This window comes from Lichenibacterium minor (genome assembly GCF_004137685.1).
Taxonomy (GTDB): Bacteria; Pseudomonadota; Alphaproteobacteria; order Rhizobiales; family Beijerinckiaceae; genus Lichenihabitans; species Lichenihabitans minor.
Genome location: NZ_QYBB01000001.1, coordinates 280111 through 336864, shown reverse-complemented (window position 1 = coordinate 336864; position 56754 = coordinate 280111). Strand labels below are relative to the sequence as shown.

52 protein-coding genes (2 of these 52 cut by a window edge) are annotated in these 56754 nt (G+C 72.0%); 25 read left to right on the top strand and 27 right to left on the bottom strand.

Annotated features, from left to right (window positions below; genetic code table 11):
* The 5 genes from D3273_RS01565 to D3273_RS01545 all read right to left on the bottom strand — a co-directional run.
* Positions 1–553 carry the start of a L,D-transpeptidase family protein gene (locus D3273_RS01565; protein WP_129222824.1) on the bottom strand. The gene continues 1055 nt to the left of window position 1, outside the view, so 553 of the gene's 1608 nt are visible here — the first part of the coding sequence; it begins with the start codon at positions 551–553; the stop codon falls past the left edge of the window.
* Between the two features lie 251 nt (positions 554–804).
* Positions 805–1500 carry a hypothetical protein gene (locus D3273_RS01560; protein ID WP_129222823.1) on the bottom strand — a complete coding sequence of 232 codons (696 nt, stop codon included), beginning with the start codon at positions 1498–1500 and terminating at the stop codon, positions 805–807.
* Positions 1501–1586: 86 nt separating this feature from the next.
* Entirely contained in the window at positions 1587–2276 is a 690-nt protein-coding gene (locus D3273_RS01555) for a LutC/YkgG family protein (RefSeq protein ID WP_245500929.1), read from the bottom strand.
* The gene (locus tag D3273_RS01550) at positions 2273–3712 is read right to left on the bottom strand and encodes a lactate utilization protein B (protein WP_129222821.1); all 1440 of its coding nucleotides are present in this window, start codon (positions 3710–3712) and stop codon (positions 2273–2275) included. The genes D3273_RS01555 and D3273_RS01550 overlap by 4 nt, the downstream gene beginning before the upstream one ends.
* Positions 3713–3815: 103 nt before the next feature.
* Positions 3816–4610 carry a (Fe-S)-binding protein gene (locus tag D3273_RS01545; RefSeq protein WP_129222820.1) on the bottom strand — a complete coding sequence of 265 codons (795 nt, stop codon included), beginning with the start codon at positions 4608–4610 and terminating at the stop codon, positions 3816–3818.
* Between the two features lie 201 nt (positions 4611–4811).
* On the opposite strand from D3273_RS01545, the gene D3273_RS01540 reads away from it, so the two are divergent.
* Positions 4812–5396, top strand: coding sequence for a DUF4142 domain-containing protein (locus tag D3273_RS01540; protein WP_129222819.1), 585 nt, complete (start codon positions 4812–4814; stop codon positions 5394–5396).
* Between the two features lie 60 nt (positions 5397–5456).
* On the opposite strand, the gene metW is transcribed toward D3273_RS01540, so the two are convergent.
* Together metW and metX are read right to left on the bottom strand one after the other, a co-directional pair.
* Positions 5457–6101: a methionine biosynthesis protein MetW gene (gene metW / locus D3273_RS01535; RefSeq protein WP_428977748.1), complete on the bottom strand. Its 645-nt coding sequence runs from the start codon at positions 6099–6101 to the stop codon at positions 5457–5459.
* 11 nt (positions 6102–6112) lie between these two features.
* Positions 6113–7306, bottom strand: coding sequence for a homoserine O-acetyltransferase MetX (gene metX, locus D3273_RS01530; protein WP_129222818.1), 1194 nt, complete (start codon positions 7304–7306; stop codon positions 6113–6115).
* A 173-nt stretch (positions 7307–7479) separates the two neighbouring features.
* On the opposite strand from metX, the gene D3273_RS01525 reads away from it, so the two are divergent.
* The 4 genes from D3273_RS01525 to D3273_RS01510 all read left to right on the top strand — a co-directional run bounded on the left by D3273_RS01525 (position 7480) and on the right by D3273_RS01510 (position 10955).
* Entirely contained in the window at positions 7480–8304 is an 825-nt protein-coding gene (locus tag D3273_RS01525; protein ID WP_129222817.1) for a MurR/RpiR family transcriptional regulator, read from the top strand.
* A gap of 160 nt (positions 8305–8464) precedes the next feature.
* A complete protein-coding gene (locus tag D3273_RS01520; protein ID WP_129222816.1) occupies positions 8465–9124 on the top strand; it encodes a response regulator in 660 nt (219 codons plus the stop codon).
* A gap of 21 nt (positions 9125–9145) precedes the next feature.
* Entirely contained in the window at positions 9146–10477 is a 1332-nt protein-coding gene (locus D3273_RS01515) for an ATP-binding protein (protein WP_129222815.1), read from the top strand.
* Positions 10478–10541: 64 nt separating this feature from the next.
* Positions 10542–10955, top strand: coding sequence for a DUF3830 family protein (locus tag D3273_RS01510; RefSeq protein WP_129222814.1), 414 nt, complete (start codon positions 10542–10544; stop codon positions 10953–10955).
* A gap of 28 nt (positions 10956–10983) precedes the next feature.
* Here the strand turns inward: D3273_RS01510 and D3273_RS01505 are convergent, their stop codons facing one another.
* On the bottom strand, positions 10984–11673 hold the full coding sequence (locus D3273_RS01505; RefSeq protein ID WP_165359333.1) for a GntR family transcriptional regulator: 690 nt from the start codon (positions 11671–11673) through the stop codon (positions 10984–10986).
* A gap of 244 nt (positions 11674–11917) precedes the next feature.
* Here D3273_RS01505 and D3273_RS01500 point away from each other — a divergent pair, with 244 nt between their 5' ends.
* Complete coding sequence (locus D3273_RS01500) at positions 11918–13030, top strand: S-(hydroxymethyl)glutathione dehydrogenase/class III alcohol dehydrogenase (protein ID WP_129222812.1); 1113 nt, start codon at positions 11918–11920, stop codon at positions 13028–13030.
* A 42-nt stretch (positions 13031–13072) separates the two neighbouring features.
* Here the strand turns inward: D3273_RS01500 and D3273_RS01495 are convergent, their stop codons facing one another.
* From D3273_RS01495 to D3273_RS01485, 3 genes are read right to left on the bottom strand one after another with little or no spacing between them, the layout of a single operon-like run.
* Positions 13073–13798: an FAD-binding oxidoreductase gene (locus D3273_RS01495; RefSeq protein ID WP_245500928.1), complete on the bottom strand. Its 726-nt coding sequence runs from the start codon at positions 13796–13798 to the stop codon at positions 13073–13075.
* Entirely contained in the window at positions 13795–14115 is a 321-nt protein-coding gene (locus D3273_RS01490; RefSeq protein WP_129222810.1) for a DUF1244 domain-containing protein, read from the bottom strand. Before D3273_RS01490 ends, D3273_RS01495 begins: the two co-directional genes overlap by 4 nt.
* Positions 14116–14128: 13 nt before the next feature.
* Positions 14129–14971 carry an N-formylglutamate amidohydrolase gene (locus D3273_RS01485; RefSeq protein WP_129222809.1) on the bottom strand — a complete coding sequence of 281 codons (843 nt, stop codon included), beginning with the start codon at positions 14969–14971 and terminating at the stop codon, positions 14129–14131.
* A gap of 285 nt (positions 14972–15256) precedes the next feature.
* On the opposite strand from D3273_RS01485, the gene D3273_RS01480 reads away from it, so the two are divergent.
* From D3273_RS01480 to pyk, 3 genes are all read left to right on the top strand, one after another.
* Complete coding sequence (locus D3273_RS01480) at positions 15257–16192, top strand: DMT family transporter (RefSeq protein ID WP_129222808.1); 936 nt, start codon at positions 15257–15259, stop codon at positions 16190–16192.
* Between the two features lie 14 nt (positions 16193–16206).
* The gene (locus D3273_RS01475; protein WP_129222807.1) at positions 16207–16743 is read left to right on the top strand and encodes a DUF1036 domain-containing protein; all 537 of its coding nucleotides are present in this window, start codon (positions 16207–16209) and stop codon (positions 16741–16743) included.
* 178 nt (positions 16744–16921) lie between these two features.
* Positions 16922–18343, top strand: a complete 1422-nt coding sequence (pyk, locus tag D3273_RS01470; RefSeq protein WP_129222806.1) for a pyruvate kinase — start codon at positions 16922–16924, stop codon at positions 18341–18343.
* 234 nt (positions 18344–18577) lie between these two features.
* Here the strand turns inward: pyk and D3273_RS01465 are convergent, their stop codons facing one another.
* The 3 genes from D3273_RS01465 to hpnN all read right to left on the bottom strand — a co-directional run bounded on the left by D3273_RS01465 (position 18578) and on the right by hpnN (position 23292).
* Positions 18578–18778 (bottom strand): hypothetical protein, encoded by a 201-nt coding sequence (locus D3273_RS01465; RefSeq protein ID WP_129222805.1) that lies wholly within the window; start codon positions 18776–18778, stop codon positions 18578–18580.
* A gap of 218 nt (positions 18779–18996) precedes the next feature.
* Complete coding sequence (locus tag D3273_RS01460) at positions 18997–20553, bottom strand: class I SAM-dependent methyltransferase (RefSeq protein WP_129222804.1); 1557 nt, start codon at positions 20551–20553, stop codon at positions 18997–18999.
* Positions 20554–20640: 87 nt separating this feature from the next.
* Positions 20641–23292: a hopanoid transporter HpnN gene (hpnN, locus tag D3273_RS01455; protein ID WP_129222803.1), complete on the bottom strand. Its 2652-nt coding sequence runs from the start codon at positions 23290–23292 to the stop codon at positions 20641–20643.
* A gap of 444 nt (positions 23293–23736) precedes the next feature.
* On the opposite strand from hpnN, the gene rimM reads away from it, so the two are divergent.
* The gene (gene rimM / locus D3273_RS01450) at positions 23737–24279 is read left to right on the top strand and encodes a ribosome maturation factor RimM (protein WP_129222802.1); all 543 of its coding nucleotides are present in this window, start codon (positions 23737–23739) and stop codon (positions 24277–24279) included.
* Positions 24280–24281: 2 nt separating this feature from the next.
* Positions 24282–24968 (top strand): tRNA (guanosine(37)-N1)-methyltransferase TrmD, encoded by a 687-nt coding sequence (gene trmD, locus D3273_RS01445; RefSeq protein WP_129222801.1) that lies wholly within the window; start codon positions 24282–24284, stop codon positions 24966–24968.
* 30 nt (positions 24969–24998) lie between these two features.
* Here the strand turns inward: trmD and D3273_RS28045 are convergent, their stop codons facing one another.
* Entirely contained in the window at positions 24999–25172 is a 174-nt protein-coding gene (locus tag D3273_RS28045; RefSeq protein ID WP_165359332.1) for a hypothetical protein, read from the bottom strand.
* A gap of 153 nt (positions 25173–25325) precedes the next feature.
* Here D3273_RS28045 and thpR point away from each other — a divergent pair, with 153 nt between their 5' ends.
* Positions 25326–25856, top strand: coding sequence for an RNA 2',3'-cyclic phosphodiesterase (gene thpR, locus D3273_RS01440; RefSeq protein WP_129222800.1), 531 nt, complete (start codon positions 25326–25328; stop codon positions 25854–25856).
* Between the two features lie 154 nt (positions 25857–26010).
* Here thpR and D3273_RS01435 read toward each other — a convergent pair whose 3' ends face one another.
* The gene (locus D3273_RS01435) at positions 26011–27348 is read right to left on the bottom strand and encodes an outer membrane protein (protein ID WP_129222799.1); all 1338 of its coding nucleotides are present in this window, start codon (positions 27346–27348) and stop codon (positions 26011–26013) included.
* A 148-nt stretch (positions 27349–27496) separates the two neighbouring features.
* A complete protein-coding gene (gene argJ / locus D3273_RS01430) occupies positions 27497–28744 on the bottom strand; it encodes a bifunctional glutamate N-acetyltransferase/amino-acid acetyltransferase ArgJ (protein WP_129222798.1) in 1248 nt (415 codons plus the stop codon).
* A gap of 185 nt (positions 28745–28929) precedes the next feature.
* Between argJ and D3273_RS28040 the strand changes: the two genes are divergently transcribed.
* Positions 28930–29076, top strand: coding sequence for a hypothetical protein (locus tag D3273_RS28040; protein ID WP_165359331.1), 147 nt, complete (start codon positions 28930–28932; stop codon positions 29074–29076).
* A gap of 51 nt (positions 29077–29127) precedes the next feature.
* Here the strand turns inward: D3273_RS28040 and D3273_RS01425 are convergent, their stop codons facing one another.
* A complete protein-coding gene (locus tag D3273_RS01425; protein WP_129222797.1) occupies positions 29128–30756 on the bottom strand; it encodes a sulfite reductase subunit alpha in 1629 nt (542 codons plus the stop codon).
* Positions 30753–32507 (bottom strand): NirA family protein, encoded by a 1755-nt coding sequence (locus D3273_RS01420; protein WP_129222796.1) that lies wholly within the window; start codon positions 32505–32507, stop codon positions 30753–30755. The genes D3273_RS01425 and D3273_RS01420 overlap by 4 nt, the downstream gene beginning before the upstream one ends.
* A 440-nt stretch (positions 32508–32947) precedes the next feature.
* On the opposite strand from D3273_RS01420, the gene D3273_RS01415 reads away from it, so the two are divergent.
* The 6 genes from D3273_RS01415 to D3273_RS01390 all read left to right on the top strand — a co-directional run bounded on the left by D3273_RS01415 (position 32948) and on the right by D3273_RS01390 (position 39668).
* Entirely contained in the window at positions 32948–33883 is a 936-nt protein-coding gene (locus D3273_RS01415; RefSeq protein WP_129222795.1) for a dihydrodipicolinate synthase family protein, read from the top strand.
* A 33-nt stretch (positions 33884–33916) separates the two neighbouring features.
* A complete protein-coding gene (locus tag D3273_RS28700) occupies positions 33917–34696 on the top strand; it encodes a PIG-L deacetylase family protein (RefSeq protein ID WP_207210619.1) in 780 nt (259 codons plus the stop codon).
* The gene (locus D3273_RS01405; RefSeq protein ID WP_129222794.1) at positions 34693–35736 is read left to right on the top strand and encodes a glycosyltransferase; all 1044 of its coding nucleotides are present in this window, start codon (positions 34693–34695) and stop codon (positions 35734–35736) included. The genes D3273_RS28700 and D3273_RS01405 overlap by 4 nt, the downstream gene beginning before the upstream one ends.
* Positions 35733–36731, top strand: coding sequence for a GNAT family N-acetyltransferase (locus D3273_RS01400; RefSeq protein WP_129222793.1), 999 nt, complete (start codon positions 35733–35735; stop codon positions 36729–36731). The genes D3273_RS01405 and D3273_RS01400 overlap by 4 nt, the downstream gene beginning before the upstream one ends.
* The gene (locus tag D3273_RS01395) at positions 36728–37597 is read left to right on the top strand and encodes a class I SAM-dependent methyltransferase (protein WP_245500927.1); all 870 of its coding nucleotides are present in this window, start codon (positions 36728–36730) and stop codon (positions 37595–37597) included. Before D3273_RS01400 ends, D3273_RS01395 begins: the two co-directional genes overlap by 4 nt.
* An 82-nt stretch (positions 37598–37679) precedes the next feature.
* Positions 37680–39668 carry an APC family permease gene (locus D3273_RS01390; protein ID WP_245500926.1) on the top strand — a complete coding sequence of 663 codons (1989 nt, stop codon included), beginning with the start codon at positions 37680–37682 and terminating at the stop codon, positions 39666–39668.
* A gap of 40 nt (positions 39669–39708) precedes the next feature.
* Here D3273_RS01390 and D3273_RS01385 read toward each other — a convergent pair whose 3' ends face one another.
* The 5 genes from D3273_RS01385 to D3273_RS01365 form a co-directional block, all read right to left on the bottom strand.
* The gene (locus tag D3273_RS01385; protein ID WP_129222791.1) at positions 39709–40305 is read right to left on the bottom strand and encodes a LysE family translocator; all 597 of its coding nucleotides are present in this window, start codon (positions 40303–40305) and stop codon (positions 39709–39711) included.
* A 4-nt stretch (positions 40306–40309) separates the two neighbouring features.
* Entirely contained in the window at positions 40310–40873 is a 564-nt protein-coding gene (ilvN, locus tag D3273_RS01380) for an acetolactate synthase small subunit (RefSeq protein WP_129222790.1), read from the bottom strand.
* A gap of 289 nt (positions 40874–41162) precedes the next feature.
* Entirely contained in the window at positions 41163–42938 is a 1776-nt protein-coding gene (locus tag D3273_RS01375; protein WP_129222789.1) for an acetolactate synthase 3 large subunit, read from the bottom strand.
* 238 nt (positions 42939–43176) lie between these two features.
* On the bottom strand, positions 43177–44244 hold the full coding sequence (locus D3273_RS01370) for an SGNH/GDSL hydrolase family protein (RefSeq protein ID WP_129222788.1): 1068 nt from the start codon (positions 44242–44244) through the stop codon (positions 43177–43179).
* 32 nt (positions 44245–44276) lie between these two features.
* The gene (locus D3273_RS01365; protein ID WP_129222787.1) at positions 44277–45344 is read right to left on the bottom strand and encodes a lytic murein transglycosylase; all 1068 of its coding nucleotides are present in this window, start codon (positions 45342–45344) and stop codon (positions 44277–44279) included.
* A 123-nt stretch (positions 45345–45467) separates the two neighbouring features.
* Here D3273_RS01365 and D3273_RS01360 point away from each other — a divergent pair, with 123 nt between their 5' ends.
* Complete coding sequence (locus tag D3273_RS01360) at positions 45468–46157, top strand: DsbA family protein (RefSeq protein ID WP_129222786.1); 690 nt, start codon at positions 45468–45470, stop codon at positions 46155–46157.
* 7 nt (positions 46158–46164) lie between these two features.
* On the opposite strand, the gene D3273_RS01355 is transcribed toward D3273_RS01360, so the two are convergent.
* The gene (locus D3273_RS01355; protein WP_245500942.1) at positions 46165–47097 is read right to left on the bottom strand and encodes an alpha/beta fold hydrolase; all 933 of its coding nucleotides are present in this window, start codon (positions 47095–47097) and stop codon (positions 46165–46167) included.
* Between the two features lie 317 nt (positions 47098–47414).
* On the opposite strand from D3273_RS01355, the gene D3273_RS01350 reads away from it, so the two are divergent.
* Positions 47415–50117, top strand: a complete 2703-nt coding sequence (locus D3273_RS01350) for an MGH1-like glycoside hydrolase domain-containing protein (protein ID WP_245500925.1) — start codon at positions 47415–47417, stop codon at positions 50115–50117.
* Positions 50118–50199: 82 nt separating this feature from the next.
* Here D3273_RS01350 and D3273_RS01345 read toward each other — a convergent pair whose 3' ends face one another.
* On the bottom strand, positions 50200–50706 hold the full coding sequence (locus D3273_RS01345; RefSeq protein WP_129222784.1) for a putative pterin-binding protein: 507 nt from the start codon (positions 50704–50706) through the stop codon (positions 50200–50202).
* Positions 50707–50892: 186 nt separating this feature from the next.
* Between D3273_RS01345 and folE the strand changes: the two genes are divergently transcribed.
* The 3 genes from folE to D3273_RS01330 all read left to right on the top strand — a co-directional run bounded on the left by folE (position 50893) and on the right by D3273_RS01330 (position 54630).
* Positions 50893–51564, top strand: a complete 672-nt coding sequence (folE, locus tag D3273_RS01340) for a GTP cyclohydrolase I (protein WP_129222783.1) — start codon at positions 50893–50895, stop codon at positions 51562–51564.
* Between the two features lie 135 nt (positions 51565–51699).
* A complete protein-coding gene (locus D3273_RS01335) occupies positions 51700–52197 on the top strand; it encodes a 6-pyruvoyl trahydropterin synthase family protein (protein WP_129222782.1) in 498 nt (165 codons plus the stop codon).
* Between the two features lie 63 nt (positions 52198–52260).
* Positions 52261–54630 (top strand): putative bifunctional diguanylate cyclase/phosphodiesterase, encoded by a 2370-nt coding sequence (locus D3273_RS01330; protein WP_129222781.1) that lies wholly within the window; start codon positions 52261–52263, stop codon positions 54628–54630.
* Between the two features lie 22 nt (positions 54631–54652).
* On the opposite strand, the gene D3273_RS01325 is transcribed toward D3273_RS01330, so the two are convergent.
* On the bottom strand, positions 54653–55672 hold the full coding sequence (locus tag D3273_RS01325; protein WP_129222780.1) for a KpsF/GutQ family sugar-phosphate isomerase: 1020 nt from the start codon (positions 55670–55672) through the stop codon (positions 54653–54655).
* Positions 55673–55822: 150 nt separating this feature from the next.
* Between D3273_RS01325 and D3273_RS01320 the strand changes: the two genes are divergently transcribed.
* A protein-coding gene (locus tag D3273_RS01320; RefSeq protein ID WP_129222779.1) for an outer membrane beta-barrel protein crosses the window boundary here: on the top strand, positions 55823–56754 show its 5' portion. The gene runs 820 nt beyond the window's last position; the window shows 932 of its 1752 coding nt (coding positions 1–932); it begins with the start codon at positions 55823–55825; its stop codon lies off the right edge, out of view.

Below are 56754 nucleotides of genomic sequence, written 5' to 3'. Positions count from 1 at the left end.
CGGGCCAGCCGCCGGCGTCCGCGATGGATGCGTAGCGCTCGGACGCCTTGGCGGTGGCGAAGAAGGTTTCGGCCGTCAAGGTCGGCTCGGGATCGGTCGACAGCGCCGTTTCGCGCGGCGGGGCCGGGGGGGCGACGCGCTTCTTCTTGGCGACCACCACGGGGGTCAAGGGGGCCGGCGCGGCGGTCGGTGCCGAGGCTTCGGCCGGGGTGGGCGACGCCGGGGCTGCGGCTGCGGCGGCCGGAGGCGCCGACACCACGGTTCCGGCCGCGGCGGCAGCGTCGGGCTGGGTGGCGGCCGGCACCTTCGGGAGCGAGGCCGCGACGGGCGGCGCGGCGGGGACCGCCGGCAGCGCGATGGCGGGGGCCGCGGCTGCGGCGGGCGGCGCACCGGCGGCTGGCGTCGCAGGGGCCGGCGTGTTGGCCAGCGGCGTCGGGGCCAGCAGCGGCGAGGACTGGGCCTGGGCGGCCGAGGCGAAGCCCGCCGTCAACCCCGCCACGGCGGCGATGAGCGCCGCCCGCGACACCCGATTGCGCTTCGTTTCAGCCGTCATCCGATCCCTGCCCATCGCGACGCGGGCCCGAACGCGAGGGAACCCAGGATCCGGACGGGACCCCGGGACCGCTGCGGCCCATGCTTTTCGCTAGTGCGACAATGCGGTGGATCCGTGGCCCGCGCGACGCCCGGGCGCCCGGCCCCCGGGGTCATCCGCGCTTTCGGCCGCGATGTTGCGCCGCCGCAACAGGGGACGCGGCCGCGATGCCGGCTCCGGCTTTCCCCCGCTGGACGGGAAGCTTCGGGGGGTCAGGGCGCCTTCGGCGCCACCGTGGCGGGCGCCGGCGTGCTGGGCGTCACGTCGGCGGGCTTGGCGTTGTCGAGCGCGGTGACCTGGAGCTGCGAGAACTTCCAGGTGTCGGTCTGGTCCTTCTCGGACTGCGCCCGCATGCCGATCTGCCCGCCGCCGTCCGGCGCCTGCCCCTTCACGCTGGCGAAGGGCTGGCCGTTGATGAAGGTCGACACCGTGCCGCCGTCCATCTTCACCTCCAGCAGGTTTTGCGAGCCGGTGGCGCGCTTGATGTCGGCGCTCTGCTTCCATTCCACGACGTCGATCCACTTGCCGTTCACCTTGCGGGTGATCTCGGCGAAGCCGCTCGGCGTGACCATGAACATATAGTAGTTGTCGTAGTCCTTGGCCCAGAAGATCGGGCCCGCCATGGTGTTGTCGTTGTCGCTGAGCTTGTTCGGCACCCGCACGGTCAGGCAGTAATCGGCGTCGTTGAACAGGATGGCCTTGTACACGAGCAGGTTCGAGATGTCGGGCTGCGGCTTGACCTTGACCTTGCCTTCCTCGACCTGGACGTCCGGGCTGTCGAAACCCCAGGACGCGTCCACCTGCTTGAAGTCGTCGGAGAACAGCACCTTGCCGGTGCCGCAGGCGAAGGACGGGGTCGCCGTCAACAGGCCGAGGGCCGCGATGCCGGCGGAAAGCGTCAGTCTCATGCCCGTAACTCCTCGCGCGCCGCCCACAGCGTCAGCTCAGCCGTGAACGCGCGAAGCGCCGATCCGTTCGCGCGGCGCGGCGTAAATCAGGCCTCGACCACCACGACGTGCAGCCGGCGCGGCCCGTGGGCGCCGAGGATCAGCGTCTGCTCGATGTCGGCCGAGCGGGACGGCCCGGTGACGAAGTTGAGCGTCCGCGGCATGAGGCCTTTGCCGTAGCGCTCGCGGACGCGCGCCAGCACGGCCTCATAGTCGCCCGCGACGTCCCGCGCCGCCACCACCACCACGTGGTTGTCGGGCAGGAAGTTGAGCGTCGTCGGGTTGTCCTGCCCGGACAGGAGCACCAGCGTGCCGCTTTCCGCCACGGCGCCGTAGGCCCAGCTGAGTCCGTTGATGTCCGAGCCGTCCGAGGGCCCCACGGCGGTGTCGAGCGCCGTGGCGTGCCAGGGGAGGGATCGGAGCGCCGGGTCGGATCCCATGCGGATCGTCGCCGGCAGGTTGGCGTCCCGCAGGAAGCGCGCCACCGCGTCCGGCACGTCCGCGGCGGTCGCCACCCGCTCCACCGTGGCGGCGGCGGCCTCGGCCTTGTCGCAGAACAGCGCCACGCGCTCGGCGTCCGGGAGCTGGCCGCGCGCCGGGACGACGCCGGGCCGCGCGAGCGCGATGCGGGCCTCGACGGCGTCGCGCCGCGGGGCTTCGCGGCCCGTGACGCCCAGCGAGCGGCGGACGGTGCCCAGCACCGTGTCGCGCGCGCTTCCGTCCCCGGCGGCGCTCACGCGGCGGTCCCCGGCCGGCCGCGCTTGGCCTTCCATTGGCTTTGAAAGGTGCCGCCCTGGGGGGCGGGCATGTCGCGGAAGTCCGTCCAGCCCTTGGCGAAGGGCAGGGACGCGAAGCGGCCCCGCGCGCCGCCCGCGACGTGAAGCGCCCGCATGGCGAGCCCGGTCGCGGCGCGGTACAGCTTCGGCCGGGTGGCGAACCAGCCCCAGAAGGTGAGCCCGCTCCGCACCGTCGCGGGCTGCAGGTGGCGCTCGAACTCGCGTTCGCGCCAATGGCGCATCAGCTTGGGCAGGGGGATACGCACCGGGCACACGCTTTCGCAGCGCCCGCAGAACGTCGACGCGTTGGGCAGATGGCCGGCCGTCTCGACGCCGATCAGCGCGGGGGTGAGGACGGCGCCCATCGGGCCGGGGTAGATCCAGCCGTAGGCGTGGCCGCCGACCGAATGGTACACCGGGCAATGGTTCATGCAGGCGCCGCAGCGGATGCAGCGCAGCATCTCCTCGAAGCTCGTGCCGAGCATCGAGGAGCGGCCGTTGTCGATCAGAACGACGTGGTATTCGTCCGGCCCGTCGGGGTCCTCCGGGCGGCGCGGGCCCGTCGACAGCGTCGTGTAGACCGACATCTCCTGGCCCGTGGCGGAGCGCGCCAGCACGCGCAGCAGCTGCCCCACGTCTTCCAGCGTCGGCACCAGCTTCTCGATCGAGGCCAGCACGACGTGGACGCGCGGCAGGAGCTGCGTCAGGTCGCCGTTGCCCTCGTTGGTGACGATCACCGAGGTGCCGGTCTCGGCCACGAGGAAGTTCGCGCCCGTGATGCCCACGTCCGCGGCGAGGAAGCGCTCCCGCAGGATCCCGCGGGCCTCGGCCTGCAGACTGTGGTGGGTGGAGATGTCCCGGTCGGCGTCGAGGTGGACGTGGTGGCGGCGGAAGTCGGCCTCGACCTGGTCGCGGGTGAGGTGGACCGCGGGGGCGATGATGTGGCTCGGCACCTCGCCGCGGAGCTGCACGATGTATTCGCCGAGGTCGGTCTCGACCGGGACGAGGCCGGCGGCCTCGATGGCGGCGTTGAGGCCGATCTCCTCGGAGATCATGCTCTTGCCCTTGGTGACCGTGCGGGCGCCGACGCGCCGGCAGATGTCGAGCACGGCCTTCCGCGCTTCTTCGGCGTCGCGGGCGAAGTGGACGTGGCCGCCCGCCGCCGTCACCTTCTCCTCCCAGGCCTCGATGTAGAGGTCGAGGTGCTTCAGCGTGTGGGCTTTGATGTCCCGCGCGCTGTCGCGCAGCGCTTCGAACTCGGGCAGGGCTTCGGCCGCGGCGGCGCGCTTGGCGATGAAGGCCTGGCGCACGTGGCCGAGGGCGCGCTGCAGCTCGCGATCCCCGAGCGCCGCGTGGGCGTTCTCCTTGAACTGCGGGGACGTCGGGTGGATCGTCATGGCAGCATCCGGGTCTGGAGGACGGCGCGCGCGCGGGGGACCCGCCGCGATGGGGGCATCGGGGCGGCGCGCCCGGGCCGCGGCGGTCGGCCGAAGGGCGCGCTCATCGGGTCGGCGACCCGATCGGCGCCGCCTCGGTGTCCCCGGCGAGGATCTCCGCGACGTGGCGCACCTCGACGTGCGAGCCCATGCGGCTGAGCTTGCCGGCGATGTTCATCAGGCAGCCGAGGTCGCCCGCCACGAGCGTGCGGGCGCCGCTGCCCACCACGGTGCCGACCTTGCGCTCGACGATGGAGTTCGACAGCTCGCCGTATTTCACCGCGAAGGTGCCGCCGAAGCCGCAGCACACGTCGGTGTTGGCCGATTCCACGAGGTCGAGGCCCCGCACGGTGCCGAGCAGGCGCCGCGGCTGGTCGCGGACGCCGAGCTCGCGCAGCCCCGAGCAGCCGTCGTGGTAGGTGACGGTGCCGTCGAAGGCGGCGTCGACGCGCTCGACCCCCATGACGTCGGCCAGGAAGGACACGAGCTCGTGGGTGCGCGCGGCCAGCTCCTCGGCGCGCCGCAGCATCTCGGGGTCGTCGGCGAAGAGCTCCGGATAGTGGCGCTTGATCATCGCCGCGCAGGATCCCGACGGCGCCACGACGTGCTCGAAGCCCGCGAAGGCGTCGATCACCTGGGCGGCGATGGTGGCCGTGGTGGCGCGGTCCCCGGAATTATAGGCGGGCTGTCCGCAGCAGGTCTGCGTGGGCACTTCCACGATGCAGCCCGCGTCCTGCAGCAGCTTGACGGCCGCAAACCCGACCGAAGGGCGGAACAGGTCCACCAGGCAGGTGACGAAGAGCCCGACGCGGACATCCCGCCGAAGGGGCTTGCGCGATGCCGCCGCTCGTCCGTCCAAACGCCTCGCGCCTCCCCGTCCCTGGAACAGCTCCGATGTAGAGGCGGGACCCGCGCTGCGCAATGAGCGGGGGCCCGGCGGGGGCGGGTTGCGACGTCGGCGACGCCGGCGGCGGCAACCTCCGCCCGCCTGACGCCATTGCCCGGTCTCGGGCCCCGGACGCCGTCGAAGCCCGGGGCCGTCCCCGCGCGGAGGAACACCATGCAACGCCGTACCCTTCTGGCCGGCCTCGCCGCCGGCGCCACGCTCGCCGGCGGCGCCGTCCGGGCCCAGTCGTCCGCCCCGGCCGCCGCGTCGGCGATGCCGGCCCCCGCCCTGTCCGATGCCGCGAGGACCCACATCAGGGACACGCTGGCGGCGGGCTCGCAGTCGCTGATGATCAGCCGCATCGCCCAAGGCAAGCTGAAGCACCCGATGGGCAGGCAGTTCGCCGACTTCGAGGCGGCCGAGCAGGACGGCATCGCCGACGTGCTGAAAGGCCGGACCATGCCCGGCGCGAAGCCGACGGGCGCCACGGTGGCGCCGACCGACGCGGAGGTCGAGGCCAACCTCGACGCCGAGGGCCGGGCCGCGGTGGCGAGGTTCCGCGACATGGCGGCCGGGCCGGAGTTCGAGAAGGCCTACATCCAGGCCGAGGTCGACGGCCACAGGAAGCTGCTCGGCATCCAGGACGCGTATCTGCAGGTGGCCGACGACGCGGCCGAGACCGACATCGCCAAGCTCGCCAAGGGCCGCATCCAGGAACACTTGGTGATCCTGGGCGACATCGCGAAACACCTGGGCTGACGCCCCGGCCCTCGGTGGAGCAGGACGGCGGGGCGCGCGGGCGGGCCCGCGCGGACCCGCTCAGCGCTTCAGAAGGAACACCGCCTGCTCGCCGAACAGGTTCCAGCGCGCCGGCGCGCCGTCCTTCATCACCCGTCCGCGGCGGTCGAGCACGAGCCCGCGCTCGATCGTGGCGCCGATCTCGTCCGCGAGGTCCAGGAAGTCGCGGATGGAGCAGAAATGGATGTTGGGCGTTTCGTGCCAGGAGATCGGCAGCGTTTCGGTGACGGGCATGCGCCCGCGCAGCCCCAGCTCCAGCCGCACGCGCCAATGCGCGAAGTTGGGGAAGGACACGATGGCGCGTCGCCCGATGCGCAGCATGTTCTCCAGCACGTCCCTGGGGCGCCGCACCGCCTGCAGGGTCTGCGACAGGATGACGTAGTCGAAGGCGTCGTCGGGATAGGTGGCGAGGTCGGTGTCGGCGTCGCCCTGGATCACCGGCAGGCCCCGGGCCACGCACAGGTTGACGCCGCCCTGCGACAGCTCCAGCCCGCGCGCGTCCACGCCGCGGGTGTCGGCGAGGAGGCTGAGCAGCGAGCCGTCGCCGCAGCCGAGGTCGAGCACGCGCGACCCGTGCTCCACCATCTCGGCGACGAGGCGCAGGTCGTTGCGGGCGTCTTCGCGGCGGGTCGGGCGGCGCTCGACCGTCGGGTCGAGGCCGGACAGGCGCGGGGGGCTCACGGCGCGGGCTCCCCGGCGGGCGCGTCGAGGCCGCGGGCCCGCGCCGCCGCGGCGATGAAGCCGCGCGAGGTGGTGATGAGGTCGGGCACGTCGAGCAGGAAGGCGTCGTGGCCCTTGTCGGTCTCGATCTCGACGAAGGACACGGACGCGCCGCCGGCGTTCAGGGCGTGGACGACGGCCCGCGACTCGGACGTCGGGAACAGCCAGTCGGAGGTGAAGGAGGCGACGCAGAACCGGGTGCGCGTTCCCCGGAACGCGTCCGCGAGCCGGCCGCCGTGGTCGGCGGCGAGGTCGAAATAGTCCATGGCGCGGGTCATGTAGAGGTAGGAATTGGCGTCGAAGCGCTCGACGAAGCTCCGCCCCTGGTAGCGCAGGTAGCTTTCCACCTGGAAGTCGGCGTCGAAGGTGAAGGTGGGCGCCGCCCGGTCCTGGAGCCGGCGGCCGAACTTGGCGTGCAGCGCCTGGTCGGACAGGTAGGTCACGTGCGCCGCCATGCGGGCCACGCCCAGCCCCTTCTCGGGCCGCGTGTCGGCGTCGAGGTAGCGGCCGCCCCGCCAATCCGGGTCGGCCATCACGGCTTGCCGACCGACCTCGTGGAAGGCGATGTTCTGCGACGAGTGCCGGGCCGCCGTCGCGATCGGCACGGCGGAGAACACCCGCTCCGGATACACGGCCGCCCATTGCAGGACCTGCATGCCGCCCATCGAGCCGCCGATGACGCAGAACAGCGTGTCGATGCCGAGCGCGTCGACCAGCATGGCCTGGGCCCGCACCATGTCGGGGATGGTGATCACCGGGAGGTCGAGCCCGTAGGCCCGGCCGGACGCCGGGTCGACCGAGGCCGGCCCCGTCGTCCCCATGCAGCCGCCGACCACGTTGGAACAGATCACGAAGAAGCGGTCCGTGTCGATCGGGCGCCCCGGCCCCACCATGGCGCCCCACCAGCCGGGCTTGCCGGTGACGGGATGGACGTTGGCGACGTGCTGGTCGCCCGTGAGGGCGTGGCACACCAGGACGGCGTTGGATTTGGCGGCGTTCAGCGTGCCGTAGGTCTGGTAGGCGACCGTCAGCGGCGCGATGGCGGCGCCCGAATCGAGCTGCAGCGGACGGTCCGCCGCAAACGTCATGACCAGGCTCGTGGGCGTCTCGGCTTCGCGGTGGGGCAGGGGTCTGGCTGCGAGTGTCGCCACGATGTCGTCCCGGTCGCGTTCTGTCTGTCGAACGTTGCGTCCGCTTTATGGGATTTTCGTCCCGACCCCGTCAAGCGTGCCCGGCTTGACCGGCCGGCGGCGGCCACCCCAGATGGCGCGATGCGCCTACGTCCCGAGCCGACCGCCCCCGCCCGCCGCGCGGCTTCGCCCCCATGAGCGGCGCCGAGCCCGCCCCGCGCTCCTTCGCGGCGCTGCGCGACCTGCTCCTCGAGCGGCGCGCGGGCCTGCCCAAGCGCCTCGCCCAGGTGGCTGATTTCGCGCTCCACAACCCTGACGAGATGGCGTTCGGCACCGTCGCGGCGGTGGCCGACCTCGCCGGGGTGCAGCCCTCGACGCTGGTGCGCTTCGCCCAGGCGCTGGGCTACGGGGGGTTTTCCGACCTCCAGACCGTGTTCCGCGCGCTGCTGCGCAACCGCTGGCCCGACTACGAGGACCGGCTCAAGGCCCTGTCGCCGGGCAGCGACGCGAGGCCGGAAGCGCTGCTGGCCGGGTTCTGCGAAAGCGCCGCGCTGTCGCTGGAGCGGCTGCGGGAGCGCGTCAGCGGGGAAGCGCTGGGCCGCGCCGTCGACGTGCTGGCCGGCGCCGACACGGTGTACATCCTCGGGCAGCGCCGCACCTTCGCGGTGGCGGCCTACCTCGCCTACGCGTTCGCCAAGCTGAACATCCGGTCGGTGCTGGTCGACAACGTGGGGGCGCTCGGCCCCGACCAGGTGGCCTTCGCCCGGCCCGAGGACGCGCTGCTCGCCGTCAGCTTCGCCCCCTACACGCCGTCCACCGTCGAGATCGCGGAACGGCTGGCGCAGCGCCTGCCCGTCGTGGCGATCACCGATTCCCCCTTTTCGCCGCTCGTCGGCAGCGCCCGCGCCTGGCTGGAGGTGGCGGAGGCCGATTTCGGCGACTTCCGCGCCGTGTCGGGCACCTTCGCGCTGGCCATGACGCTGGCGGTGGCGGTGGGGCAGCGTCGGGCGGCGCCCTGAGCCGCCGGGGCGACCCGACACCGCACCGCTTCCCGGCGCGCCGCCCCCGGTGCGCCGCGCGCCGCCCTTGACGCCCGCGCCCCCGGGCGCTTCAACGGCGGCACGCCAACGTCGGGCCGTCCACGCGCGTGGTGGCGGCCCGCCCAGCCGGACCGGTCCCATGCGGGTGCTCCTCATCGAAGACGACCTCATGATCGGCAAGAGCCTGAAGCAGGCGCTGCAGAACGAGAGCATGGTCGTCGACTGGACGCGCAGCGGCGTGGAAGGCGAGGAAGCGCTGACCACCAACGATTATTCGGCCGTGCTGCTCGACCTCAACCTGCCCGACAAGAACGGCATCGACGTGCTGCGCGCGACGCGCCAGTCCGGCAACAAGGCGCCGATCCTGGTGATCACCGCGCGCGACGACATCGACGACCGCATCTCGGGCCTCGACCTCGGCGCCGACGACTACATGGTCAAGCCCTTCGACATGCGCGAACTGGTGGCGCGCATGCGGGCCGTGCTGCGGCGGCGCTCCGGCATCGCCCGCTCCATGCTGCAGACGGGCGCCACGACGCTCGACCTCGCCACCCACGAGCTGACCTACCGCGAACAGAGCCGCGTGCTGTCGGCGCGCGAATTCGCCCTGATGCGGGCGCTGCTCGAGCGGCCCGGCATCATCCTGTCGCGCGCCCAACTCGAGGAAAGGCTCTACGGCTGGGGCGAGGAGGTGGAAAGCAACGCCCTCGACGTGCTGATCCATTCGCTGCGCAAGCGCTTCGACAAGGACATCATCCACAACGTCCGCGGCGCCGGCTGGATGGTGCTGCGCGCGTGACGGCGGGCGCCGGCGGCCGCGATGGAGCTTGAACGCGCGGGCGGCACGTCGGTGCGCCGCGCCGCGCTGTTCTGGATGACGCTGGGGCTGACGGTGATCGGCCTCGCCGCCGCCGCCATCGCCTACCGCATCGACATGTCGGATGCGGACCGCCTGCTCGACGAGGAACTGCGCGTCATCGCCTTCTACGCCGGGCCCAACCTGTCGGCGGATTCGCCGCGCGGCCACGTCGACGACGACCACGAGATCGTCATCCAGGTGCGCGACCCCGCCGGCGCGATCGTCTACACGTCGGACGCCGCCCTCGCCCTCCCGGCGCCGCCCTCGCTCGGCTTCGCGGACGTCCGCCTCGGCCCCGACCGCTGGCGCAGCTATCTCAGGGCGCAGGGGTCGAACACCGTCCAGGTGTCGCAGCGCGCCAGCCCCCGCCGGCAGCTGGCCCGCACGGCGGCGCTCGAAGCTTCGCTGCCCATCCTGGTAACCATCCCGCTCGGGTGGCTCGTGGTCGGCTGGGGACTCGGCCAGATGCTGAACAGCCTGTCGCGGCTCGCCGGCGCCATCGCGGCGCGGGGCGTCGAAAGCCACACGCCGATCGACCTCGACCGCGTGCCCGCGGAATTCTCCAGGCTCGTCGAGGCCATGAACGCCCTGATCGGGCGGTGGCGCCTGAGCCTCGACCAGCAGAAGCAGTTCCTGTCGGACGCCGCCCACGAGCTGCGCACGCCCTTGACGGCGCTGCGCCTGCAGATCGATCTCCTCCAGGCCGACCGCGCCGAGCTTGACACCGCGCTGCCGGAGCTGGCGCGCGGCGCCGGGAGGGCGTCCGCGCTGGTGGACCAGCTCCTGCGCATGGCGCGCTACGAGTCGGGCGAGCGGCCGAGCGAGAGCCGCGCCATCGACATGTCCGAGCTGGTCGTCGAATGCATGGCCGACCTCGTCACGCTGGCCGAAACCCGGCGGGTCGACCTCGGCCTCGTCTGCTCCGAGCCCGCCCGGCTGAACGGCGTCGAGCGCGACTTCCACCTCCTCGTGTCGAACCTCATCGAGAACGCCGTGCGCTACACGCCGGCGGGCGGCGTCGTCGACGTCGGCGTGCGGATCGACGAGGGCCGGGTCGTCGTCGAGGTGGCCGACACGGGCGGCGGCATCCCGGACGAGCTCCTGCCGCGCGTCTTCGACCGGTTCTTCCGCGCGCCGGGGCTCGTGGCGGAGGGGACGGGGCTCGGCCTCGCCATCTGCCGCGCCATCGCGCGCCGCCACGGCTTGGCGCTCACCCTGCGCAACCGGTCGAGCGGCGGCCTCGTGGCGACCGTGACGGGCCCGGCGGTCCCCAGGGCGGCCCCGCGCGCTTGATCCGTGGCGCGATCCGTGCAGGGTCGCGCCGTCCGGCACGGCGCCGGTGGAGACGCTGCGACAGATGACCGAGCTCAAGATCACGGCAGGCCCCTTCACGTTCGGGGCGAAGTTGGAAGAAGCGCTGGCGCCCAAGACCTGCGCGTCGTTCCTGTCGCGGCTGCCGTTCGAAAGCCAGGTCGTGCACGTGCGCTGGAGCGGCGAGGGCGTCTGGATCCCGCTCGGCGACATGGATTTCGCGGTGGGCTACGAGAACCACACGAGCTACCCCGCGCCGGGGCAGATCATCCTGTACCCGGGCGGCATCTCCGAAACCGAGATCCTGCTCGCCTACGGCGGCGTTCACTTCGCCTGCAAGATGGGCCAGCTCGCCGGCAACCACTTCATCACGATCACGTCGGGCGGGGAGAACCTGGCCGCGCTCGGCAAGATGGCGCTGTGGCAGGGCGCTCAAACGATCGTCTTCGCCCGGGCCTGAGCCCGGCCCCGCCGCCGACCCGCCGCCGTCAAGGCTTGGCGGCGCGGGGCCGGCGCGGCTTCAGGTTCTCGGCCGCTTCGCCGCGGTCGATCTCGTCCACCGATTCGCGCACCTCGCCGAGATGCACCCTCATCTCGGCTTCCGCCGCGGCGGCGTCGGCGCTTTCGAAGGCCGCGACGATGCGCTCGTGTTCGTCGAAACTGTTCGCCATGCGGCCGCGCCCCTCGAACTGGGCCCGGCGGAAGGGCGACAGGCGCAGGCGCACCTGACGCGTCGTTTCCGCCAGGAAGCCGTTGCGGGACGCGTCGTAGATGGCGTCGTGGAAGGCGTCGTTGGCCGCCACGTAGGCGTCGCGGTTCTGGCTCTTGACCAGCGCCGCCGACGCGTCGTGCAGGGCGCGCAGGCCCGCCCGCTCCTCCGTGGTCATGGCCGAGGCGGCGAGGCGGGCGCAAAGGGCTTCGAGCTCGCGCATCACCGCGAACATGTCGTCGAGCCGCTCGGGCGGCACGTCGCAGACCACGGCCCCGCGGTGCGGCCGCGCTTCCACGAGGCCCGTCATCTCCAGCTGGCGGATGGCTTCCCGGATGGGCGTGCGCGACACCGCGAAGGCGCGCGCCAGCATGGTCTCGTCGAGCGACGTGCCGGGCGCCCGCCGCCCGTGCACGATGTCGTCCGAGATGGCCTTCTGGATCTCGAACGCCTTGGTGATCTTGGTCATGGCCCCAGTGTCGCGGTTCACCCGCGGAGGCTCCGCGGTCGCACCGGGGTGTAGAGCGGAGCCGCCGTCTCCGCAATGCAACCCCGGCGCGCTCCGGCCCGGCACCTCGCAGCGGGCGACGGACGGGGTCGGCGCGCTTCCGTGGCGACGCCATCCACCCCGCCCGCGCGTCCCTTGTCGATAGCCAACCGCAGTGCCCGCCTTTATGGTCCGGCCCAGTTTCAACGAGACCGCCGGACACGCCATGAAGACTCGCGCCGCCGTCGCCTGGGCCGCCAACAAGCCTTTGACGATCGAAACCATCGAGATCGGCGGTCCGAAGGCCGGGGAAGTCCTGGTCGAGAACATGGCGACGGGCATCTGCCACACCGACGCCTACACGCTGTCGGGCCTCGATTCCGAGGGCAAGTTCCCCGCCGTGCTGGGCCACGAGGGCGCCGGCATCGTGCGCGAGGTCGGCGCGGGCGTCACCGCCGTGAAGGTCGGCGACCACGTGATCCCGCTCTACACGCCCGAATGCCGGCAGTGCAAAAGCTGCCTCAGCCAGCGCACCAACCTGTGCACCGCCATCCGGTCGACGCAGGGGCAGGGGGTGATGCCGGACGGCACCAGCCGCTTCTCCTGCGACGGGGGCGAGATCTTCCACTACATGGGATGCTCGACCTTCTCGAACTTCACCGTGCTGCCCGAGATCGCCGTCGCCAAGGTCCGCGAGGACGCGCCCTTCGACAAGATCTGCTACATCGGCTGCGGCGTGACGACGGGCATCGGCGCCGTGGTGTATACCGCCAAGGTGTGGCCGGGCGCCAACGTCGTGGTCTTCGGCCTCGGCGGCATCGGGCTGAACGTCATCCAGGGCGCCCGCATGGTGGGCGCCGACAAGATCATCGGCGTGGACCTCAACCCGGCCAAGGCCGAGATGGCCAAGAAGTTCGGCATGACGCATTTCATCAACCCCGACGAGGTCGGGCGCGATCACGTCGTGCAGGCCATCGTCGACGCGACGGGCGGCGGCGCGGACTTCTCCTTCGAGTGCATCGGCAACGTGCACACCATGCGCCAGTCGCTGGAATGCTGCCACCGCGGCTGGGGCGAGTCGATCCTCATCGGGGTCGCGCCCTCGGGCCAGGAAATCTCGACCCGCCCGTTCCAGCTCGTGACGGGCCGCGTGTGGAAGGGCTCGGCCTTCGGCGGCGCCCGCGGCCGCACCGACGTACCGAAGATCGTCGACTGGTACATGGAGGGCAAGATCAACATCGACGACCTGATCACCCACACCATGCCGCTCGAGAAGATCAACGACGCCTTCGACCTGATGCACGAGGGCAAGTCGATCCGGAGCGTGGTGCAGTTCTGAGCGACTTCGGCGCGCCGGCCTGCCGGCGCGGGCCGGGACGCATCACCCGAACCGCTCGGCCCTGATCGCCCCCGGCGCCATCCCGGCGTCGACCAGCAGCGTGGTGGCGGCGTCCACGAAGCCGCCCGAGCCGCACACGAAAGCCCGCCGCGGCGGGGCCGGCAGCCGCGACAGCGCGTCGTCGACCGCCGCGCGGCCGATCCGGCGCGCTTCGCCTTCGCGGCTCAGCGCGAGCGTCAGTCCGAAGCCCGGTTCGTCCCGCGCGCGCGCTTCCAGCTCGGCGAGGCACAGCGCGTCGGCCCGCGTCCGCGCCGCGTAGAGCAGCGCCATCGCGACCTCGGGCGCCGCGGCGGCCCGCTCGCGCAGCATGCTGAGCAGCGGCACCACGCCCGAGCCGCCGCCGACGAGCAGCACCGGCCCGCCGTCCTCCGGCGCCCAGGAGAAGGGCAGGCCCGCGGGCCCGCGCATCTCGATCAGGTCGCCCGCTTCCGCCACCTCGTGGAAGAACCGCGACACTTCCCCGTCGGCGGCGAGCTCGATCAGCAGGTCGATCCCGCCCCGCTGCGAAGGCGGGGACGCGACCGAATAGAAGCGGTTCGCCGCGTAGCCGTCCGGCGCCGTGAGCCGGAGCTCGACATATTGCCCGGCCCGGTGCGGCCGCTCCCAGTCGACCGCGAAGCGGAAGCGGGTGACGCGCCCCGTCACGGGCTCGCGGTCGAGGATGCGGGCTTCTGCCCAGGCGAGCCGCGCGGGGGGCGTCGCGCTCACGCGGGGCCGTGCCCGGCGTCCTCGCGGGCCGCGAAGGCCGCCTGGGCGGCCGGTGCGGCTTCGGTCTGGTGGAGCGCCTTCCATTCGGCGTAGGGCATGCCGTAGACCTTCTCGCGCCCGTCGTCCCGCGACAGCGGCAGGCCGCGCTCGTTGGCGGCCTCGGCGAACCAGTTGCCGAGGCAGTTGCGGCAGAAGCCCGCGAGGTTCATCAGGTCGATGTTCTGGACCTCGGTGTGCTGGCGCAGGTGGGCCACGAGGCGCCGGAACACGGCGGCCTCGAGCTCCGTCTGCATCGCGTAGTCGATCTCGTATTCCATCGCGGGGTTTCCTTCACAGCGCCGACAGGCGGCGGCCCGGCCCCGTGCGGGGCCCGAAGACTCTCACTTGATGCATGTCGGGGCGGCCGAGGATGGGCGCAAGCAGCCGCGCCAGCCGGCGGCCCCAGGCTTCGGCGCCCGCGTCCGTCGCCATCAGGTCCTGGCGCACCTCGATCAGCACGTTGGCATAACCGTTGCGGGTCGCATGGGTGTCGATCGTGTCGCCCGGCAGGGCGCCGTCGTAGGGTTCGTTGTCGCCGACCTTCTCGCTCCATGGCTGCAGGTCCGGCTCCGCCTTCAGGGCGTCGAACAGGGGGGCGGCGAGGCGCGGGTCGTCGTCCCACAGCAGGCCGACGTGCCAGGGCCGCGCCACGTCCTTCCAGAACGGCGTGAACGAGTGCATCGACACGATGGCCGGCACCGTGCCGGTCGCCGCCATGGCGCGCAGCGTGTCGGCGATCGCCCCGTGGTAGGGGTGGAAATAGGCCGCGCGGCGATGCTCGATCTCGGCCTCGTCGATGCGCGCGTTGCCGGGCACGATCGCGCCGTCGCTGAGGCGCATCACCAGCGTCGGGTCGTGGGCGCCGCGGTTGGGGTCGATCAGCAGGCGCGAATAGGTGGTGAACAGGGCGGGTGCGCCGAGCGCTTCCGCCATCGCTTCCGTGGCCCGCGCCGCGCCGATGTCGTAGGCGATGTGGCGCTCGAACTGCGCGTCGGGGAGGCCGAGCCGCCCGTAGGCCGGGGGCAGGGCGTTGGACGCGTGGTCGCACAGCAGCAGCACCCCGGCGTCGAGCCTGCCCTCGATGCGGCGCACCGGCGCGAAGGGGGCGGTCGTCTGCGGGCTGGCTAAAGGCATGGTCCTGGCCTATGGGGATCGCGGGTCGGGGCCCGGCGACCATAGGGTCGCCCGCGGTCCCGCACCACAGGGACCTGTCTCGATGGGAGGCGGTCGAGCGCCCGCGGGGGATTTCGCGGGCCGGGCGGGGAAAGCCGCGGCGCGATGCCCCGCATCGTGCCGGCGTTCCGACGCATCCGGCCCCGAAGCCGACCGCCGGACCGGTTCGACCTCACCTCGGTGCCGGTCCCCAGGCTTTCACCCCGCGACCCCGCCCGGGTGGTCCGGCCCCGCGCGGTAGATCGAATGTCCAACGCCGACACGCCCGCGCTGTCCGCCGCCCCCGCGGCGCTCCCGCCCGGGATGGCGCTCGGCATCGCCGCCATGGTGGCGGCGGCGCTCGCCATGAGCATTTCGCCGAGCCTCGTGCGGCTGGCCGACGTCGGCCCCTTCGCGAGCGCCTTCTGGCGCGTGGGGCTGGCCCTGCCGGTGCTGTGGGGCTGGATGCGAGGCGAGGACGCGCGGGCGCCGTCGGCCCCGCCGGGCCGCGCGAGCTTCACGCGGCCGACGGTCCTGGCCGGGCTCGTCTTCGCGGGGGACCTGTTCTTCTGGCACCTGTCGGTGATGAACACGACGGTCGCCAACGCGACCTTCTTCGCCACCTGCGCGCCGATCTGGGTCGTGCTGTTCGGATGGCTGATCTTCGGGCAGCGCGTCGGCCGCCCGGTGCTGGCGGGGCTCGGGCTGTGCGTGCTCGGCGGCGCCGCGCTGGTGGCGCAGAGTTTCGCCTTCAACCCCGCCCACGCGGCGGGCGACGGACTCGGCATCGTCACCGGCGTGTTCTTCGGCCTCTACTTCCTCGCCGTCGGGGCGGCCCGCCGCCGCACGGGCGCGGCCCGCGTCACCTTCGAGATGAGCATCGTCGCGGCGCTGGTGCTGCTCGCCACGGCGCTGGCGCTGGAGCCGCACCTGCTGCCGCGGTCCGCCTCCGGCTGGGCCGTGCTGCTGGTGCTGGCGCTGGTCAGCCACGCGGGCGGGCAGGGGCTCCTGTCGGTCGCGCTCGGCCGCCTCCCGGCCGCCTTCTCGTCGTTGGTCATCTTCCTCGAAGCCATCGCGGCCGCCGCCGTCGCCTGGGGGATGCTGGGCGAAGCCGTCGTGCCCGTGCAGGTGCTGGGCGGCGCCTTCATCCTGGTCGGCATCTGGGTCGCCCGCCCCCGCCCCACCGCCACCCCCGTTCCGTGAGGTTCCCCGCCGCCATGCGCCTTCCGCTCCTGACAGCCGCTTTCGCCGCCGCGCTGGCGGCTTCCGCCCCGGCCGCCCGTGCCGATTTCCGCGTTTGCAACAACACGGCGAGCCGGGCCTCGGTGGCGCTGGCCACCACCAACGGCGCCGCCTGGGTGTCGGAGGGCTGGTGGAACCTGAAGGCCAACAGTTGCGAAACGCTGATCGGCGGCGCGCTGGCGGCACAGTTCTACTACGTCTACGGCATTGACGAGAGCGGCGGCGAGTGGAAGGGGCGGGCCTTCATGTGCACGCGCGACCGCGAATTCCGCATCGACGGCCGGCAGGACTGCTTCGTCCGCGGTTTCGACCGCACCGGCTTCCTCGAGATCGACACCGGCAAGGACGCCAAGGACTGGACCGTGCAGCTCACCGACCCGGCCAAGCCCGGTGCCGTGACGGGAAGCGCGGCGCCGGCCGCCGCGACCCCGGCCCCGCCCGCGCCGGCCGAGCCGACGCAGGCGAAGGCCAATGCGGCTCCCAACCCGCCCGCTCCGGCTCCGGCCCACTGACGTCGCGGCCCGCGCGAAGATCGGGCCGCATCGAACCCATCCCGCCTCCCATTCGTTGTGCGGCGGGCATGACGCGAGCCGCACCGGATCGGCCGATCGATCCGCCGGGGCTCGCCTTTCATCAGCCGGAGCCCGCCTGAACGGGGTGTGCCCGGCCCGACGGCCCGGGGGAACGAGCATGAGACGATTGCGCCGCGTGAAGATCCTGGCGACGCTGGGCCCGGCTTCGCAGGATCCCGCCGTGCTGGCGCGCCTGTTCGAAGCGGGCGCCGACGTGTTCCGCATCAACATGAGCCACGCCAGCCACGACGCCATGCGCGAGCGCGTGCGCGCCATCCGCGCCTTGGAGGCCCAGTTCGGTCGCCCGGTCGGCATCCTGGTCGACCTGCAGGGCCCGAAGCTGCGGGTCGGCACCTTCGTCGACACGGGAGTCGAGTTGTTGAAGGGCGACAGCTTCGTCCTCGACGCCGACCCGACACCCGGCGACACCACCCGGGTCCACCTGCCCCATCCCGAGATCCTGCGGGCGCTGCGCCCCGGGCACGCCATGCTGATCGACGACGGCAAGGTGAAGCTGCGCGTGACGGAAGCCACCGAGGCCCGCGCGGTCGCCACCGTCGAGGTGCCCGGCCGCATCTCGAACCGCAAGGGCGTGAGCCTGCCCGACACCGAGATCCTGGTCTCGGCCATGACGGCGAAGGACCGCTCGGACCTCGATGCCGCGCTGAACGAGGGTGTCGACTGGATCGCGGTGAGCTTCGTGCAGCGCGCCGACGACGTGGCGGAGGTCAAGAAGATCGCCCGGGGCCGCGCCCTGGTGCTGTCGAAGATCGAGAAGCCCCAGGCCATCGACCGGCTCGACGAGATCATCGAGATGTCGGACGCCCTGATGGTGGCGCGGGGCGACCTCGGGGTGGAGATGCCGCTCGAACGGGTGCCGGGCCTGCAGAAGCGCATCACCCGCATGGCGCGTCGCCTGGGCAAGCCCGTGGTGGTGGCGACCCAGATGCTGGAATCGATGATCACGTCGCCGGTGCCGACCCGCGCCGAGGTGTCCGACGTCGCCCAGGCGGTGTTCGAAGGCGCCGACGCGGTGATGCTGTCGGCGGAATCCGCTTCGGGGCAGTTCCCCGTCGAGGCCGTGGCGACGATGAACCGGATCGCCGAGGAGGTGGAATGCGATCCGCTCTACGCCGGGATCATCGCGGCGCAGCGCGCCGAGCCCGAGCGCACCGGTGCCGACGCCATGGCCCACGCGGCGCGGGACATCGCGGAAACGCTCGACCTCAAGGCCATCGTGGCCTGGACGGCATCGGGCGCGACGGGCCTGCGCATCGCGCGCGAGCGACCCACCGTGCCGGTGCTGGCGCTGACGCCGCACCACCATGCGGCGCGGCGCCTGTGCATCGCCTGGGGCATCCACCCCGTCATCGCCGAGGACGCGAGGACGGGCGACGACATGGCCAACCGCGCCTGCGCCACCGCCCTCCACGAAGGTTTCGCCAAGAGCGGCGACCGCGTCATCGTGCTGGCCGGGTTCCCGTTCGGATCGCCGGGCGCCACCAACAACATCCGCCTGGCCTACGTGGGACAGGACTGACCGCTCCGGACGCGCGTCTGCCGTCGAACAAGCCGGCGTGCTTACCCGTCGCCGCCGAGGCGTCGCGTGCTGGCATCACATGGCGGCGGACCCGAACCGGCGGCAGCCCTCCGGGCCGTCAGCGGGCCTTCTCGCCAGCGGTCGAATGCCTCGACCGCCGGACGGCGCGATCGGGCGCCGCCGTCCGTGCGGCGCAGCGCGACGGACACGCGCCGGCCTGTCCGTCGCTCGATGTCAGTGGGACGCGCCACCTTCGCGGCGGGCGAGTTCTTCGAGGGTTTCGACCGGGACGGCGTCGCCGTCGTCGTCGATGATCGCCGTCAGGCGGTAGCCGGCGCCGTGGAGCTGGCGCACGGCCTGCAGGGCTTCGGCGGCGGTGGGCTTGGCGATGCCCGTGGAAGCGTCGGAGTTCCGCGCCACGATCCGATAGGTCATGGGATTTTCCTTTTTGGGGGCGGCAGGGCCGCCCGAGGTCGGGATGGTCCACGGCCGGACGACCACACACGACGCGCCCGGACCGTGAGGCGGGATCGTGATGCCCCGCCGCCGGCGAACCCACCACAGGCCCTCGTAGCCCGCAACCCGGGCCGCCGCAGGCGAGCCATACCCGAATGCGCCGGCCGGCCGGTGAGGCACGGCCGCGCTGCCGGCCCTCACCGCACCCGAAGCGCGATCCCCATCTCGTGCGAAACGCCCCGCGCGCCCTCGACGGTCACGGTCAGGCGATGCTCGCCCGCGGCGATCCCCGACGCGTCGAACGACGTGGTGAACACCGTCTGAGGGCTGTCGTCCCAGTCCCGGTAAGGGGCTCCCGGCTCCCAAACGGTGGGGCCGGCCTCAACGGCGGCGCCGTCCACCGCCAGCCGCAGGCGCTTCGGCGCATCGCCGCGCAGGGCGATCCAGCCCGCGACGCGCGTCGTCCCCTCCGCTTCGATGCCGTAGCTTTCGGTGAAGGGTTTCGTCCGGTCGTGCCCCTGGTCGATCCGGCCCGTCGCGTCCGGGTTGAAGGCCTGACGGGTGGCCGCCTCGACCACGCGCATGTGCGGGCGCGGCGGCGTCCCGCGCGCCGGTTTGCGCATGACGCAGATCGACTGGTAGTCGAGCAGCGCGTCCGGGGCCACGAAGTCGATGTCGAACAGCGAGCCCCAGTGGCGTTCCACCCATTGGGGCGACATGAACACCATCGGGCCGCCGCGGTTCCAACTGTTGAACGGGCTCTTGACGTAGAGGCCCGGATGGGCGGCGAAGCCGTCGTAGGGGATGGACAGCATCTCCTCGAAGGGGACTTGCCCGGCGTAGCTCATGAAGAACACCCCGCCGGGCTTGAGCACACGCCGGATCTCGACGGCCCAGTGATGCCAATCGTCGTAGACCTGGCTGAACACCGCGATGGCATAGATCAGGTCGAAGGAGGAATCCTCGAAGGGCAGCGTCGGGCTCTGCGACATCTGGTAGAAGCGGAAGGGCGGCGTCATCGTCTCCACGGCCCAGCGGATGCTGGTCCCGTCGATGTCGCAGCCCCAGAACTCGGCCGAGCGGGCTTCCTCGGCGAAGTGGCGGATGACGCGGCCGATGCCGCAGCCGAAATCGAGGCACCGGCTGCCGCGGAAGTCGAACCCGGGCGGCAGGCAGCGCAGGATCACCTCCTTCACGCCCCGGCCGATCTCCTCGAAACTGTCGAGCGTGAGCGAGCCGATGCGGACCGACAGCTCGAGGGGCGGCAGGGGCAGGAGGCCGTGCGGCTCCGCCGCCTTGGCGTCGAGGGCGTAATGGACGTGGTCGACTTGGGAGCGCTCGCGCTCGGAGAACGGCAGCCGGCCGCCCCGCGTGGCGGACAGGAACGAGTCGAAGGACTGCCCCTCGTCGAGCGCTTTCGGGCTGTGGCCCAGGGCCCGCCCCCGCCTCAGGTAGTGCAGGAGCGGGTTCGTGCCCGGCGCGCCGGCCTCCGGCATTTCCCCGAGGTACCAGGTCACGTCGAAGCGAGGTCCCGGGAACCGCCCTTCGGCGGCGCCCGCCGCCACGTAATGGAGCAGGGGGTCGAGCCCGGCCTGGGCGACGTCCGGATAGCGGTTCAGATACCAGGCCGGGTCGAACAGGCCGCTGTCGGCGATCTCGGCGATGGCGACGTTTCGCTCGTCCGTCGAGGCCGCGTCACGGTCGATCCCGGTCCGCTCGGGCGGGGCGGGGCGGAAGCGCTTTCGAAAAGGCATGTGATCGTGTTCCGCTGCGAGGGACCGCGGGTTTCGGCCCGCCGGCCCCGAGGTCGCCCGGGGCCCGGCCCCCGGCGGGGCGTCGGCTCACTCTGCCGCGCGGGCGAACTCCTGGGTGATGCGGTGCGCTTCCTCCTCGGGGTCGACACGCTCCTCGTCGCGCGGCGGCCCCATCAGGGCGGGCTGGAAGAAGATGGCCGACACCAGCGTGCAGGCGAGCGACAGGGCGAGCAGCTTGCCCATGCTCGACGTGCCCGGATGGCTCGACGCCCACAGCGAGCCGAAGGCGACCGCCGTGCAGGACGCGGAGAAGAACACCGCGCGGGTCAGGCTGGACTGCAGCACGTGCCGCTGCCCGGCGCGCCACGCCAGCACGAAGTAGATCTTGAAGGCCACGCCGAGCCCGAGCAGCAGCGGGATCGCGATGATGTTGGCGAAGTTCAGCGGCATGCCGATCAGCACCATGATCTCCATCGTGAGCAGGCCCGCGAGGATCAGCGGCACGAGCGTCAGCAGCACGTCGACCACGCGGCGCAGCGCGAGGTAGAGCAGCACCGCGATCGACGCCAGGGCCAGAAGGCCGGCCTCGATGAAGGCGTGGATCACCGAATCGCCCGAGTCCTTGATGACGATCGGCTGGCCGGTGGCGTCGGGCGCGACGCCGAGCACGGCGTCGCCGAACGCCTGGATGCTGGCGTTGGAGGTCGACAGGTCCTTCGGCGTCACCTCGATGCGGGCCTGGCCGTCGTCCGTCACCCAGTCGCGGTGGATGCGCGCGGGCAGCGTTTCCAGGGTCACGCGCTCGGCCGAGATCAGTCCCTTGATCTGGTCGATCAGGAGGTGCATGGCGGGCACGAAGGCCTGGGTGGCGACGTCGCGTGCCTTGGGCTGGGCTTCGGCCAGCTTGGCGATGTCGGCCGACAGGCGCTTCGCCGTCGCCTGGGCGTCCCCGGTGCCCTTCAGCGCCGCCTTGTCGAGCCGCACCACGGCGCCCTTCAGCGCGTCGACGTTCTCGGCGTCGGTCGGGGCGGGCTTCAGGTCGTCGCCGGGTTCCAGCGACGGGCCGAGCGTGTCCTTCAGGTCCGAGATCAGCAGGAGCTTCGGCTCCTGCTCGGGCGGCACATAGGCGTCGAGCGTCTTGGCGTTGGCGACATGGGGCAGCTTGGCAATCTCGGCCGCGACCGCATTCGCCCGGGCGAGCGTCGGTTCCAGCACGTCGATCTTGTAGGGCGTCGTGTTGGCGTCCTTGGCGAGGTCGCGGATGGTCGCCACGGCTTCGGCCTGATCGCTGTTCAGGTCGAGCGGGTCGAAGTCGAAGTGGACGTGGAACAGCAGCGGCGACATCAGCAGCACCGGCCCGAGCGTGGCGGCGATCACCAGCAGCCGGTGCGTTTCGAGAAAATGGTCGACGGGCTTCAGGAAGGCGTAGCCCACCTCCGTCCCCTCGGACGGCGGGTTGAACAGGCGGATCAGCGCGGGCAGCAGGGTGATCGCCACCACGAAGGCGATGATCATGCCCGACCCGGCGATGAGCCCGAGCTCCGACACGCCGCGGTAGTCGGTCGGCAGGAAGGAATAGAAGCCCGCCGTCGTGGCGGCGGCGGCGAGCAGCAGCGGCCGGCCGGCCTTGACGCCCGCGCCCACGATGGCGGGCACCAGCGCGTCCTCGATGTAGCGCTCGTCGCGGTAGCGCACCGAGAACTGGATGCCGAAGTCGACGCCGATGCCGATGAACAGCACCGCGAAGGCGACCGAGATCAGGTTCAGCGCCCCCACCATCAGCAGGCCCAGCGCCGCCGTGACGACGAGGCCGACCGCGGTGGCGAGGAACACCGCCACGATGAGCCGGCCCGACTTCAGCGCCAGCCACAGCAGGAACACCACGGCCAGCACCGTGAGGATGGAGTTCAGCGCGAACCCGTCCTTCAACGTGCCGAATTCCTGGTCGTCGAGGGGGATCTGCCCGGTCAGCCGCACCGTCACGCCGGTCTGCGGCCCGATGCCGAGGTCCTGCACGGCCCTGTGGACGACCTCGGTCGCGGCGGCACCCGGCTCCAGGGCGCCGTAGTCGAGCTTGGGCTTGATCTGGACGAAGCGGCGGTTCGGATTGGCCTGGTCGTCCGAGCCCCCGGCGAGGCCCTGGAACGAGAAGGGCACGAGCCGGCCCGCCAGCGCGCCCTCGACCGTGTCGGCCATGTGGCCGAAGAAGGGCTGCACCTGCGCGAGCGGGATCTTGCCCTGCTCGATGCCGATGCCCATCATGCCGATCATCTGCGACAGGCCGCGCAGCGACGGGTCGTCGGCCAGGGTCGAGATGAGCGGCTGGGCCTTGTTCAGCTGGTCCGACACCTGCTGCACCTTGGCGACGGGCTGGAACAGCAGCCCATCGCGGCCGAAGAAGCTCTGCTCGGGCGGCAGGCGGACGAAGTCGAAGTTCTTGGAATCGTCCTTCAGGCGGGCGACGATGCGGTCCGCGGCGTCCTGCGCGGCCTCGGGGGTGGCTCCGTCGAGCACCATCAGGATCAGGCCGTCGTTCTGCGGGAAGGCCCTGTTGAAGGCTTCCTGGCGCTGGCGCCAGGGCAGGTCGCTGGCGATCAGCGTGTTGGAATCCGTGTTGATCGCGAAATGCGTCACCGCGAACCAGGCGGACAGGACGGTGAGGAGGCCCGAAAGCAGCACGACCCAGAGGGCGTGGCGGCTGCAGGCGGCGACGATCCGCGCTACGATCCTGGTCAACATTCGGTCGTCTGCATCCTCAATGGCCGCGAAGCGGCACGCCGAACAAGCGCCTACGCGCGCCCTCGGGCCGTTTCATGGCGAAGCTCCCGCCGGCACCCGACGCGTGTGGTCCGACCGCCGGGCGCGCCGGTCCGGGCGGGCCTGCAGCCCGCATCGCCGGAAGCAGTGCCACGACTTCGGCCGTCAAGGCAAGGTTGAGCGAATCGGCCTCCCAATGCCGATCACCCCTCGGGCGTCGTGGATCGCGCGCCGCCGCAGGTCGCCATCGCGGGCGTTCGCGTCGCCCGCCCGCCTGGGCGCGATGGCCGAAGCGTGCCATAGGGCGGGCTGGTGAATCGTGGGACTCTCGGGTCCGCGTGCGAACGCGTGCCGGCACGGTCGAGGACACTGTCCTCGCCCGCGCCGCGGTGGCGTCGCCGACGGGCTCTCGGGCGAGGTGGGGCGATGGGCGAGACGCGGGTCTTGGTGGGCGTGTTCGGGGCGCCCCAGGGGGTCAAGGGCGAGGTGCGGATCAAGTCCTACACGGGCGAGCCGCGCGACATCGGCGCCTACGGCCCGCTGACCACCGCCGACGGCGCGCGCGCCTTCACGGTGCTGTCGCTGCGCCCGCTGAAGGACGACATGCTCGTCGCCCGCGTCGAGGGCGTGGGAGACCGCGACGCCGCGGCGCGCCTGACCAACACCGAGCTCTTCATCCCGCGCGACAGGCTGCCGCCCCCCGAGCCCGACGAGTTCTACCACGTCGACCTCGTGGGGCTGCGCGCCGTGGACGAGGACGGCGCCGTGCTGGGCCGCGTCCGCGGCATCGTCAACCACGGGGCCGGCGACATCCTGGAAGTCATGCCGGACGGGCCCGGCGAAACGCTGCTCGTGCCCTTCACGCTGGCCTTCGTCCCGGTGATCGACTTCGAGGGCGGCCGGGTCGTGGTGGCGCGCGGCGCGCTCCTCCCCGAGGAGGAAGGCGACGCCCGGATCGACGACGCCTGACCATGTGGCGCGCCACCCCGCTCACGCTGTTCCCGGCCATGTTCCCGGGGCCGCTCGGCCTGTCGCTCGCCGGTGACGGCATCGCGCGGGGCCTCTGGTCCTGCGACCCCTACGACATCCGCCTCCACGGCCTCGGGCGCCACCGCACGGTGGACGACACGCCGGCGGGCGGCGGCGCCGGCATGGTGATGCGCGCCGACGTGCTGGCGGCGGCGCTCGACGCCGCGGCGCCGGCCGGCGACCCGCGCCCGCGCCTGCTGATGAGCCCGCGCGGCCGCCCGCTCGATCAGGCCCGCGTCCGCGCCCTGGCGTCAGGCCCGGGCGTCGTCGTGCTGTGCGGCCGCTTCGAAGGCGTCGACGAGCGCGTGATCGCGGCGCGGAGCCTCGAGGAGGTGTCGGTCGGCGATTTCGTGCTGTCGGGCGGCGAGGTGGCCTGCCTGGCGCTGCTCGACGCCTGCGTGCGGCTGCTGCCCGGCGTGATGGGCAAGGAACTGTCCGGCGCGGAGGAAAGCTTCGAAGGGGGGCTGCTCGAATATCCCCACTACACCCGCCCCCGCGACTTCGAGGGGCGGGACATCCCGCCCGTGCTGCTCGGCGGTGACCACGGCCGCATCGCGGCGTGGCGGCGCGCCGAAGCGGAGCGGATCACGCGCGAGCGGCGGCCCGACCTCCTGGGGCGGAAGGGCTGAGCGGACCGTCGCGGCGACGCGCCCCGCCCTTCAACGCCCCTTGTCGTTGCCCGGCAGGTGCTGGGCGTAGTCCTTCTCGCGCGCGACGCGCTCCTCGATCAGCTTGGCATAGGCGGCCTTGTCCTCGGCCGACATGGCGACCCGTTTTCCCTTGGACGGCTTGCGCTTGGGCGCGCGCTTGAACTGATCGGTCGGCTCCGGCATCGGCGGTTCCCCCTCTCGCTGCCGGTCACGTCTAGACCAACGGAGGGCGCGGGAGAAGCGCGACCGATGGTGCCGCCCGAGGGCGCCCGTGTTGCACCGCTCCTGGCGGATGCTAGGCTCGCCGGGCTTGCCGCCAAATCGAGGAGGACTGCCATGCCCCGTCTGTTCACGGGTCTTGAGATCCCCTCCGACCTCGCCGCCGAACTGGCGTTGATGCGGGGCGGACTGACGGGCGCGCGATGGATCGACGTCGCCGATTACCACCTCACCCTGCGCTTCATCGGCGACATCGATCCCGAAACGGCCGACGCCGTCGACGAGGTGATGGCGGGCATCCGCCGGAAAGCCTTCACGGTCACGCTGGAAGGCCTCGGCTGTTTCGGCGGCGACAAGCCGCGGGCCATCGTGGCGAAGGCGCAGCCCTCGCCGGCGCTGGTGGAACTGCAGGCCGAGCAGGAGCGCCTGCTGCGCCGCGTCGGCATCCCGCCGGAAACGCGCCGCTTCGTGCCGCATGTCACGCTGGGGCGGTTGCGCAACGCGTCCCAGACCGCGGTGGCGCATTACCTCGGCACACGGGGCTTCCTGACGCGCCGCTTCGAAGCCGCGAACTTCCTGCTCTACTCGTCGCGCGACTCCGTCGGCGGCGGCCCCTACGTGGTCGAGGCCGAATATCCCCTCGCCTGAGCCGCGGCCGGCCGCGGTCCTGAAGCCCGCGGCGGTCCCTCGCCGACCGACCGCGTGAACGGGAAAGGCCCGCCTCCGTGGTGACGGAAGCGGGCCTTGGGTGGTTCTCGGCGCCCGAAGGCGCGGGAGCCGGCCTGTGCGGCCGGCCCATGCATCACTCGAAGTGGTAGGCGGCACCGACGCGGAAGAAGTCGCCGTCGATCGACTGCTTGGCGTAGTTGGTGTTGTTGAGGTTCACGATCTTGTCGTTGATCCCGAACTCGTGGAGGTATTCGCCGCGGACCGAGATGCGCTCGGAGATGCGGTAGTCGAGGCCGGCGCCGGCTTCGATGGCCTCGTTGTTGACGCGGCCGAGCTGGGAGCCGGTCGTGGTGTTGATCTGCTCCGAACGGCCGTAGGCGAAGCCCGCGGACACGAACGGCAGGTACGACCCGTAGGCGTAGCCGGCGCGGGCGCGCAGGTCGGCGTTGATGTAGTTGCGGAAATGCGTCGGGCCGGTCGGCTCGCGGCCGTTGCCCTCGATGTCCGTGTAGGCCGTCGAGCCTTCGAAGCCGAGCATGTAGTGGTCGCGGAACATGAAGTTCGTGCCGGTGTAGAGCCCGCCCTGGGCGCCCGACGTGTCGAACTTGGTCTTGCCGCCGCCGATGACGTTCTTCGTTTCCGGCGTGATGAAGCCGCCGCCGCCGAACACGCCGCCGTAGCCGCCGGCCCAGTTCACCTGCTGCGTCGCCGCATCGATGTAGGGCCGCGGCGGGGTGTCGCCGAAGCGCTGGATGATGGCGGCGCGGACGATGTCGCTGTCCGAATGGGTGCGGAAGGTGCGGCCGTCGAAGGCGTAGGTCGAATCCGGGAGGCTGTCGTGCAGGTATTCGACGCGGACCACGAGCGGGCCGAGCAGGCTCGCCAGGAACCCGTTCTGCAGGCCGAGGTAGCCGGCCGGGTTGACCTTGACGTCGACGCCGCCGCCGATCGTGTAGCCCACCGACTGGTGGTTGGCACCCGAGGCGTTGAGCGGGGCCTCGGCGGACTGGTAGCTCTCGTTGATGACCGCGCCGCCGGCGATGAACGGCATGAACATGCCGAGGTCGTAGCCGAGGCGGCCGCGCAGGCGGATGTCGTAGAGGCTGTCGAGATGGGTCGGCAGGCCGGCCGTGGTGACGCGCTCGTTGCCGCGCACGAGGTTCAGGTCGATGCCGCCTTCGGCGCCGACCACGAAGCGGTTGTATTCGTAGTTGTAGCCGACGAAGCCGCCGCCGCTCTGGCCGGACTTGTCGAGGTTGCGCGACGCGCCGTTGCCCTGGCGGGTGTGGAAGTTCGTGAAGTCGTAGCCGTAGGTGGAGCCGGCGTAGAAGCCGGTCCAGCTGCTGAGAACCGGCGCCACGAAGACGGGCGTCGGCGCCGTGCGGGCCGGGAGGTCGGCGGCCTGGACCAGCGCGGTGCCCGACAGGAGCCCCAACGCGGCGACGAGGCCGCCCTTCACATGATAACGCATAGAACCTCGCCCAGAGCAGAGCCGATAACTCGTCACCGAAGGTACAGGAGCCCGGCTCCCCCCGGAACCCCGGCGGCGGGAGGCGGCGCGACTTCACCCGCGCTGTGGCATTTGTGCGACGTGGCGTCCCGCCGGGACGGCCGGCGGATCACGAGCGGTAGTCGCCGTTGATCTCGACGTAGAGCTTGGTGAGGTCGCAGGTCCAAACCTTGGCGGTGCCCGCCCCCAGGCCGATCTCGACGCGGATGTCGATGTCCTGCCCGCGCATGTAGGCCGAGGTGGCGCTCTCGTCGTAGGCGGGGTCGCGCAGGCCATCGGCCGCGACGCGGATGGGGCCGAACCAGATGGCGAGCCGGTCGCGGTCGGCGGCTTCGCCGGCCTTGCCCACCGCCATCACGACGCGCCCCCAGTTGGCGTCCTCGCCCGCCACGGCGGTCTTCACCAGCGGCGAGTTGGCGATCGACAGCGCGATGCGCTTGGCGGCCGCGTCCGTTTCCGCGCCTTCCACCGCGACGGACACGAACTTGCGCGCCCCTTCGCCGTCCTTGACGACCTGGTGGGCGAGGTCGAGCAGCACGCGGTCGAGCGCCGCCGCGAAGCCGGCGAGCCGCGGGTCCCCCGCGTCGGCGATGGCCGGGGCGCCCCGCTCGGCCGCGCCGCCCGTGGCGAACAGCATCAGCGTGTCCGACGTCGACGTGTCGCTGTCGACCGTGATGGCGTTGAACGAGCCTTCCACGGCCCGCGACAGCATCGCCTGGAGGGCGGGGGCCGCGATCGGCGCGTCGGTGAACACGAAGCTCAGCATCGTGGCCATGTCGGGCGCGATCATGCCGGCGCCCTTGGCGATGCCGTTGATCGTCACGGACGTGCCGCCGAGGTCGACGGTCGCGGTGGCGAGCTTGGGGAAGGTGTCGGTGGTCATGATGGCGCGGGCGGCGCCGGCGATGCCGTCCTCGCGCGCGTCCGCGACGAGGCGGTCGAGCACGCCTTCGAAGCGCGACGCGTCGAGCGGCTCGCCGATGACGCCCGTGGACGCGAGGAAGATCTCGGCGTCCGGCGCGCCCGAAGCGCGGCCGGCGATGTCGGCGGTGAGCTTCGTGGACGCGACGCCGGTGCGGCCCGTGAAGGCGTTGGCGTTGCCGGAGTTCACCACCAGCAGCCGCGCCCGCCCCCCCGCGAGGTTGGCCCGGCACCAGTCCACCGGCGCCGACGGGCAGCGCGACCGGGTGAACACGCCCGCCACGGCGGTGCCTTCCGGCAGGACCGCCACGGTGACGTCGGTGCGCCCCTTGTAGCGGATGCCCGCCTCGCCGGCCGCGAAGCGCAGGCCGGCGATCGGGGGCATGTCGGGCAGGGACGTCGGCGCCAGGGGCGACACGGGGACGGGAGGGGCCATGGTGCGCGGATCTCGGAGCGGCGCGAAGCCGCGGGGGCGGGTCGGCCCGTTGTAGCCTCGCCGCGACGGGGCGAGGAAGGAGGGAGTTTCACCGGGTCGCACTTTGCGCCGTCGAGCCGTCGATGCAGGCGGAGAAAACGGGGTTCGGCATGGCCGACCCCTCGCCCCGAGGCCCTGGACCTGCGATGCCGTCCTCGCTCGGCAGGCACGGCAGCCCGAGCGCGCCGAGCTGGTTCCCGCTGAAGACGATGGTGGGCGTCGGCGGCGTTCACGGCGGTGTCGCCGTGAACGTCCCGGTCGCCTCCCGCGACCGGCTCCGCGCCATGCCGTGACGTCCCTTCACGGGGGAGGACGCCAGCGAGACCTTCCCGCCGCGCTTGCGATCAATACACGTCGAGCTGGAACCTCTTGTCCTTCTTGAGCTGGCTCACGAAGGCGACCGCCTCGTCGGTGGTCTTCTTGCCCGCCGCCACGGCGATGTCGACCATCGCGGCCTCGACGTCCTTCGCCATGCGCTTGGCGTCGCCGCACACGTAGACATGCGCGCCCTCCTCGAGCCAGCGCCACAGGTCCGCGCCGACCTCGCGCATGCGGTCCTGCACGTAGAACTTCTCGCCCGCATCGCGCGACCACGCCAGCGACAGGCGCGTCAGCACGCCGTCCTTGCGCAGCGCATCGAGCTCGTCGCGGTAGAAGAAGTCCGTCGCCGACCTCTGGTGGCCGAAGAACAGCCAGTTCTTGCCCGGCGCGCCGGACGCCTTGCGCTCCTGCAGGAAGGCGCGGAACGGCGCCACGCCGGTGCCCGGCCCCACCATGATGACGGGCTTGGTGAGGTCCGCCGGAAGCGCGAAATTATGCGCCTTCTGGACGTAGACCTTCAGCTCTTCCCCGGGCTCGACGGCATCCGCCAGCCACGTCGACGCCACGCCGGTGCGCCTGCGCTTGTTGACCTGGTAGCGCACCGCATCCACCGTCAGCGACAGGCCGCCGAGGTTGAGGTTGGGCGAGGACGAGATCGAGTAGAGCCGCGGCTGCAACGGCGACAGCGCGTCGACGAAGGCTTCCGGGTGGGGGCGCACGTTGGGGAACTTGTGCAGGACGGCGAGGACGTCGAGCTGGGCGGCGTCGCCGTCCGGGTCCTCGCCCTTGGCCAGCGCGCGGGCTTTCTCGCGGCTCTTGCCGCCCGAGATGTAGGAGAACAGTTCGAACAGCGAGTCGGGCGCGAGCCCGAGGTCGACGTCCTCGCGCAGCACGTGGCGCAACGTCCTGCCGTTCACCTCCGTCAGGTGGGACGCGCCCAGCATGGCGATGATCTGGTCGACGAGGCCCAGGTTGTTCTTCGGGAACACCCCGAAGCTGTCCCCGACCACGTAGTCGACGCCGCTCTTCGACAGGTCGAACTCGACGTGCCAGGTGTCCTTGGCCGAGCCCTCCTGGTTCAAGCGGCGGCGCGACTTGAACACCGCGACGGCGGGCGCTTCGCGCGACGTGCCGGGGACGATGTCGGCCTGGGCGCTCTCGACCGAGCGCGACTTGCCGCCCTCGGCCGCGCCGACGTCCGCGGCGGTCTTGTCGCCGTTGACGTCGTTCAGTTCGACCGCCAGCCCCTTCAGCAGGCGCGCCGTCACCTTGCCGCCCGGGGCGCACAGGTTCAGCCGCTCCTCGCTGTGCAGGAAGATGGCGTTGGCGTAGTCGGCGCAGTTGTAGCCGCACTGGCCGCAGTCCTGCTGCGCCATGGCGGCCATGAGCCGCGGCGCGATCGGCCGGTCCTTGGCCATCTCCATGCGGGCGCCGGGCTCCAAGGAGGGGTCGTGCCAGGGCGCCTCGTCGTTGGTGGCCAGCACGGGCCCGTCCGCCGTGGTGGCCGCCGAATCGTTGGACGCCGTCGGCGGGCCCTCGGCCGCCATGGCGGCGACCGAAGCCGAGAAGAAGCCCGACAGCCAGGACCGTTGCTCGGGCGAGAACGGTGCGGTGTCGGGGATCGTGACGGTGATCTGCGGCGCGGCGCTCATGCGGGCATCCCTTCAGCGAGGCTCTTCAGGGCCTCGACCTCGTGGCGGTTGGCGAAGCTGTGGAAGCTTTCGGTCGGCTCGGCGCGATGGGCCAGATAGGCCTTCAGCAGGGCTTCGACGCGCGCCGGCGCGTCCTCGGCCTTGGTGTCGGGGTAGATCATCTTGGCGATGGAGGCCTCGGTGCCGAAGCCGCCGCCGACGTGGATGTTGTAGCCCGGCACGGTGTCGTCGTCGCCGATCGGCACCTTCACGCCGATCAGCCCGATGTCGCCGATGTAGTGCTGGGCGCAGGAGTTGGGGCAGCCCGTCAGGTGGACGTTGATCGGCTGGTCCATCGCCACGCGGGGCTCGATGTAGCTGACGATCTCGTTGCCGTTGCGCTTGGTGTCGGCGTTGGCGAACTTGCAGCCGAAGGACCCCGTGCAGGCCACGAGGCCGGCGCGGATCGTCGAGGCTTCGGTGTCGAGGCCGATCGCCTTGACGGCGGCGCAGACCGCCGCGACGTCGGCGTCGCGCACGCCGGACAGGATGAAGTTCTGCCAAACGGTGAGCCGGATGTCGCCGTCGCCGTGGCGGCGCGCGATGTCGGCGATGGCCCGCATCTGGTCGGTCGACAGGCGTCCCGCTTCCAGCACCACCCCGACGTAGTTCAGGCCCTCCTGGCGCTGCTTGTGGACGCCGATGTGGCCCAGCCGGTCGTAGCCGGGGCGGGGCGCCACGTGGGCGGCGTCGAGGCGCGTCAGCCTTTCGCCGAGCTTCTCCTCGACGAGGCCGAGGAACTTGTCGAAGCCCCAGGCATCGAGCACGTATTTCATGCGCGAATGGTTGCGGTTGGTGCGATCGCCGTGCTCGGACCAGACGCGGATGATGGCGTCGGCGATCTTGATGCAGTCCCCCGGCGGCAGCACCACGCCGGTGTCGCGCGCGAGGTCCTTGTGGCCCGAGATGCCGCCGATGGCGAGGCGGTAGTAGACGCCGGGCGGGATCGGCGCGCCATCCATGACCTCGACGGCCTGGAAGCCGATGTCGTTGGTGTCCTCCAGCGTGGCGATCTTGCCGGCGCCGTCGAACGACACGTTGAACTTGCGCGGCAGGTTGTACATCACGCGGGTGTTGAGGATGTGGTGGTGCCAGTCCTTGGCGTGGGGGCGCGTGTCGAGAAGCTCGCCGGGGTCGATGCCGGCCGTGGCCGATCCCGTGACGTTGCGGATGTTGTCGGAACCCGCGCCGCGCGGGATGATGCCGACGTCGGCCAAGCCTTCGAGGAAGTGAGATCCGCGCTCGGGCTGGATCTCGCGCACCTGCAGATTGCACCGGGTCGTGACGTGCGAGTAGCCCCCGCCGTCGCGGTCCGCCAGGTCGGCAATGGCGGCGAACTGCCAGTGTTTCAGGATGCCGTTGTGCACGCGCATGCGGCACATGTAGCTGTCCTGCGCGGGACCCACGTAGAACAGGCCGTGGTAGCGCCAGCGGAAATTGTCCTCCGGCTTCGGGCGCGCGCCCGTCAGCGCGATGGCCTTCAGCCGGTCGTAGGACTCGAACGGATGCTCGGCCCGCTTCCACTTCTCCTGGTCGACGAGCTTCTTGCCCGCCGCCACCTGGCGGTCCTGCGCCTTGATCTGTTCGGCGTCGGGGCCGGTCGGCTCGGCGACGACGCTGGCCGGCGCGCGGCCGATGGCCCGCATGGCGCCGAGGCCGGAGGCGAAGCCGTCCAGCCAGTTCTTCTGGTCGGATGTGAAGTCCATACCCATGGTCAAACCCTATGCGGCCGGGGCGGGCAGGCGCCCGGCGCGGGCCGGACCGCGAGGGCGCCCAGCCGCCCGGAAGCCGATGCTGGACGTGCACTCGCGGTCGGCCTGCATCCGTGTGGCGTCCTGCGATGGTGTGACGGTCGGTGAGCCGGCCCGGCACCCGGGAACCGGCTTTGCCGCGTGGGGCAGCAAAGGCCGTGCCACGGCCGCCTTCGCCCGACCGCCCCGGCGCCTCCTGCGGGCCCGGCGGGAGCGCGGCTTTGTGCGATGCACAAGAGGCGGACAGATGCCGCGCCGGTGGGCGCGCGGTGCTGCAGATCGGGCGGCGGGCAAATGTCCGACAAAAGCGAGATCGCGCCTTTACGGGCATCGCCGGCGCCCGTAATCCTCAGCGCTGCCCGAAGGCGCCGTGTCGAGCGCCCGAGGCCGGGAGACAGCCCATGACCCTCGCCCAAGACACCAGAGTTCCCCTCACCGGCATCTTTCCCGTGGCGCCGACGCCCTTCACGGCGGACGGCGGGCTCGACCTGCCCGGCAAGCGGCGCGTCATGGACTGCATGGTCGACCAGGGCGTCGACGGCATCTGCGTGCTGGCCAATTATTCCGAGCAGTTCGCCGTGACCGACGCCGAGCGCGACCAGCTCGTCGACGCCAGCCTCGACCAGGTGGCGGGCCGCGTGCCGGTGATCGTCACCTGCTCGCATTATTCCACCGCCATCGCGGCCGACCGCGGGCGCCGCGCCGCCGCGGCGGGCGCCTCCATGCTGATGCTGATGCCGCCCTACCACGGCACCGGGCTGCGCGCCGACGAGAACCTGATGGTCGAGCACTTCGCCCGCGTCGCCGACGCCGCGAAGCTGCCCATCATGGTGCAGGACGCGCCGCTGTCGGGCGTGCCCCTGTCGGTGTCGTTCCTGGTGCGCCTCGCCCGCGAGGTCCCCCTGGTGCGCTACTTCAAGATCGAGGTGCCGCAGGCGGCCGCCAAGCTCCGGGCCCTGATCGCCGCGGGCGGCGACACCATCGAGGGGCCGTGGGACGGCGAGGAAGCCATCACGCTGATGGCCGACCTCGACGCCGGCGCCCGGGGCACGATGACCAGCGCGCTCCTGCCCGACCTCATCAAGCCGATCGTCACCGCGCATCTCGCGGGCGACCGGAAGACCGCGGCGGCGCTCTACGCGAAGTGCCTGCCGCTGATCAACTACGAAAACCGCCAGTGCGGCCTGCGCGCCGCCAAGGCGGTGATGATGGCCGGCGGCGTCATCGGGAGCGACGCCGTGCGCCACCCCTTCGAGCCGCTGCACCCCGCCACGCGGGCGGGGCTGCTCGAGATCGCCGAAGACCTCCAGCCGCTGGCGCTGCGCTGGGGCAAGTGATAGCCGAAGCCTTCGCGTGAGGGGCCAGGGGGCTTGGACGTCATCGACACGGATCGCCGCTGGCTCGTCGTCGTGGCGCATCCCGACGACGAGGTGCTGGGCTGCGGCGCGCTGCTGTCCCGCCTGCGCGACGTCGACGTGGTCCACGTCACCGACGGCGCGCCGCGGGACGGCGGCGACGCCCGCCGGCACGGCTTCGAGGGCCGGTCCGCCTACGCGGCGGCGCGATGGCGCGAAGCCAGGGCGGCGCTCGACATCGCGGGCGTGCCGGACGGGCGCCATCGCGGGTTCGGCGTGGCCGACCAGGGCGCCGCGCGGCGGATGGGCGAGGTCGCGCGCCGGCTCGCGCCGTTCGTGGCGCGGGCCGGCGCCGTCTTGACCCACGCCTACGAGGGCGGCCACCCGGACCACGACGCCGTGGCGTTCGCGGTCCACGCCGCGGTGCGCGATGCCGGCGGGGCGGGGCCGGCCATCGTCGAGATGCCGTTCTACCATGCCGGAACCGAGGGTTGGGTGCGGCAGCGCTTCCTGCCCCACCCGGACGCGGGTGCCGAGGAGGGGCTCGCCTTCACGCCCGCCGAGCTCGCCGCGAAGCGCCGCATGGCGGCCTGCCACGCCACGCAGGGAGCCACGCTGTCCTCCTTCGACCTCGGCCGCGAAGTGTTCCGCCGCGCCCCCGCCTACGATTTCGCCCGGCTTCCGCACGGCGGCGACCTGCTCTACGAGCGCCACGGCTGGAACCTCGACCGCGCCGGCTGGCTCGCCGCCGTGCGGGCCGCCGAAGCCGAGCTCCGCGCCGGAACCGCGCCGTGAGCCTGTCCGTCCTGTCCGTCGCCTATCCGTTGGCGCGCGTGTCGCCCGACAGCACGGGCGGCTCCGAACAGGTCCTGTCGACGCTCGACCGCGCCCTCGTGGCCGCCGGCCATCGCTCGATCGTGGTGGCGCCGGAAGGCTCGCGCGCGTTCGGCGCGCTGGCGGCCGTCCCGTGGACGGGCGGCGTGCTCGACGACGACGCGAAGGCCTCCGCCCAGGCCGCCAACCGCGCCGCGATCGCCGACGTCCTGTCCCGCGAGCGGGTCGACGTGGTCCACCTGCACGGCATCGACTTCGACCGCTACCTCCCCGCGCCCGGCCCGCCCGTGCTGGCCACCCTGCACCTGCCGCCCGGCTGGTACACGCCGGAAGCGATCCGCCCGGCGCGCGCCCGCACCTGGCTCAACTGCGTGTCGGCCGCCCAGCACGCCGCCTGCCCGCCGTCCCCGAACCTCGTCGGGCCGATCGAGAACGGCGTGCCGGTCGCCCGCCTCGCGGCGCGCCACGCCAAGCGCGGCTTCGCGCTGTTCCTCGGCCGCATCTGCCCCGAGAAGGGCGTCCACCTCGCCCTGCAGGCGGCCCACCGCGCCGACATCCCCCTGATCGTCGCCGGGGAAGTCTACCCCTACGCGGCCCACCGAGACTATTTCGACGCGATGGTGAGGCCGCTGCTCGACGCGCGGCGGCGCTTCGTCGGCCCGGTCGGCTTCGCCCGCAAGCGGCGGCTGCTCAGCGCGGCGTGCTGCCTGCTCGTGCCGAGCCTCGCGGCGGAAACGTCGTCGCTGGTGGTGCGCGAGGCCGCGGCCTGCGGCACACCCGTCGTGGCCTTCCCCAGCGGCGCCATCGCCGAAGCGGTGGAGGACGGGCGCTCGGGCTTCCTCGTGCCCGACGCGGACGCGATGGCGGCGGCGATCCGGCGCGTCGGCGCCATCGACCCCGAGGTCTGCCGCGCTTTGGCGCGCGACCGCTTCGACGAGTCCGCCATGGTGCAGCGCTACCTCGCCCTCTACGCGCGGCTGGCCGGGGGGGCGGCGGCGTGACGACGCCGCGCCGCATCGAACTCGTCGCCGACGCCGGGCGGCTGTTCTCGCTCGAAGCGGCGTGGTGGGACCTGTTCGAGCGCTGCGCGGGCGCGACCCCGTTCCGCTCGCCGGCCTGGCTCCTGCCCTGGTGGCGGACCTTCGCGCCCGGCCCGCTCTGCACCGTGGCGGCCTGGCGCGGCCCAAACCTCGTCGCGCTGGCGCCGCTCTACCGCGAGGAAGCGAGCCGCCGCCTGCTGCCGCTCGGCATCGGCCTGTCGGACGACCTCGACCTCCTCGTGGCCCCCGACGCGGGACCCGGGGTCGGGGCCGAGATGCTCGACGCCCTGTCGCGCGTCGCGGGCTGGGACGCGCTGTCCCTGGAGGAACTCGCGCCCGGTGCCGCCGCGCTCGGCTGGGCGGCCCCGCCGGGCTGGCGCGACGACGTGGCGGCGCAGAGCCGCTGCCCCGCGCTGGCCTGGGGCGACGACGCGGCCGACCCCGGGGCGGTGGTCCCGCCCGGCAAGCTCCGCAAGCTGCGCATGGCCCGCCATCGCGCGGCGCGGCGCGGTGCCGCCGTGGAGGCCGCCACGCCGTCGACCGCGCCCGCCCACCTCGACGCCCTGTTCCGCCTCCACGCGGCGCGGTGGGAAAGCCGCGGCGAGGCCGGCGTGCTGGCCGACGCGTCCGTCCAGGCCTTCCACCGGGAAGCCACGCCGCGCCTCGCCGCGGCGGGGCTGCTCCACGCGACGCTGCTGCGCATCGAGGGGCGGGTCGCGGGCGTCTTCCACGGGCTCCGGCGCGGGCGCACTCTCCATGCCTATCTCGGCGGCTTCGACCCCGCCTTCGCCTTCGAAAGCCCCGGCACGGTGCTGATGGGCCACGCGCTCGACGCCATGATGGCGGGCGGCGCCGGCACGCTGAGCCTGCTGCGCGGCGAGGAGCCCTACAAATACGAATGGGGCGCGGTCGACCGGATCAACAGCCGCCGCCTGCTGCGGCGGACCGCCCCGTGACGGCCGCCGACGACCTGGCGGCCCGCCTGCGCGACGGCGCGCCCGCCAACATCGCGCTGATGCACCTGCTCATGGCGGCGGAGTCCCCCGGGGCCGCCGCGGCGGCGCTCGCTGACGCGGCGGAGCGGCATCCCGGCCTTACGGCGCCCGTCGCCGAGGTGGACGTGCTGTTCCGCGCCCACCCGGACGCGTGGCGCACCGTCCACGCCGTGGCGGGCGGGGTGGACCACGCGCCGGCCCTGGGCGGCGCCGAGGCGACGCTCGACCATTGGCGCGCGAGCTTCGACCGTCTGGCCGAAACCGCGCCCGAGGCCGGCGTGGCCCTCTACGCGCTCGGTGATCCGGCGCTGCTCGCCGCCGCCACGGCCGAGGTCGTCGACGCCCTGGACGCCTGGGGCCTGCTCGGGCCGGACCGCGACGCCCTCGACCTCGGCTGCGGCATGGGGCGGTTTTCCGAAGCGATGGCGCCCCGCCTCCGCTCCGTGCTGGGCGTCGACCTGTCGGCCGGCATGGTCGCGGAAGCGCGGCGCCGGTCCCGCCACGCCAACGTGCGCTATGCCGCCGGGACCGGGCGCGACCTCGCCGGCGTGCCGGACGGCTCCGCCGACCTGGTGCTGGCGGCCGACGTGTTTCCCTACCTCGTCGAGGCGGGGCTGGCCTGGGCGCATGTGGCCGAGATGGCGCGCGTCCTGCGCCCCGGCGGCGCGGCCGTGCTGCTCAACTATTCCTACCGCGGCGACCCGGCGCGCGACCGCGCCGACCTCGCCGGTGCGGCGGCGGCGCACGGCTTCGCCCTCGAACGCGTCGGCGAGCGCCCCTTCCGCTTGTGGGACGCGACGGTGTTCGTGCTGCGGCGGCCCGCGTGACCGCGCCCGCCGCCGCCCGTCCTCGGGCTCGCGGGCGCTTCGGCGCCGCCGCTCGCCGCCGCTCGCCGATGAGGTGCCCATGATGCCGCCCCGCCCCTCCTCCGACCGTCCCGTGACGCCCGGCGAGCGCGTGACCCGCTTCGTCCTCGGCGGCTTCCTGGCGACGCATGGGGCGGAGGAGCGCAAGCTCGGCGTCTTCGAGGCCGTGCCCGCCATGGGCCTCGACGGCCTGGGGTCCTCGGCCTACGGGCCCGAGGCGGCGTTGACCGTGCTGCTCCCGCTCGGCGCAGGCGGCCTCGCGGTGGTCGGACCCATTATGCTGCTGCTCGTGGCGCTGCTGGCGATTCTCTACGCGTCCTATCGGCAGACCGTGCTGGCCTATCCGTCCAACGGCGGGGCCTACACGGTGTCGAAGGCCAACCTCGGCACGGGCGCGAGCCTGCTCGCCGCCGCGGCCCTGATGATCGACTACGTGCTCAACGTCGCCGTGGGCATCTCGGCCGGCATCGGCGCGCTGGTCTCGGCGGTCCCGGCGCTCGGCCCCCACACGCTGGCGCTGTGCCTCGCCGTCCTCGCCCTGCTGACGCTGGTGAACCTCCGCGGCACGCTGGACGGCGGACGGCTGTTCGCGCTGCCCACCTACCTCTTCATCGCGTGTTTCGTCGTGGTCATCGCCCTCGGCGTCTGGGCCACGCTGGCCAGCGGCGGCCATCCCGAACCCGTCGTGGCGCCGCCAGCCGTGCCCGCCGCCACCGAAACGCTCGGGCTGTGGCTGTTCCTGCGCGCCTTCGCGTCCGGCTGCACGGCGATGACGGGCGTCGAGGCCGTGTCGAACGGCGTGTCGGCCTTCCGCGCGCCGGTGGTGGGGCGCGCCCACGGCACGCTGACCGTGATCGTGGTGACGCTGGGCTTCCTGCTCGTGGGCATCGGCTATCTCGCCCGCGCCTACGGCATCGACGCCATGGATCAGAGCGCGCCCGGCTACCAGAGCGTGCTGTCGCAGCTCGTGGCCGCCGTGGCGGGCCGCGGCTGGCTGTACACGGTCGCCATCGGCAGCCTGCTGTGCATCCTGTGCCTGTCGGCCAACACCAGCTTCGTCGACTTCCCGCGCCTGTGCCGGCTCGTCGCGCGCGACGGCTTCCTGCCGCGGCCCTTCGCGGTGGCAGGGCGGCGGCTGGTCTATTCGGTCGGCGTCCTGTACCTCGCCGCCACCGCGGCGCTGCTTCTGGTCGCCTTCGGCGGCATCACCGATCGGCTGATCCCGCTCTTCGCCATCGGGGCCTTCCTCACCTTCACGCTGTCGCAGGCCGGCATGGTGGTGCACTGGGCCCGGAAGGGCGCGCGCCGGCACGGCATCCGGCTGGGCGTGAACGCGCTCGGCGCCGCCACCACGGGCGTGGCGCTGCTGGTCATCCTGGCCGCCAAGTTCGTAGAAGGCGCCTGGATCACCGTGATCGCGATCCCGCTGGTGATCCTGCTGCTGCGCGGCATCCACGGCTATTACGCCCGGCTCGACGGGCAGCTCCGCGACGACGAGCCCCTGGTCATCGGCGCGTCCGAGGCGCCCCTGGTGCTGGTGGCGACGCGCGGATGGGACAGGCTCACCGACAAGGCGGTGCGCTTCGCGCTGCAGATCTCGCCCGACGTCGTCGCCGTGCACCTGCTCGACCTCGACGGCGAGGACGACGACGAGGGCGCGTCCCAGCGGCTCCGCGACGCGTGGGAGCGGGACGTCGCCGAGCCGGCGCGGGCGGCGGGGCTGAACCCGCCCCGGCTGATGCTGCTCCAGGCGACGTTCCGGCGCATCCACGCGCCGTTGCTGCGCCTGGTCGAGCGGCTGCGGCGCGACCAGCCCGGCCGCACCGTGGCGGTGCTGGTGCCGACGGTGGCGAAGACGCACCTGTGGCAGCACCTGCTCCACACCCACAACGCCGCGCGCCTCAGCCACGCGCTGATGCGCTTCGGCGGCGACGGCGTGGTGGTGGTGACGATCCCGTGGCACCTCGAGGCCGAGCGGTTCGACGACGCCCTGATCCCCGAAGAGCGCAGGGGCGACGACGCGGCGGCGTGACGGGCGGTGGATCCGGGCCCGATCCCCCGACAAGGAAGAGCTATTCGGTGAACACCGGGTAGAGGGAGGCCACCAGCAGCGCGGCCATGATCCAGTTGAAGGCGCGCAGCGTCGCCGGCCGGCCGAGCGCGCCCCGCATGGCCGTGCCGAACAGCGCCCAGGTGGAGATGCACGGCAGGTTGACGATGCCGAACACCAGGGCCACCACCAGGACCGTGCGGGTGTAGTCGGCCGGATCGGTGTAGGTCGCCACCGCCGTCAGCGCCATGATCCACGCCTTGGGGTTCAACCACTGGAAGGCGGCGGCCTGCAGAAACGTCATGGGCATGCCGGCGGCGGCGCCGGACGTCAGCGGCGCCGCGCGGGCGAGCTTCGCGGCGAGCCACACCATGTAGGCGGCCCCGACCCACTTCATCGCGACGAGCAGGGCGGGATAGTGCGCGAAGACCCCCGCGAGGCCGAGCCCCACCACCGCCACCATGACGACGAAGCCGATGCCGACGCCGAGCGCGTGGGGCACGGTGCGCCGCACGCCGAAGTTCACGCCCGAGGCCATCAGCATCAGGTTGTTCGGGCCGGGCGTGATCGAGCTGACGAAGCAGAAGACCGCGAGACCCCAGAGCAGCGCGGCCGGCACGGGATCACATCCCGTCCGGACCGCGCGAAATCGCCGCCACGCCGGTGCGCGACACCTCGACGAGGCCGACGGGGCGCATCAGCTCGACGAAATGGTCGATCTTGGACGGCGCGCCGGTCAGCTCGAAGGTGAAGGACTCCGTCGTGGCGTCGACCACGCGGCCGCGGAAAGCTTCCGACAGCCGCAGCGCTTCCATGCGGTTCTCGCCCCGTCCCCGCACCTTCACCATGGCGAGCTCGCGCTCGACGAAGTTGCCCTGGGCGGTGAGGTCCGTGACGCGGTGGACCGGGACGAGGCGCTCGAGCTGGTGGCGGATCTGCTCGATGGCTTCGGGCGTGCCGGAGGTCAGGATGGTGATGCGCGACTGGTGGTCGGCATGGGCGACCTCGGCGACGGTCAGGCTCTCGATGTTGTAGCCGCGGCCGGAGAACAGGCCCACCACCCGGGCGAGCACGCCGGGCTCGTTGTCGACGAGCACCGACAGCGTGTGAGACTCGGCCTTGGAGGTGACGAGTGCGGAGGAATAGGGGGACGGCGGCGAGGCGGGGGCTGGGGTCAGGGCGTTCATGGTGTCGTCTTTCGAGGTGATCGATGCTTCTCCCGCGGCGGGGAGAAGGCGGCCCGAAGGGCCGGATGAGGGGCCGGGGCGGGGCGACCCGATGGCGGGCGAAGGGACTCGTGCCCACCGAGGCCGCGGTCGCGCAGCCTGCCCCGGGGCCGTCGTTCGACGTCGGCCCTGTCGCGCCGGAAGGCGCGGGCGCGATGGGGGCCGGTGCGGGACGCTCCATACCCTGAACCACCCATCCGGCGCTTCGCGCCACCTCCCCCCTGGAGGAGGGGAGGGGCCGCTCGACGCGTCACACCAGCATCTTGCCCTTCTCGTCGATGACGGCGCCGAGGTCGGGCGCGCCCCAGTCGTCGATGCCGGTGGGCAGCAGCATCTCGTTGTGGGCCTTGCCCGACGGGATCATCGGGAAGCAGTTCTCCTCGCGCTCCACCACGCAATCGAAGATCACCGCCTTCGGGGTGTCGATCATGCGCAGGATCGCGGCGTCGAGCTCCGCCGGGTCCTCGCAGCGGATGCCGACCCCGCCGTAGGCCTCGGCCAGCTTGACGAAGTCCGGCAGGGCTTCCGAGTAGCTTTCCGAATAGCGGGAGCCGTGCAGCAGCTCCTGCCACTGGCGCACCATGCCCATGTAGCTGTTGTTGAGGATGAAGATCTTCACCGGCAGGCGATATTGCAGCGCCGTCGACATCTCCTGCATGTTCATCAGGATCGAGGCTTCGCCGGCTACGTCGATCACCAGCGCGTCCGGGTGCGCCATCTGCACGCCGATGGCGGCGGGCAGGCCGTAGCCCATGGTGCCGAGCCCGCCGCTCGTCATCCAGCGGTTCGGCTTCTCGAAGCCGTAATGCTGCGCTGCCCACATCTGGTGCTGGCCCACCTCGGTGGTGATGTAGGTGTCGCGGTCCTTGGTCAGCTCGTGCAGGCGGCGGATGGCGTGCTGCGGCTTGATGACGGACGTGGAGTTGGCGAAGCCGAGCGAGTTGCGCTTGCGCCAGCCGTCGATTCTGCCCCACCACTCGGCCAGCGCGGCGCGGTCGGCCCCGTGCCCTTCCGAGCGCCACAGCCGCACCATGTCCTCGAGCACGAAGGCGCAGTCGCCGACGATGCCGAGGTCGACCTTGACGACCTTGTTGATGGACGACGGGTCGATGTCGATGTGGATCTTCGTCGACCCCGGCGAGAAGGCGTCGAGCCGGCCCGTGATGCGGTCGTCGAAGCGCGCCCCGACGGCGATCATCAGGTCGCAGTCGTGCATGGCGTGGTTGGCCTCGTAGGTCCCGTGCATGCCCAGCATGCCGAGCCAGTTCTCGCCCGAGGCCGGGTAGGAGCCGAGACCCATCAGGGTGGACGTGATGGGGAAGTTCGTCAGCCCGACGAGTTCGCGCAGCAGCGCGGAGGCTTCCGGGCCCGCGTTGATCACGCCGCCGCCGGTGTAGAAGACGGGGCGCTTCGCCGCCGCCATCAGCGCGACGGCGTGGCGGATCCGGTCCATCTCGCCCTTGACCCTGGGCTGGTAGGTCTTGTGGACGATGTTCTGCGGGCCGACGTAGGTGCCGGTGGCGAACTGCACGTCCTTGGGGATGTCGATGACGACGGGGCCCGGGCGCCCGTGCGACGCCACCCAGAAGGCCTCGTGCAGGATGCGCGGCAGGTCCTCGACCCGGCGGACGAGGTAGTTGTGCTTGGTGCAATGGCGGGTGATGCCGGTCGTGTCGCATTCCTGGAACGCGTCCGAGCCGATGAGGTGCGTCGGCACCTGGCCGGTGATGCAGACCAGCGGGATCGAGTCGAGCAGCGCGTCGGTCAGCGCCGTGACGGCGTTGGTGGCGCCGGGGCCGGACGTCACCAGCAGCACGCCGACCTTGCCCGACGATCGCGCGTAGCCCTCGGCGGCGTGGCCGGCCCCCTGCTCGTGGCGGACGAGGACGTGCTTCACGCTCTGGTGCCCGAACAGCGCGTCGTAGATCGGCAGGACGGCGCCGCCCGGATAGCCGAAGATCGTGTCGACGCCCTGGTCTTCCAGGGCGGTGACGACCATCTCGGCGCCGGTCATCTGTCTCGACATGGGTGGGCTCCGTTTCGAAGGCTCGGGGGGCGTGGGTCGACGGAATTCTGGGCAACAAAAAAGGCCCGCGAGGGGCCTTGGGAATGCGCCGAAAGCGGAAGCCGAGAGCTAGTCTCGGTCCGCTTCGGGCGCCAGAATTACGATGAGCTGGGTCGACATGGATGCCACGCTTGCTATCAGTGGGACAGGGCTACCACCCCGGTTCCGGGGCGTCAAGCCCGCTTTCGCGCCGCACCGCTCAGGGTTTGGGCCACGAAAAGTCGTCGGCGCGGCCGGGCCGCGGCGGGCCGGGCTCGGCGCCGACGGGCGCCCCGGCCGGCACTACGAGGCTGGCCAACTGCCCGTCCGGCGCCACCGGCGCGGCCGTCAACGGCAGCACGGGGCCGGCCGCCGGGCCCTGGGGGAGGGCGGCGAACGGCACCGGTGGGGCGCCCGCTCCCTGGGCCCGCGCGGCTTCGCGGCGGATCTGCGCGTTGACGTCGACGTCGAGCGCCGCGTCGAAGCCGCGTGCCCGCTCGATCGTCAGGTTGGCCACGTCGGCGGCGCCCGCGGCGGCGGCGCCTCGTCCCAGCCGCGCCACTTCGGGGGCGAGGAAGCTCGCGAGCTTGCGGGCGCCGGCGCGGGTGAAGCCGAGCCCGTCGGCGCGGCGCAGCTTGGCGGTCGCGCCGTCGGCGTCCGGCCCCACCGGGCTGTAGCGCCCGGCGGCGTCGGTGAAGCCGTCGAAGCTGTCCACGTAGGCGGCGCCGTCCTTCGCGGCGCGGTCGCGGATCACCCCGTTCTGCCGCACGATGTCGGCGGACAGCTCCGCCGAGCGCACCGCCGGCAGCCCCACCCAGACCAGCGGCACGCCGGCGTCGCGGAACAGCTTCGACACCTGGTCGACGCGGTCGCCGTAGAGCTTGGCCCAGCCGGGCGAGCCGGGCTCGAACCGGATGGCGCCGTCCGACAGGGCGTCGCGGTCGTCGGCACCCACCATCACGGCGGCGAGCGCGGGCTTGTCGGCGCGGGCGAGGCGGTCGCGGATCGTCGGCAGCGAGTCGGCGAAGGTCGGTTTCGTCAGGCCGAACCCGTCGCCCGTGGTCCGCGACACCGCGATGGCGGGGTCGGCTTCGAGGCCGTCGGCCAGCGCGGTGGCGAAGCGGTCGCCGACGACGAGTACGACCGGCTTCGCGCCGGGTTGCGGCCGCGCCGCGGCGGCGGGGCGGGGCGGCGCGGCGGGCTCCGCCCCGGCGGCGAGCGTCCCCGCGCCGAGCAGCGCGGCGGCGAGCAGCGCCGTCCGGGCGGCGCGGGCAGGGAAGGTCGTCATGGGATCACCGTCGTGGGTTCACCGTCGTGGGTTCACCGCGTTTGCGCCAGGGTAGCGCCGGGCCAGCGCGCTTTCAAAGGCCCCCAGCCGGCGATGCGGTCGCCGAGAAGGCAGACGCCGAGGGCGTAGGAGGTGGAGTTGTTGTAGCTCTTGATGACCTTGAAATTGGGCGTGACGAGGAAGGCCGGCCCGCCGGGCCCGGCCGGGCGGAGCAGTGCCGCGACGCCGCCGCGGGGCATCTCGCCCCCGTCCGCCCGAACGGCGCCGCGGGCCGCCCAGGCGCCGAACGGGGCGAAACGGTCCGCGGGCGCCGTCACGTCGTCGGGCAGGTGCACCTCGTAGCCCCAGGTTTCGCCCGCGACCCAGCCGTGCTTCTTCAGGAAGTTGGCCGTCGACCCCACGGCGTCGGGCACGCTGGTCCAGATGTCGCGGCGGCCGTCGCCCTCGAAGTCCACCGCGTAGGGCTTGAAGTTCGACGGCATGAACTGCGTCTGCCCCATGGCGCCGGCCCAGGAGCCGATCATGTGGGCGGGGTCGACGTGGCCTTCCTGCAGGATCACCAGCGCCTTGACGAGCTCGGTGCGGAAATAGGTGCCGCGGTAGCGCGCATGGGCCAGGGTGGCCAGCGCGCGGACCACGTAATGGTCGCCCATGTAGGTGCCGTATTTCGTTTCCAGCCCCCACACGCCCATGATGATGTAGCGGTCGACGCCGAAGCGGTCCTCGGCCTTGGCGAGCCAGTGGGCGTTGGCGGCGTACTTCTCCTGGCCGAGCGCGATCCGCTTGTCGGACACGGCGGTTTCCAGGTACTGGCCGATCGTCTTGTGGAATTCGGCCTGCGTCCGGGTCTTCTCGATCACGTCCGGGTCCGGCGTCACCCCCGCGAAGGCGGCGTCGAAGGTCGCGCGCGACACGCCGTGGGCGTGGGCTTCGGGCCACAGCGACCCGACGAAGGCCGCGAAGCCCTCGCCCTGCGCGGCGGCGGGCGCCGCCGCGAAGGCGAAGCCGGGCAGGGCGGACGCCAGGAGCGCCAGGGCGCCCCCGGCATGCCGCCGCTTCGCCGTATCGACGGACTCGGCCTGACGGACGGATTTGGCCATGATGGAGCCCCGGTCGCGGCCGACTGTTCGGCCCCCGCGCGAGCCTAGCGGCCGGATGGTTGACAGAGCGTTCACCATGCGGCGCTAGCTTCGCGGGCATCGAAGCCGCGGGGATGTTCAGGGATGGTGACGGATCGACGGGGCGCCATCGCGGGCGCGCTGGCTTTCATCGGGGCGGGGGCGCTGCCGCGCCCCGTGGCCGCACAGGCCGGCAGCCTGTTCCCCTTCACGGCCGACGACGGCAAGCAGGTCTACAACTACCGCCTCCCCTCCGACCTGTCGGTCGAGGGCCTGCCGGGCGTGGTGTGGACGGGGGCGAATCACCCCGACGTGATCCTGGTCGAATATTTCGACTACAACTGCCCCTTCTGCCGCAAGGCCGAAGCCGACCTCGACGGCCTGCTGCGCATGAACCCGGGCCTGAAGCTCGGCCTGGTCAACAACCCCATCCTGAGCCTCGGCTCGGTTCAGGCCGCCAAGGTGCAGCAGGCCGTGCTGCGCACCGCCGGTCCCGCGCAGGCCTACGCGTTCCACCGGGCCGTCTATGCCAAGCGCGGACCCATCGACGGGCCGATGTCGCTCGGGGTGGTGGGCGAGATGGGGCTCGACGCCCGCGCCATCGAGGCGGCCGCCGACCTGCCGCAGGTCGGCGCCGTCATCAAGCGCCAGGCCGAACTCGCCCAGTCGCTCGGCTTCGAGGCGACGCCGTCCTTCTCGCTCGGCAACATCGGGATCCTCGGCTACCCCGGCCCCGACGCGCTGCAGAAGGCGGTGGCCGACATGAAGCGCTGCGACAGGCTCGCCTGCGGCTGAGGAACCCTCACATCCCCAGCCGACCGCGGAAGAAGCGGTCGATCTCCTCGACCGACCTGTCGGGGTCCTCGCGGTGCGGGAAGTGGCCGAGCCCGGCGAAGGGCTGGAAATCCAGGTCCGTGAAGGTGTGGCCGAGCGTGTCGCCCCAGGCGGCCTGTAGGATCGGGTCCCGGTCGCCCCAGCGCACGCAGGTCGGCACGGCGATCGGCGGCTTCTCCGGCGCCTGGCCCTTGAACGTCTTCAGCCGGTCGGCGCCCTGGCTGACGTACCAGTTGAAGCCGCCCTGCAGGTTGCCGGGCTTGGCGAAGTTGTCGACGAAGCGTTCCACGGTCTCGTCGTCGAAGGCCGCCGGGTTGCCGCCCGCCCAATGCCGCAGCATGGAGCCGATGTAGGTCCGGATCGACTCGCGCGAGGCGCCGACCATCTCGGCCGCCCAGGGGAGCTGGTTGAAGCTCTGGTACCAGATTTCCCCCAGCATGTCGGGCGCCGCCCCGCGCGGCCCGATGCCGGGATGCGGGCAGTTGAAGAAGAACAGCCCGCTCAGGCGCTCCGGCGCCAGCCGCGCGAGGCTCTGCGCCGCATAGGCGCCGACGTCGTGGCTCACCACGCCGACGCGGCCGAGCTTCAGCGCGTCGAGCACCGCCAGCGCGTCGGCGGCGTGGACGTCGGCGCCGACTTCGGCGGAGCGGCCGGCCGGGTGCTTGTCGCTGTCGCCGAAGCCGCGCAGGTCGGGCGCCACGCAGTCGTAGCCGCGCGCGGCGAGCCGTTCCATCACGGGTGACCACGTCCACCAGAACTCCGGCCAGCCGTGGAGGAACAGCAGCGTGCGGCCGTCCTCGGAGCCGCGGCCGCTGTTCTCGGGCCGCTCCAGCGATTCCAGGCGGGCCACGTGCAGGCGCGTGCCGCCGTGCTCCACCGTCTCGTGCTTGGGGGGAAGGATGTCCATGGCGGCGCTCCTGGTGGGATGAAGCGTCAACGGCGCAGCCGAGCGCGGGGTTCAGACCCTGTTCGGCCGAGGGAGCGGGGCGGCGTCGCGCGGCGACCCGGGGGGCCGAGCCCTCTTCGGCGCTCGGTCCGCCGACCCGCCCGACCGGGGCTCGGGCGCGCTCGCCGCGCTCCCCCCCCCCCCCTGCCGACCGCGCGATGAGCACTGCGGCGCAGCGGCACTCCGATGACCGGCCAGGCCCCTCGGCCGGCGGCACGGATCGTGAAAGCCGGCCTTTTGACCCGTCGCCCGCCCCGTCCGGAGCCGCAGCCTTGAGCAGTCCCCACCCCGTGCACGACACCGCCGAGGGCCGCCGCCTGCGCGAGATCGCCGACGGCGCCGCGTGGCGCCGCTGGGGACCCTACCTCGGCGAGCGGCAGTGGGGCACGGTGCGCGAGGACTACAGCGCCGACGGCGACGCCTGGGGCGCCTTCCCGCACGACCACGCCCGCTCCCGTGCCTATCGCTGGGGCGAGGACGGGCTCGCCGGGTTCTGCGACGACCAGCAGCGCTGGTGCCTCGGCGTCGCGCTGTGGAACGGCCGCGACCCGATCCTGAAGGAGCGCCTCTTCGGCCTCGCCAACGCGGAAGGCAACCACGGCGAGGACGTCAAGGAGGTGTACCACTACGCCGACGCGACCCCGACGCATTCCTACAACCGCTTCGTGTACCGCTACCCGCTGGCGGCCTTCCCCTACGCGGAGCTCCTGTCCGAGAACGCCCGGCGCGGCCGCCACGATCCCGAATACGAGCTCCCCGACACGGGCGTGCTCGACGGCGGCGCCTACGTCGACGTGACGGTGGAATACGCCAAGGCGGGTCCGGACGACGTCCTGATGCGGGTGACGCTGCGCAACGCGTCCGCGGCGGCGGCGCGGGTCCATGTCCTGCCGACGCTGTGGGCGCGCAACACCTGGTCCTGGGCCGACCCGGAGGACGGCGTCGCCCGGCCGAGCGGCGGACGGCACAGCATGGAGGCGGCCTCGGCGGGCCGCGCCGTCATCGCGCCCGCGTCGGCCGGCGCCGTCCTGGCCGAGCGGCCCGAGATGCCGGCGCGCCGCCTGTCGATCGACGGCGCCTGGCCCTGGCTGTTCACCGAGAACGAGACCAACGCCCCGCTGCTCTTCGGCACGCCCGCGCCCGGTCCGTTCAAGGACGGCATCGGCGCTGCCGTGGTCGATGGCGCCGAGGGCACGCTGGCGCGCTCGGGCAGCAAGGCCGCCGCCCATGCGGCGCTCGACCTGCCCGCGGGCGCGGACGCGTCCCTGCGCCTGCGCTTCCGCCCCGCCGACGACGCGGCCGATCCCTTCGCGGATTTCGACGCGGTGCTGGACCTGCGCCGCGCGGAAGCGGACGCGTTCTTCGCGGCGCTGCAGGCCGGCATCGCGGACCCGGACGCCCGCGCGGTGCACCGTCAGGCCGTGGCGGGCCTGCTGTGGTCGAAGCAGGTGTACCTGTTCGATGTCGGGGTGTGGCTCGCCGGCGATCCCGTCAACCCCCCGCCGCCGGCTGCGCGCCGCCGCGGCCGCAACGCCGATTGGGAACACCTCGCCAACGCCGACGTGATCCTCATGCCGGACAAGTGGGAATATCCCTGGTACGCCGCCTGGGACCTCGCCTTCCATTGCGTCGCCATGGCGCCGGTCGACGCCGGCTTCGCCAAGGACCAGCTCGTCCTGCTGCTGCGCGCCTGGTACATGCACCCCAACGGGCAGCTCCCCGCCTACGAGTGGAACTTCGGCGACGTGAACCCGCCCGTCCACGCCTGGGCGGCCTTCCGGGTCTACGAGATCGACCGCGCCGCCACGGGCGTCGCCGACATCGCCTTCCTGGAGCGCATCCTCCACAAGCTGATGCTCAACTTCACCTGGTGGGTGAACCAGAAGGACGCCGGCGGCCGCAACATCTTCCAGGGCGGTTTCCTGGGCCTCGACAACATCGGGCCCTTCAACCGCTCCGAGCCCGTGCCGGACGGCGGCATCATCGACCAGGCGGACGGCACCGCCTGGATGGCCATGTATGCGCTCAACCTCATGCGCATCGCGCTGGAGCTCGCGCAGTCCAACCGCGTCTACGAGGACATCGCGACGAAGTTCTTCGAGCACTTCATGACGATCGCGGGCGCCATGGCGCATATCGGCGCCGACGGCGTGTCGCTGTGGGACGACGGCGACGGCTTCTTCTACGACACGCTGCGCCAGCCGGACGGGCACCACGTGCCGCTGCGCCTGCGCTCCATGGTGGGGCTGATCCCGATCTTCGCCGTGGAGGTGCTCGACGAGAGCGTCTTCGCCAAGCTGCCGGACTTCACCCGGCGGCTGCGCTGGTTCCTGAAGTTCAAGCCGGAGCTGGCCGCACTGGTGTCGCGCTGGAACGAGCGCGGCGAGGGTGAGCGGCACTTGCTATCGCTGCTGCGCGGCTCGCGGCTGAAGAAGCTGCTGCTCCGCGCCCTCGACGAGACCGAGTTCCTGTCAGGCCACGGGCTGCGGTCGCTGTCCAAGGCCCATGCGGCGGCGCCCTTCGTTCTGGAGCGGGGCGGGGCGCGCTACACCGTCGACTACACGCCGGGCGAATCGACGAGCGGGCTCTTCGGCGGCAATTCGAACTGGCGCGGCCCCGTGTGGATGCCGCTGAATTTCCTGCTGATCGACGCGTTGCGCCAATTCCACAGCTATTACGGCCCGGATTTCCGGGTGGAATGCCCCGTCGGCTCGGGGACGATGCTCGATCTCGGCGAGGTAGCGGACGAGCTGGCGCGGCGGCTCGGCCGGCTGTTCCTGCCCGGCCCCGACGGGGCGCGGCCCGCCGTCGACGCCGCGGCGGCGCGGGGCGGGGCCGTCGAGGGCCACCTGCCGTTCCACGAATATTTCCACGGCGACACCGGCCAGGGCCTCGGCGCCTCGCACCAGACCGGCTGGACCGCGCTCGTCGCCAACCTCCTGGCGCGGCCGTCGCTCGGCGTCGCGCCGCGCTGACCCGAGATTCCCCCACCGTTCCGGTCCGGGGTCGGCGACGCCGCTCCGCGCCCGCCGCCGACCAATCGCTGCGACCGGTGGTTTACTTCACGACCAGTTTGGCGACCTGCCAAGCTGAGCGGCTGTAGAAGATCTGGCTCTTCAGCTCGGGTTCGCTGTCGTAGGGATAGACCACGAAAAGCGGGCCCTTGTCGCGAACAGACATATATTCGCCATTGCGTTTCAGCGCCAAGATGACATGGTGCTTGGCGAAATCCTCCATCGGGATCTCGGTGGTGTAGTCGTTCAGGGCGTAAGCGACGACCTTCTGACCTTTGGCTCCGACCTCGGCCATGAGCTTGTCCATGGGAACGCCTTCGAACGTCACCGTCCCCTTGTACCAGGGTGTCGTGGTCTCGATCTTCACGACGCCGAGGTGTTCGAGCATGGATCGGTCGAACTGGGCCGTGTCTCCCACGTTCTTTTCGGTGATGTCGCCCGAGATGGTCAGGATGGGCTTGTCGGCGGGCGGCGGCAGGTTCGCGGCCTCGGCCGAGGTCATCAGGCCCAGCAGGCCCGCAGCGGCGATCCATAACACTGTCGATCTCATCACGTCTGTCCTCGTGCAGTGTGCCGCCGCCGCGAGCCTCACCCGCCGCCTGTTAAGAAAGCGTGTCGGGCGGCATCCGCGGGGCGGCGTGTTGCGCCCCGACCCAGGGGGCGTGCGGCGTTATAACGCGTTTTTCATCCCATTCCATGATGGTTGCCTGTGCCTGAGCTTAAAGAGGGGCGTGACTTGAACAAAATCGTCGATACGGCGGCCGCCGCCAGCTTGGGCAATCAGTCCATCGTCGGCATCCTGAACGATGGCGACAGGCTCGCGATGCGGGAAGCTGCGGCCCAGAAGATCGAAGAACTGTTCGACATCCTGATGATCGATCATCGCAACGACCACAACACGCGGGAAACTCCCGCCCGTGTCGCCAAGATGTATGTCGAGGAGATCATGAGGGGCCGGTTCTCGTCGCCGCCCAAGATCACCGAGTTCGACAACGTCGAGCGTTGCGAGCAGCTCATCGTCACGGGACCTTTGGAGGTCCGCTCGACCTGTGCACATCATCTCATGCCGATCTACGGCCATGCCGTGATCGGCATCCTGCCGTCGCCGGACGGCAAGATCATCGGACTGTCCAAGTACGATCGCATCGTGGACTACTTCTGCGCCCGCCTGCAGATCCAGGAGGAGCTGGTGAAGCAGATCGAGCGGTTCATCGTGGACAACACGGCGCCCCGGGGCTTGGCGGTGCGCGTCAGCGCCGTGCACATGTGCAAGAGCCACCGCGGCGTCAGGGCGTCGCGCGCCAGCCGCATGGTCAACACCACCTATTACGGCGAACTCGCCACGGATCCGCAGCTGAAGGCGGAATTCCTGCAGGAATGTTCCATGCTCGAGCGCGGCGCCGGCTGACGATCCCACCGCCGCTCCCGATCCGCACCGCGGGACCGCGGTGTCCGAATCGGGACGTCCCATCCCTCACGCGAGCCTGCGCGGCATCATCCGGGGCACCGTCGTGTCGCACCCGAGCTGCGTGGAGGAGATCCCATGGATCACATCTTGGATCCCGTCCGACTGAAATCCGAGTCGGGGGGAGGCACCTACCGCTCGACGAAGACCTACGACCACAACGAAGGCCTGTCCTGCACGTTCCGACAGTGGAGGGCCGGGCAGTCCCACTGTCGGCTGCTGCACGGCTACGCGCTGGCCTTCAAGTTCGTCTTCGTCGCCCGCGAGCTCGACGAGCGCCATTGGTGCTTCGACTTCGGCGGCTTGAAGCCCGTGCGCCAATGGCTGCACGAGATGTTCGACCACACCCTGCTGGTCGCGGCCGACGACCCGGAACGCGACAGGCTCGAAGAGCTGGGACGGCTCGGTCTCGCCGACGTCAGGGTCCTGCCGGCCGTCGGATGCGAGGCGACGGCCCGCCTCGTTTACGCTCGGGTAAACGATATGGTGCAAACAAGCACTGACGGTCGCGTCTGGCTAGAAAGCGTGGAGGTCCGCGAGCACGGCGGAAATTCGGCCCTCTATACCTGCGACTGACGCCAAACGGCGCCGCCCATCCGACGGCTCGTCGAACGCTCGCATCTGTGGAGCTCGCTGCGCGTGTGGTCGATCAGAACCGGCAAGTTCGTCATCTTCGCCCTGATGTGCATGCTCATGGCGACGGCCGGCGCGGTTTCCTGGCTGATCGTGCAGCGGCAGGATGCCCTGCGGCAGGTGTCGCGATACAACATCTGCTGGCTCGCCAGCCAGGCCAACGGCGAGTTCAACCGCCTCGAAGAGAAGATCGCCGCCGCCAACATGCCGGGCTCGGGCGTCGGCGCGGACGACGTCGGCCTCCGCTACGACGTGCTGGTGAACCGCCTGTCGCTCATGACCGACGGGGAGTTCCGCGTGTTCACGCTGCGCGACCCCGAGGACACGGCGACCGTCCAGCAGCTGGCCGACGCGGTCGCGGCCATCCAGCCCATGATCGACCGCATCGCCCGCCCGGGCGTCGGCGACGCCGCGCTGGCCATCCTGGCCCCGCTCGAGCCCAAGCTCGTCCATCTCGCCGCATCCGCCAACAGCTTCGGCAGCGAGAAGGTCGCGGAAGACCAGCGCGAGCTGGTCCGGCTGTTCTGGATCTTCTCGGCCGTCGTGGCGGGCCTGTTCGGCTTCGGCGGCCTGCTCATGGTGATGGTGGGTTGGCACAACGCGCAGCTCGTGCGGGCCCGCGACGAGACCGACGGCCTCACGCGCGAGGTCCACGCGATCAACGGCGAGCTGCAGTCCCGCAACGAGATCCTTCAAAGGCGGGACCGCGAGATCGGCATCCAGAACGGCAGGTTCGACGCCGCGCTGAACAACATGTCCCAGGCGCTCTGCATGGTCGACGCCGAGGAGCGCCTCGTGGTCTGCAACCACCGTTTCACGGAGCTCTTCGGGCTGAGCCTCGAGCCGATGCCGGGCATGGCGATGGACGACCTGATCGGCCGGTCGGCCGACGGCCGGCTGGGCGACGTGCAGGCGCGCCATCGTTCGCTCCAGGCGAGCGGCGGGGCGTCCCGGTTCGTGGAGGATGGCGGCGGCCACACGATCGTGTCGGTGTCGCACGAGCCCATGCCCGAAGGCGGATGGGTCGCCACCTACGAGGACATCACGGAACGGCGCCGCGCCGAGGACCAGATCAGGTTCTTGGCCCACCACGACGGTCTGACCGGGCTCGTCAACCGGGTCTTCTTCGGCCAGGAGCTCAATGCCGCCCTGGCGTCTCTGCCCGCCCGCGGCGGCCGGGTGTCGGTGCTCTGCCTCGACCTCGACGGCTTCAAGGACGTCAACGACAGCCACGGTCACCATGTCGGCGACGCGCTGCTGTGCGAGGTCGCGCGCCGCTTGTCCGCCTGCGTGCGCGACGGGGACGTCGTGGCGCGGCTCGGGGGTGACGAGTTCGCGATCCTGCAGTGGCAGGGCGCCGACCCCCATCGCGAGTCGCCCTTGGCCGACCGCCTCGTGAGCCTGCTCGGCGAGCGCTTCGACCTCGACGGCCTCGTGCTGTTCGTCACCACGAGCGTCGGCGTGGCCAGCGCGCCGGACGACGGGGCGACGGGCGACGAGCTGATGAAGAACGCGGACCTCGCCCTCTACCAGGCCAAGCTCGGCGGCAAGAACAACGCGCGCGTGTTCGAGCCCGACATGGATGCGGCGCGGCGCTTCCGGCGCGCGCTCGAGCTCGACCTCGGCTCGGCGCTGACCAACGGCGAGTTCGAGGTGTTCTTCCAGCCCCTCGTGGACGCGCGCCGCATCGCCATCGTGGGCTTCGAAGCGCTGCTGCGCTGGCGCCACCCGGTTCGCGGGCTGGTGTCGCCGGCCGTGTTCATCCCGGTCGCCGAGGAGATCGGGCTCATCGGCGAGATCGGCGCCTGGGTGCTCGGCGCCGCTTGCGCGCAGGCGGCGCGGTGGCCGCGCGAGCTGACCGTGGCGGTCAACCTGTCGCCGGCGCAGTTCCGGTCGCGCGACCTCGTCGGCACCGTCAAGGACGCGCTGCTGCGCTCCCACCTCCGCCCGACGCGCCTCGAACTGGAGATCACCGAAAGCGTGCTGCTCAGCGACAGCGACGGGTCGCTCGCGGCCCTCCACGACCTCCGCGCGCTGGGCATCCGCATCGCCATGGACGATTTCGGCACCGGCTATTCGTCGCTGAGCTACCTGCGCCGCTTCCCCTTCGACAAGATCAAGATCGACCAGTCCTTCGTGCGCGAGATGTCGACGCGGCCCGACTGCATCAAGATCGTGCAATCGATCGCGGCGCTCGGCGCCAGCCTCGGCATGACCACGACGGCCGAGGGCGTGGAAACCGCCGAACAGTTCGCCCAGCTGCAGGCGGCCGGCTGCGATCAGGTGCAGGGCTACCATTTCGGCCGCCCTCAGCCGGTCGGCAGCATGATCTTCGACCTCGCCCCCTCGCTGATCGAGGAGCCGGCGGCGGCGTGAGCCCCCGCGGGTCCGCCGCGCTTCACGCCAGGCCGATCGCGTAAAGGTCGTGGATGTGGAGGATACCCACCGGCACGCCGTCGCGGTCCACCACCGGCAGCACGCTGCGCCTTTGCCCGTTGAGCAGCGCCAGCGCTTCCACGGCCAGCGCGTCCGGGCCGATCGTCAGCGGCCGGGCGGTCATCACCGCGTCGACCCGCAGCGCCATCAGCCCCGGTCCCATGTGGCGGCGCAGGTCGCCGTCCGTCACCAGGCCGGCGAGCCGCCCCGCCGCGTCGAGCGCGCAAACGCAGCCGAAGCGCTTTCCCGTCATCTCCACCACGGCTTCGTCCATGGCGGCGCCGACGGACACGCGCGGCACCTCGGCGCCGGCGTGCATCACGTCGCGCACGTAGGTGAGCTGGCTGCCGAGCTTGCCGCCGGGGTGCAGCGTCTTGAAGTCGTGGGCCGAGAAGCCGCGCGCTTCGAGCAGGGCCACCGCCAGCGCGTCGCCCAGCGCGAGTTGCATCGTGGTGGAGGTCGTGGGGGCGAGGCCGTTGGGACAGGCTTCCTCGGACTTCGGCAGCGTCAGGCACAGATCCGCCTGGCGGCCCAGCGCGCTGTCCGGGTTCGAGGTCAGCGCCACCAGCGGCATGCCGAAGCGGCGCACGTAGGTGATGATGGCGGCGAGCTCCGCCGTTTCCCCCGACCACGACAGGGCCACCACGGCGTCGTCGGCCTGGATCATGCCGAGATCGCCGTGGCTCGCCTCGGCGGCATGGACGAAGGAGGAGGGGGTGCCGGTCGACGCCAGCGTGGCGGCGAGCTTGCGGCCGACATGGCCGGACTTGCCCATGCCGGTGACGATGACGCGGCCGCGAACGCGCAGGAGCAGCGCCACCGCGGCGGCGAACTCGTGGCCGAGCCGCGCGACGGGCCCCGCCAGCGCGGCTTCCAGCGCCGCGATGCCGGCGCGTTCGAGCCGCAGCGTCCGTAGCGCCGACGGCACGGCGCCGTCGTGGGGGAGGGCCGCGGGGGCGGGACGGGCGGACGGGATCGACATCGGCGCTCGATACCACCGGCGCGGCATCATTGCACGCCGGGCCGGGATCCGGACGCCTCCCCCAGCGGGCCGGGCCATAACCCGGCATTAACCAAGATTGCTTACCGTCCGTTCATCGCATCGGCAGGGGCCGGAAAGGGCGGGCGCCACGTGTCTTCGACGAACCGCCGTCCGGTCTGCACCGCGGCCCTGCTGCGCGCCGCCGGCCTCGCTTCCGCCCTCGCCGCCGGATGCGCGATCCCGCCGGCCGCCGCCCAGGACGCGGCGGACGGTGCCGCGATCGGCGCCCCGAGCCTGAGGGGCGCCCTCGACGGGACCGCGGCCGGTTCGTCGGCCGCGTCCCCCGGGGGGACGCCGCGCTTCGATGTCGGCATGGACGCGGATGCGCCCGGCGCCGCCGCGCCGCGGTTGCCGTCCGACGGCGGCGTCGGGACCGCGAACGACGGCTCCCCCGGCCCGCAGCAGCCGCAGAAGCCGCGCGGCCGCTTCGCCCCCCCGAAGGGCACGGCCAAGACCGAGGACCGGATCCGCTATCCCCGCAGGGGCGCGCCGACCCTCCCCGAACTGCAGGCCTATCCGACCTCGACCGCGCCGTCGCAGCGGCCGCGCGGCACGGGCGGCGACCCCGCCCTGGCGCTCAGGGGATCGGGCGCCGCGATCGACACGGTGGGCGACGTCATCCGCCCCGGCCCGACCGTCGCGGCGCTGCCCTTCGCCGGCCGCCTCCGCGGCCGCGTCGAGGACGCTCCGTTCGACGCCGTCGGCTACGACGTCGGGTCGCTGCGCCTGACGCCCTACGTCACGCAGAGCGTCGGCTACGATTCCAATCCCAACCAGACCCAGACGGGCCTGCGCCCTTCCGCCTTGGAGCGGACCGAGGGGGGCCTCGCCGTGGCCTCGGCCTGGTCGCGCAACAGCTTCACGGCGAGCCTGCACGGCGGCTACGACGTCTTCTTCTCGACCCCCGAAGCCGACCGCCCCGACGCCGTCGGGGTGGCGAACTACCGCTTCGACGTCGACCGCGACACGACGCTCGACGCCGAAACGCGGTTCGCGCTCGACACCCAGCGCCTCGGCTCGCC

Coding starts and splice junctions, on each gene's coding strand:
- D3273_RS01375 (WP_129222789.1), bottom strand. CDS start 42,938: ATGTCGAGACAGATGACCGGCGCCGAGATGGTCGTCACCGCCCTGGAA.
- D3273_RS01345 (WP_129222784.1), bottom strand. CDS start 50,706: ATGAGATCGACAGTGTTATGGATCGCCGCTGCGGGCCTGCTGGGCCTG.
- D3273_RS01550 (WP_129222821.1), bottom strand. CDS start 3,712: ATGACGATCCACCCGACGTCCCCGCAGTTCAAGGAGAACGCCCACGCG.
- D3273_RS01435 (WP_129222799.1), bottom strand. CDS start 27,348: ATGCGTTATCATGTGAAGGGCGGCCTCGTCGCCGCGTTGGGGCTCCTG.
- D3273_RS28045 (WP_165359332.1), bottom strand. CDS start 25,172: ATGCCGGAGCCGACCGATCAGTTCAAGCGCGCGCCCAAGCGCAAGCCG.
- D3273_RS01425 (WP_129222797.1), bottom strand. CDS start 30,756: ATGAGCGCCGCGCCGCAGATCACCGTCACGATCCCCGACACCGCACCG.
- D3273_RS01335 (WP_129222782.1), top strand. CDS start 51,700: ATGGATCACATCTTGGATCCCGTCCGACTGAAATCCGAGTCGGGGGGA.
- rimM (WP_129222802.1), top strand. CDS start 23,737: ATGGGCGAGACGCGGGTCTTGGTGGGCGTGTTCGGGGCGCCCCAGGGG.
- D3273_RS01475 (WP_129222807.1), top strand. CDS start 16,207: ATGCGCCTTCCGCTCCTGACAGCCGCTTTCGCCGCCGCGCTGGCGGCT.
- D3273_RS01560 (WP_129222823.1), bottom strand. CDS start 1,500: ATGAGACTGACGCTTTCCGCCGGCATCGCGGCCCTCGGCCTGTTGACG.
- D3273_RS01490 (WP_129222810.1), bottom strand. CDS start 14,115: ATGGAATACGAGATCGACTACGCGATGCAGACGGAGCTCGAGGCCGCC.
- D3273_RS01500 (WP_129222812.1), top strand. CDS start 11,918: ATGAAGACTCGCGCCGCCGTCGCCTGGGCCGCCAACAAGCCTTTGACG.
- D3273_RS01480 (WP_129222808.1), top strand. CDS start 15,257: ATGTCCAACGCCGACACGCCCGCGCTGTCCGCCGCCCCCGCGGCGCTC.
- D3273_RS01485 (WP_129222809.1), bottom strand. CDS start 14,971: ATGCCTTTAGCCAGCCCGCAGACGACCGCCCCCTTCGCGCCGGTGCGC.
- hpnN (WP_129222803.1), bottom strand. CDS start 23,292: ATGTTGACCAGGATCGTAGCGCGGATCGTCGCCGCCTGCAGCCGCCAC.
- D3273_RS01325 (WP_129222780.1), bottom strand. CDS start 55,672: ATGTCGATCCCGTCCGCCCGTCCCGCCCCCGCGGCCCTCCCCCACGAC.
- D3273_RS01415 (WP_129222795.1), top strand. CDS start 32,948: ATGACCCTCGCCCAAGACACCAGAGTTCCCCTCACCGGCATCTTTCCC.
- D3273_RS01520 (WP_129222816.1), top strand. CDS start 8,465: ATGCGGGTGCTCCTCATCGAAGACGACCTCATGATCGGCAAGAGCCTG.
- D3273_RS01505 (WP_165359333.1), bottom strand. CDS start 11,673: ATGACCAAGATCACCAAGGCGTTCGAGATCCAGAAGGCCATCTCGGAC.
- D3273_RS01465 (WP_129222805.1), bottom strand. CDS start 18,778: ATGACCTATCGGATCGTGGCGCGGAACTCCGACGCTTCCACGGGCATC.
- D3273_RS01515 (WP_129222815.1), top strand. CDS start 9,146: ATGGAGCTTGAACGCGCGGGCGGCACGTCGGTGCGCCGCGCCGCGCTG.
- D3273_RS01390 (WP_245500926.1), top strand. CDS start 37,680: ATGCCGCCCCGCCCCTCCTCCGACCGTCCCGTGACGCCCGGCGAGCGC.
- ilvN (WP_129222790.1), bottom strand. CDS start 40,873: ATGAACGCCCTGACCCCAGCCCCCGCCTCGCCGCCGTCCCCCTATTCC.
- D3273_RS28040 (WP_165359331.1), top strand. CDS start 28,930: ATGCCGTCCTCGCTCGGCAGGCACGGCAGCCCGAGCGCGCCGAGCTGG.
- argJ (WP_129222798.1), bottom strand. CDS start 28,744: ATGGCCCCTCCCGTCCCCGTGTCGCCCCTGGCGCCGACGTCCCTGCCC.
- thpR (WP_129222800.1), top strand. CDS start 25,326: ATGCCCCGTCTGTTCACGGGTCTTGAGATCCCCTCCGACCTCGCCGCC.
- pyk (WP_129222806.1), top strand. CDS start 16,922: ATGAGACGATTGCGCCGCGTGAAGATCCTGGCGACGCTGGGCCCGGCT.
- D3273_RS01365 (WP_129222787.1), bottom strand. CDS start 45,344: ATGGCCAAATCCGTCCGTCAGGCCGAGTCCGTCGATACGGCGAAGCGG.
- D3273_RS01370 (WP_129222788.1), bottom strand. CDS start 44,244: ATGACGACCTTCCCTGCCCGCGCCGCCCGGACGGCGCTGCTCGCCGCC.
- D3273_RS01460 (WP_129222804.1), bottom strand. CDS start 20,553: ATGCCTTTTCGAAAGCGCTTCCGCCCCGCCCCGCCCGAGCGGACCGGG.
- trmD (WP_129222801.1), top strand. CDS start 24,282: ATGTGGCGCGCCACCCCGCTCACGCTGTTCCCGGCCATGTTCCCGGGG.
- D3273_RS01540 (WP_129222819.1), top strand. CDS start 4,812: ATGCAACGCCGTACCCTTCTGGCCGGCCTCGCCGCCGGCGCCACGCTC.
- D3273_RS01360 (WP_129222786.1), top strand. CDS start 45,468: ATGGTGACGGATCGACGGGGCGCCATCGCGGGCGCGCTGGCTTTCATC.
- D3273_RS01525 (WP_129222817.1), top strand. CDS start 7,480: ATGAGCGGCGCCGAGCCCGCCCCGCGCTCCTTCGCGGCGCTGCGCGAC.
- D3273_RS01420 (WP_129222796.1), bottom strand. CDS start 32,507: ATGGGTATGGACTTCACATCCGACCAGAAGAACTGGCTGGACGGCTTC.
- D3273_RS01510 (WP_129222814.1), top strand. CDS start 10,542: ATGACCGAGCTCAAGATCACGGCAGGCCCCTTCACGTTCGGGGCGAAG.